At 45.0% G+C, this 57,671-nt stretch carries 58 protein-coding genes and 1 riboswitch (2 of these 59 cut by a window edge); of the genes, 34 read left to right on the top strand and 24 right to left on the bottom strand.

The genetic code is table 11. The features are described 5' to 3' along the window. The 13 genes from lnt to BKB51_RS18180 all read left to right on the top strand — a co-directional run. Nucleotides 1-548, top strand: partial view of an apolipoprotein N-acyltransferase gene (gene lnt, locus BKB51_RS18240; RefSeq protein ID WP_085902550.1) — the 3' end only. Its footprint begins 1,063 nt before the window's first position; 548 of the gene's 1,611 nt are visible here — the last part of the coding sequence; its start codon lies beyond the left edge, outside the window; it ends in the stop codon at nt 546-548. 102 nt (nt 549-650) lie between these two features. Beyond that, on the top strand, nt 651-1,133 hold the full coding sequence (locus BKB51_RS18235) for a helix-turn-helix domain-containing protein (RefSeq protein WP_047764168.1): 483 nt from the start codon (nt 651-653) through the stop codon (nt 1,131-1,133). A 222-nt stretch (nt 1,134-1,355) separates the two neighbouring features. Next, nucleotides 1,356-2,528: a methionine adenosyltransferase gene (metK, locus tag BKB51_RS18230; RefSeq protein WP_085902549.1), complete on the top strand. Its 1,173-nt coding sequence runs from the start codon at nt 1,356-1,358 to the stop codon at nt 2,526-2,528. Between the two features lie 28 nt (nt 2,529-2,556). After that, nucleotides 2,557-3,264, top strand: a complete 708-nt coding sequence (trmB, locus tag BKB51_RS18225; RefSeq protein ID WP_085902548.1) for a tRNA (guanosine(46)-N7)-methyltransferase TrmB — start codon at nt 2,557-2,559, stop codon at nt 3,262-3,264. A gap of 266 nt (nt 3,265-3,530) precedes the next feature. Further along, nucleotides 3,531-4,076 (top strand): ribosome maturation factor RimP, encoded by a 546-nt coding sequence (gene rimP / locus BKB51_RS18220; protein WP_245813301.1) that lies wholly within the window; start codon nt 3,531-3,533, stop codon nt 4,074-4,076. A 124-nt stretch (nt 4,077-4,200) separates the two neighbouring features. Further along, entirely contained in the window at nt 4,201-5,745 is a 1,545-nt protein-coding gene (gene nusA / locus BKB51_RS18215; protein ID WP_085902547.1) for a transcription termination factor NusA, read from the top strand. A 23-nt stretch (nt 5,746-5,768) separates the two neighbouring features. Then, nucleotides 5,769-6,449: an RNA-binding protein gene (locus BKB51_RS18210; RefSeq protein WP_085902546.1), complete on the top strand. Its 681-nt coding sequence runs from the start codon at nt 5,769-5,771 to the stop codon at nt 6,447-6,449. Then, nucleotides 6,446-9,124 carry a translation initiation factor IF-2 gene (gene infB / locus BKB51_RS18205; RefSeq protein ID WP_085902545.1) on the top strand — a complete coding sequence of 893 codons (2,679 nt, stop codon included), beginning with the start codon at nt 6,446-6,448 and terminating at the stop codon, nt 9,122-9,124. Before BKB51_RS18210 ends, infB begins: the two co-directional genes overlap by 4 nt. A 28-nt stretch (nt 9,125-9,152) precedes the next feature. Next, entirely contained in the window at nt 9,153-9,605 is a 453-nt protein-coding gene (gene rbfA, locus BKB51_RS18200) for a 30S ribosome-binding factor RbfA (protein ID WP_085902544.1), read from the top strand. Further along, nucleotides 9,605-10,534 carry a tRNA pseudouridine(55) synthase TruB gene (gene truB, locus BKB51_RS18195; RefSeq protein ID WP_085902543.1) on the top strand — a complete coding sequence of 310 codons (930 nt, stop codon included), beginning with the start codon at nt 9,605-9,607 and terminating at the stop codon, nt 10,532-10,534. The genes rbfA and truB overlap by 1 nt, the downstream gene beginning before the upstream one ends. A 35-nt stretch (nt 10,535-10,569) precedes the next feature. Beyond that, entirely contained in the window at nt 10,570-10,839 is a 270-nt protein-coding gene (rpsO, locus tag BKB51_RS18190) for a 30S ribosomal protein S15 (protein ID WP_047764175.1), read from the top strand. 276 nt (nt 10,840-11,115) lie between these two features. Beyond that, nucleotides 11,116-13,233 (top strand): polyribonucleotide nucleotidyltransferase, encoded by a 2,118-nt coding sequence (pnp, locus tag BKB51_RS18185; protein ID WP_085902542.1) that lies wholly within the window; start codon nt 11,116-11,118, stop codon nt 13,231-13,233. 166 nt (nt 13,234-13,399) lie between these two features. Further along, the gene (locus BKB51_RS18180) at nt 13,400-14,152 is read left to right on the top strand and encodes a glycerophosphodiester phosphodiesterase family protein (protein ID WP_085902541.1); all 753 of its coding nucleotides are present in this window, start codon (nt 13,400-13,402) and stop codon (nt 14,150-14,152) included. Nucleotides 14,153-14,213: 61 nt separating this feature from the next. On the opposite strand, the gene BKB51_RS18175 is transcribed toward BKB51_RS18180, so the two are convergent. Beyond that, nucleotides 14,214-15,089: a LysR family transcriptional regulator gene (locus BKB51_RS18175; protein WP_085902540.1), complete on the bottom strand. Its 876-nt coding sequence runs from the start codon at nt 15,087-15,089 to the stop codon at nt 14,214-14,216. A 135-nt stretch (nt 15,090-15,224) separates the two neighbouring features. On the opposite strand from BKB51_RS18175, the gene gstA reads away from it, so the two are divergent. The 5 genes from gstA to BKB51_RS18145 all read left to right on the top strand — a co-directional run bounded on the left by gstA (nt 15,225) and on the right by BKB51_RS18145 (nt 17,716). Continuing rightward, nucleotides 15,225-15,836, top strand: a complete 612-nt coding sequence (gene gstA, locus BKB51_RS18170; RefSeq protein ID WP_085902539.1) for a glutathione transferase GstA — start codon at nt 15,225-15,227, stop codon at nt 15,834-15,836. Then, nucleotides 15,836-16,237, top strand: a complete 402-nt coding sequence (locus BKB51_RS18165; RefSeq protein ID WP_085902538.1) for a nuclear transport factor 2 family protein — start codon at nt 15,836-15,838, stop codon at nt 16,235-16,237. The genes gstA and BKB51_RS18165 overlap by 1 nt, the downstream gene beginning before the upstream one ends. Next, the gene (locus BKB51_RS18160) at nt 16,238-16,459 is read left to right on the top strand and encodes a tautomerase family protein (protein WP_085902537.1); all 222 of its coding nucleotides are present in this window, start codon (nt 16,238-16,240) and stop codon (nt 16,457-16,459) included. A gap of 229 nt (nt 16,460-16,688) precedes the next feature. Then, complete coding sequence (locus tag BKB51_RS18150; RefSeq protein ID WP_085902535.1) at nt 16,689-17,306, top strand: pyridoxamine 5'-phosphate oxidase family protein; 618 nt, start codon at nt 16,689-16,691, stop codon at nt 17,304-17,306. An 11-nt stretch (nt 17,307-17,317) separates the two neighbouring features. After that, entirely contained in the window at nt 17,318-17,716 is a 399-nt protein-coding gene (locus BKB51_RS18145; protein ID WP_085902534.1) for a GFA family protein, read from the top strand. A gap of 46 nt (nt 17,717-17,762) precedes the next feature. On the opposite strand, the gene BKB51_RS18140 is transcribed toward BKB51_RS18145, so the two are convergent. From BKB51_RS18140 to fabA, 5 genes are all read right to left on the bottom strand, one after another. Continuing rightward, the gene (locus BKB51_RS18140) at nt 17,763-18,362 is read right to left on the bottom strand and encodes a LysE family translocator (protein ID WP_085902533.1); all 600 of its coding nucleotides are present in this window, start codon (nt 18,360-18,362) and stop codon (nt 17,763-17,765) included. 158 nt (nt 18,363-18,520) lie between these two features. Next, nucleotides 18,521-18,937 (bottom strand): YqaA family protein, encoded by a 417-nt coding sequence (locus BKB51_RS18135; RefSeq protein ID WP_085902532.1) that lies wholly within the window; start codon nt 18,935-18,937, stop codon nt 18,521-18,523. A gap of 88 nt (nt 18,938-19,025) precedes the next feature. After that, on the bottom strand, nt 19,026-19,802 hold the full coding sequence (locus tag BKB51_RS18130) for an enoyl-ACP reductase FabI (RefSeq protein WP_179188258.1): 777 nt from the start codon (nt 19,800-19,802) through the stop codon (nt 19,026-19,028). Nucleotides 19,803-19,912: 110 nt separating this feature from the next. Continuing rightward, nucleotides 19,913-21,136, bottom strand: coding sequence for a beta-ketoacyl-ACP synthase I (gene fabB, locus BKB51_RS18125; protein ID WP_085902530.1), 1,224 nt, complete (start codon nt 21,134-21,136; stop codon nt 19,913-19,915). Between the two features lie 66 nt (nt 21,137-21,202). Next, on the bottom strand, nt 21,203-21,715 hold the full coding sequence (fabA, locus tag BKB51_RS18120) for a 3-hydroxyacyl-[acyl-carrier-protein] dehydratase FabA (protein WP_085902606.1): 513 nt from the start codon (nt 21,713-21,715) through the stop codon (nt 21,203-21,205). Nucleotides 21,716-22,123: 408 nt separating this feature from the next. Between fabA and irrA the strand changes: the two genes are divergently transcribed. Further along, complete coding sequence (irrA, locus tag BKB51_RS18115) at nt 22,124-22,561, top strand: iron response transcriptional regulator IrrA (protein WP_085902529.1); 438 nt, start codon at nt 22,124-22,126, stop codon at nt 22,559-22,561. 143 nt (nt 22,562-22,704) lie between these two features. Here irrA and BKB51_RS18110 read toward each other — a convergent pair whose 3' ends face one another. Then, a complete protein-coding gene (locus tag BKB51_RS18110) occupies nt 22,705-23,280 on the bottom strand; it encodes an SH3 domain-containing protein (protein ID WP_245813300.1) in 576 nt (191 codons plus the stop codon). 258 nt (nt 23,281-23,538) lie between these two features. Here BKB51_RS18110 and BKB51_RS18105 point away from each other — a divergent pair, with 258 nt between their 5' ends. Further along, nucleotides 23,539-24,525 carry a 2-hydroxyacid dehydrogenase gene (locus BKB51_RS18105; protein WP_085902528.1) on the top strand — a complete coding sequence of 329 codons (987 nt, stop codon included), beginning with the start codon at nt 23,539-23,541 and terminating at the stop codon, nt 24,523-24,525. Between the two features lie 370 nt (nt 24,526-24,895). On the opposite strand, the gene BKB51_RS18100 is transcribed toward BKB51_RS18105, so the two are convergent. From BKB51_RS18100 to nhaA, 6 genes are all read right to left on the bottom strand, one after another. Next, a complete protein-coding gene (locus tag BKB51_RS18100) occupies nt 24,896-25,543 on the bottom strand; it encodes a glutathione S-transferase family protein (RefSeq protein WP_125911875.1) in 648 nt (215 codons plus the stop codon). Nucleotides 25,544-25,624: 81 nt separating this feature from the next. Next, the gene (locus tag BKB51_RS18095; protein ID WP_085902526.1) at nt 25,625-26,413 is read right to left on the bottom strand and encodes a transporter substrate-binding domain-containing protein; all 789 of its coding nucleotides are present in this window, start codon (nt 26,411-26,413) and stop codon (nt 25,625-25,627) included. A gap of 152 nt (nt 26,414-26,565) precedes the next feature. Continuing rightward, nucleotides 26,566-27,213 carry a thiamine ABC transporter ATP-binding protein gene (thiQ, locus tag BKB51_RS18090; RefSeq protein WP_085902525.1) on the bottom strand — a complete coding sequence of 216 codons (648 nt, stop codon included), beginning with the start codon at nt 27,211-27,213 and terminating at the stop codon, nt 26,566-26,568. Next, nucleotides 27,206-28,882, bottom strand: a complete 1,677-nt coding sequence (gene thiP, locus BKB51_RS18085; protein WP_085902524.1) for a thiamine/thiamine pyrophosphate ABC transporter permease — start codon at nt 28,880-28,882, stop codon at nt 27,206-27,208. The genes thiQ and thiP overlap by 8 nt, the downstream gene beginning before the upstream one ends. A gap of 47 nt (nt 28,883-28,929) precedes the next feature. Next, a complete protein-coding gene (thiB, locus tag BKB51_RS18080; protein WP_085902523.1) occupies nt 28,930-29,946 on the bottom strand; it encodes a thiamine ABC transporter substrate binding subunit in 1,017 nt (338 codons plus the stop codon). A gap of 114 nt (nt 29,947-30,060) precedes the next feature. Beyond that, a riboswitch (TPP riboswitch) is annotated at nt 30,061-30,169 on the bottom strand. Between the two features lie 234 nt (nt 30,170-30,403). Continuing rightward, entirely contained in the window at nt 30,404-31,594 is a 1,191-nt protein-coding gene (gene nhaA / locus BKB51_RS18075; RefSeq protein WP_085902522.1) for a Na+/H+ antiporter NhaA, read from the bottom strand. A 124-nt stretch (nt 31,595-31,718) separates the two neighbouring features. Here nhaA and BKB51_RS18070 point away from each other — a divergent pair, with 124 nt between their 5' ends. Next, complete coding sequence (locus tag BKB51_RS18070) at nt 31,719-32,648, top strand: hydrogen peroxide-inducible genes activator (RefSeq protein WP_085902521.1); 930 nt, start codon at nt 31,719-31,721, stop codon at nt 32,646-32,648. On the opposite strand, the gene BKB51_RS18065 is transcribed toward BKB51_RS18070, so the two are convergent. After that, nucleotides 32,637-33,500, bottom strand: coding sequence for an AraC family transcriptional regulator (locus BKB51_RS18065; protein WP_158090279.1), 864 nt, complete (start codon nt 33,498-33,500; stop codon nt 32,637-32,639). The genes BKB51_RS18070 and BKB51_RS18065 overlap by 12 nt on opposite strands. Before the next feature lie 252 nt (nt 33,501-33,752). Between BKB51_RS18065 and BKB51_RS18060 the strand changes: the two genes are divergently transcribed. Continuing rightward, nucleotides 33,753-36,140, top strand: a complete 2,388-nt coding sequence (locus BKB51_RS18060; protein WP_085902519.1) for a sensor histidine kinase — start codon at nt 33,753-33,755, stop codon at nt 36,138-36,140. 111 nt (nt 36,141-36,251) lie between these two features. Then, nucleotides 36,252-37,433 carry a cupin domain-containing protein gene (locus tag BKB51_RS18055; protein ID WP_085902518.1) on the top strand — a complete coding sequence of 394 codons (1,182 nt, stop codon included), beginning with the start codon at nt 36,252-36,254 and terminating at the stop codon, nt 37,431-37,433. Nucleotides 37,434-37,452: 19 nt separating this feature from the next. Here the strand turns inward: BKB51_RS18055 and BKB51_RS18050 are convergent, their stop codons facing one another. The 3 genes from BKB51_RS18050 to BKB51_RS18040 form a co-directional block, all read right to left on the bottom strand. Next, complete coding sequence (locus BKB51_RS18050) at nt 37,453-38,439, bottom strand: isoaspartyl peptidase/L-asparaginase family protein (protein WP_158090278.1); 987 nt, start codon at nt 38,437-38,439, stop codon at nt 37,453-37,455. A gap of 42 nt (nt 38,440-38,481) precedes the next feature. Next, nucleotides 38,482-39,162 (bottom strand): adenylate/guanylate cyclase domain-containing protein, encoded by a 681-nt coding sequence (locus BKB51_RS18045; RefSeq protein ID WP_085902516.1) that lies wholly within the window; start codon nt 39,160-39,162, stop codon nt 38,482-38,484. Nucleotides 39,163-39,343: 181 nt separating this feature from the next. After that, entirely contained in the window at nt 39,344-40,114 is a 771-nt protein-coding gene (locus tag BKB51_RS18040) for an isocitrate lyase/PEP mutase family protein (protein WP_085902515.1), read from the bottom strand. 156 nt (nt 40,115-40,270) lie between these two features. On the opposite strand from BKB51_RS18040, the gene BKB51_RS18035 reads away from it, so the two are divergent. After that, nucleotides 40,271-40,837, top strand: a complete 567-nt coding sequence (locus BKB51_RS18035) for a bifunctional transcriptional activator/DNA repair enzyme AdaA (protein ID WP_085902604.1) — start codon at nt 40,271-40,273, stop codon at nt 40,835-40,837. An 86-nt stretch (nt 40,838-40,923) separates the two neighbouring features. Here the strand turns inward: BKB51_RS18035 and BKB51_RS18030 are convergent, their stop codons facing one another. Next, on the bottom strand, nt 40,924-41,142 hold the full coding sequence (locus BKB51_RS18030) for a hypothetical protein (RefSeq protein WP_085902514.1): 219 nt from the start codon (nt 41,140-41,142) through the stop codon (nt 40,924-40,926). A gap of 207 nt (nt 41,143-41,349) precedes the next feature. Further along, nucleotides 41,350-41,751: a helix-turn-helix domain-containing protein gene (locus BKB51_RS18025; RefSeq protein ID WP_085902513.1), complete on the bottom strand. Its 402-nt coding sequence runs from the start codon at nt 41,749-41,751 to the stop codon at nt 41,350-41,352. Between the two features lie 104 nt (nt 41,752-41,855). Between BKB51_RS18025 and BKB51_RS18020 the strand changes: the two genes are divergently transcribed. Next, entirely contained in the window at nt 41,856-43,094 is a 1,239-nt protein-coding gene (locus BKB51_RS18020) for an MFS transporter (protein WP_085902512.1), read from the top strand. 29 nt (nt 43,095-43,123) lie between these two features. Here the strand turns inward: BKB51_RS18020 and BKB51_RS18015 are convergent, their stop codons facing one another. The 4 genes from BKB51_RS18015 to BKB51_RS18000 are packed head-to-tail and all read right to left on the bottom strand — an operon-like array spanning nt 43,124 to nt 48,953. Next, nucleotides 43,124-44,695 carry a response regulator gene (locus BKB51_RS18015; protein WP_085902511.1) on the bottom strand — a complete coding sequence of 524 codons (1,572 nt, stop codon included), beginning with the start codon at nt 44,693-44,695 and terminating at the stop codon, nt 43,124-43,126. 2 nt (nt 44,696-44,697) lie between these two features. After that, a complete protein-coding gene (locus BKB51_RS18010; protein WP_085902510.1) occupies nt 44,698-45,153 on the bottom strand; it encodes a response regulator in 456 nt (151 codons plus the stop codon). Then, complete coding sequence (locus BKB51_RS18005) at nt 45,140-46,609, bottom strand: sensor histidine kinase (RefSeq protein WP_085902509.1); 1,470 nt, start codon at nt 46,607-46,609, stop codon at nt 45,140-45,142. Before BKB51_RS18005 ends, BKB51_RS18010 begins: the two co-directional genes overlap by 14 nt. A 40-nt stretch (nt 46,610-46,649) precedes the next feature. Beyond that, on the bottom strand, nt 46,650-48,953 hold the full coding sequence (locus BKB51_RS18000) for a GGDEF domain-containing response regulator (RefSeq protein WP_085902508.1): 2,304 nt from the start codon (nt 48,951-48,953) through the stop codon (nt 46,650-46,652). Between the two features lie 252 nt (nt 48,954-49,205). Here BKB51_RS18000 and BKB51_RS17995 point away from each other — a divergent pair, with 252 nt between their 5' ends. The 5 genes from BKB51_RS17995 (at nt 49,206) to BKB51_RS17975 (ending at nt 53,348) form a co-directional block, all read left to right on the top strand. After that, the gene (locus BKB51_RS17995) at nt 49,206-50,126 is read left to right on the top strand and encodes an HNH endonuclease (RefSeq protein WP_085902507.1); all 921 of its coding nucleotides are present in this window, start codon (nt 49,206-49,208) and stop codon (nt 50,124-50,126) included. Between the two features lie 214 nt (nt 50,127-50,340). Then, the gene (locus BKB51_RS17990) at nt 50,341-51,162 is read left to right on the top strand and encodes a hypothetical protein (protein ID WP_085902506.1); all 822 of its coding nucleotides are present in this window, start codon (nt 50,341-50,343) and stop codon (nt 51,160-51,162) included. A gap of 156 nt (nt 51,163-51,318) precedes the next feature. Continuing rightward, on the top strand, nt 51,319-51,576 hold the full coding sequence (locus BKB51_RS17985) for a helix-turn-helix transcriptional regulator (protein WP_085902505.1): 258 nt from the start codon (nt 51,319-51,321) through the stop codon (nt 51,574-51,576). Continuing rightward, entirely contained in the window at nt 51,566-52,513 is a 948-nt protein-coding gene (locus tag BKB51_RS17980) for a replication protein RepA (protein ID WP_085902504.1), read from the top strand. Before BKB51_RS17985 ends, BKB51_RS17980 begins: the two co-directional genes overlap by 11 nt. A 109-nt stretch (nt 52,514-52,622) precedes the next feature. Next, entirely contained in the window at nt 52,623-53,348 is a 726-nt protein-coding gene (locus BKB51_RS17975) for a P-loop NTPase family protein (protein WP_085902503.1), read from the top strand. 50 nt (nt 53,349-53,398) lie between these two features. Here BKB51_RS17975 and BKB51_RS17970 read toward each other — a convergent pair whose 3' ends face one another. After that, nucleotides 53,399-53,743: a hypothetical protein gene (locus tag BKB51_RS17970; protein ID WP_085902502.1), complete on the bottom strand. Its 345-nt coding sequence runs from the start codon at nt 53,741-53,743 to the stop codon at nt 53,399-53,401. Nucleotides 53,744-53,925: 182 nt separating this feature from the next. On the opposite strand from BKB51_RS17970, the gene BKB51_RS17965 reads away from it, so the two are divergent. From BKB51_RS17965 to BKB51_RS17950, 4 genes are all read left to right on the top strand, one after another. Further along, on the top strand, nt 53,926-55,086 hold the full coding sequence (locus BKB51_RS17965; protein ID WP_085902501.1) for an exodeoxyribonuclease VII large subunit: 1,161 nt from the start codon (nt 53,926-53,928) through the stop codon (nt 55,084-55,086). A gap of 187 nt (nt 55,087-55,273) precedes the next feature. Next, entirely contained in the window at nt 55,274-55,819 is a 546-nt protein-coding gene (locus BKB51_RS17960; RefSeq protein ID WP_085902500.1) for a toxin-activating lysine-acyltransferase, read from the top strand. A gap of 21 nt (nt 55,820-55,840) precedes the next feature. Further along, nucleotides 55,841-57,088, top strand: coding sequence for a hypothetical protein (locus tag BKB51_RS17955; protein WP_085902499.1), 1,248 nt, complete (start codon nt 55,841-55,843; stop codon nt 57,086-57,088). After that, nucleotides 57,088-57,671, top strand: the 5' portion of a protein-coding gene (locus BKB51_RS17950; protein WP_085902498.1) for a calcium-binding protein. It continues 10,966 nt past the right edge of the window; the window shows 584 of its 11,550 coding nt (coding positions 1-584); its start codon is at nt 57,088-57,090; the stop codon falls past the right edge of the window. The genes BKB51_RS17955 and BKB51_RS17950 overlap by 1 nt, the downstream gene beginning before the upstream one ends.

Here is a 57,671-nt window from a genome sequence, read left to right as displayed (position 1 = left end):
TCGATACTTACGACAAATTTCATCTCGTTCCTTTTGGTGAATACGTGCCTTTGAAAAGTTGGCTACCCTTTCTCAAAAAAATGACCGCGGGTAGTTCAGATTTTACTCCGGGTGAAGGGCTTCGAACAATGAGTGTTCCAGGCCTTCCTGCGATGAGTATGTTGATTTGTTATGAAATTATCTTCCCCGGCGCTGTCGCTAAGTCTTCTGAAAGACCAGATTGGATACTCAATTCAACCAACGATGGCTGGTTTGGAATAACCAGCGGCCCTTATCAGCACTTTGGTATGGCACAACTCAGGGCTGTCGAAGAGGGTTTGCCTGTGATTCGTGTTGCGAATACGGGTATATCAGCCTCGATCGATCCTTATGGGCGTGTTGTTAAGAGCCTTGGTTTAGGAGAAAAGGGCATTGTTGATACTGGGTTACCTAAAAAAGTATCAGGGAAAACGTTGTTTTCTATCATTGGCAATTTCTCTGTGTTGATACTGATCGCTCTCTTGCTGCTACCACTGGTAATCAGGCGAAAAAGCGGAGGGCGACCCTAAAAATACACTCTTTTGTAAGAAATAAGTTGACTACATACGATAGTATGCATAAATATACTCGTATAGATGGTTGCTTGTGTGCAGTTTAGAAAGAGTGGAATTATGGGTCGAGTACAAGAAAACGAACCAGTTCGTGGTAAAGGCAAACCAAATCCTGTTGACGTTCATGTCGGCAGCAGAGTCCGATTGCGTCGGACGCTTCTTGGTATGAGTCAGGAAAAGCTTGGCGAAGCTATTGGTCTGACTTTCCAGCAAGTTCAAAAGTACGAGCGTGGGGCAAACCGTGTTGGCGCCAGTCGTTTATATGACTTGGCTCGTGTTCTCGAGGTACCGGTTGGTTATTTCTTTGCGGATATGCCTGATGAAGTTGCTTCGCAGTCACCCGTTCGCTTGCGCGAAATGAGTGAAGAAAAGGTTGAAGCTTTTGTTCATGAAGCTGATCCAATGGCGAAGCGTGAAACGCTTGAGTTGGTCAGGGCTTATTACAAGATCGTTGATCCGCATGTGCGCAAACGTCTTTTCGAAATGACAAAAGCATTGGGTACTGCGGCAGAAACTGCTTCTGAGGAAGCCGCAAACTCTTAAGTTTTATTAAGACATTGCAGAAAATATCTGCTTAATGATTGATTTCAGCATGAATCGATAATTAAGCATTGCATTATAGAGCGCGATCAGGCATTCCTGATCGCGTTTTGCATTATATGCATTTTGCGTTATATAGTGCATTTGGTCGGGCATGGGTCGCATTATCGTTATTTTCCGGTGCCACGGTCAATTTTTTAATTAATCATATAGAAAGGGGTTGTCGTGCGACTTGGCAGCTATCTTTTCACAAGCGAGTCCGTGTCTGAAGGACACCCTGACAAAGTTTGTGATCGCGTATCAGATTCTATCGTAGATCTATACCTCTCTCACGACCCGCAGTCCCGTATTGCGGTTGAGACACTTGCAACAACAAACCGGATCGTTTTGGCCGGTGAAGTTCGTGGTCCTGCTTCAGTGACGCCTGACGTTATTGAAGAAGTGGCTCGTCAGGCTGTTCGTGACATTGGCTATGAACAAGACGGTTTTCATTGGAAAAACATGGATGTACAGAATTTCATCCATGAGCAGTCCGTGGATATCGCCCAGGGCGTTGATGCCGCTGGTAATAAAGACGAAGGTGCTGGTGACCAAGGTATTATGTTCGGTTATGCCTGTAAGGAAACCGATGGTTACATGCCTGCACCAATTTTTTATTCGCATAATATTTTACGTTCCTTGGCTGATGTCCGCCACTCTGGTGAAGAGCCAGGCTTGGGACCAGATGCGAAAAGCCAGGTTACGCTGGAATATGTCGACGGCAAACCTGTTCGTGCGACGTCTGTGGTTGTGTCTACTCAGCATGCTGAGGGTATGGATAGCGATCAGATTCGTGAAATCGTCCGCCGTCACGTCGAAAAAGAGCTTCCACAGGGCTGGATGTGTTCTGATGATGAATTTTATGTGAATCCAACAGGCCGCTTTGTTATTGGTGGTCCTGATGGCGATGCTGGTCTTACTGGCCGTAAGATTATCGTTGATACATACGGTGGTGCTGCACCGCACGGTGGTGGTGCTTTCTCTGGTAAAGACCCGACCAAGGTTGACCGTTCAGCTGCTTATGCAGCGCGCTATCTTGCGAAGAATGTTGTTGGTGCTGGCCTTGCCGAGCGTTGTACAATTCAGGTTTCTTACGCAATTGGTGTGTCCAAACCGCTTTCACTTTATGTGAATACTCATGGCACAGGCCAGGTTGATGAGCAGAAGCTTCCAGCTATCCTTATGGATATCATGGATCTTTCTCCGCGCGGTATTCGCGAGCATCTGGCTTTGAACAAGCCTGTTTATGCGCGTACAGCTGCTTATGGCCACTTTGGCCGTCGTCCGGAAGATGATGGAGGCTTCTCATGGGAGCGCCTTGATCTTGTGGATAACCTTAAGTCAGCTTTTAATCTTTAAGAGCTGAAGAAGACGTAGAGTAAAGAAGATGAGCGATCCTGTTAAGCGTAGTACTTTTTATGGCCGACGACAGGGTCGCCCTCTGCGAAAAAAAGCGACAGAGCTTGTTGAGACAGTTCTGCCAAAAATCCAGATAGCGCTGGGGGATCCAGAAAACATCATCCCTTATAATCTGGATGACATGTTCGGGCGATCCGGCCATGAAACATGGCTTGAAATCGGTTTTGGCGGCGGCGAGCATTTGGCCTGGCAGGCAGAACACAATCCTGATGTTAATCTGATCGGGGCCGAGTACTTTATTAATGGGGTAGCCAGCTTACTTGGTCACCTTGATGATAATGGTGCCGAGAATGTTCGTATCTATCGGGGCGATGTACGCGATATGATGCCGTTCTTACCCAAGAATTCCCTGAGTAAGGTTTTCATTCTTTTCCCTGACCCTTGGCATAAAGCCCGTCATAACAAGCGTCGCATTGTCCAGATCGAAACACTGGATCTTCTTGCTGACTTGCTTGTAGACGGTGGTGAACTTCGTATGGCGACGGATGACATGGGTTATCTGCAATGGATGCTTGAGAGAACGGTTCCTCACCCTTTGTTTAGCTGGCAAGCTGAATCAAAAGACGATTGGAACCAGCGTACAGATGACTGGCCTAAAACCCGGTATGAAGAAAAGGCCCTGAAAAAAGGTCTCAAACCAGGGTATCTACGTTTCAAAAGAGTGCCACGGGCATAAATTCTTCAAGATACTGCTATTGTTTAAATGTGTGCTAAATTGCGCTTTTTCTGGTGTTTCAGAAAAGCGCTTGCACTGTAATGGGGCTGAGGTTACAGTGCGCCCGGGACACACTTTGTTGTAGCCCGCTACATCGAAGTTTTGAAAGCGGGCCTTAAGGCCCATTTTTTGTATCTAAATTCAGCGTCTTTTATTGTTTTTTGTCTTTATATCAAGGGCATAACCAAAAACATAAAACGGACGCATATGCAAACGGAGATGAGTTATTGTTAGACGCTAAAGGAGGTACGATACCTCTTCTTGCCAAAACGAGTGACGGTAAAGCTGCCCAGATAGAGCAGATTATAGCCCCGACTCTGGCGTCTATGGGCTTTGATATCGTTCGTGTTATGATTACAGGTGGCGATGAGCGCAAAACGCTGCAGGTGATGGCTGAGCATAGTGATCTGACCGAGATCATGACAGTTGATAACTGTTCAGATATCAGCCGCGCGATTGAGGCTCTTTTGGATGTGGAAGATCCTATCTCCGGCGCTTTTCGTCTGGAAGTAAGTTCCGCTGGTATAGATCGTCCATTAACACGCTTGTCGGATTTTCAGCGCTTTGCCGGCTTTGATGCCAGGATTGAAATGTTGATAAACGTTGATGGGCGCAGACGTTTTAAAGGGCGTCTTCTTGGTGTTGAAGGTGAAGCTATTCATCTTGATCTGGAAGAAGAAGAGGCCGAAGTATATCTGGCTTTTCAGGACATGTCGCGCGCAAAGCTTATTTTGACCGATGAACTGATTGCTGCAGCACAAGCGGGTGGATAGTACGCGCTTGTGAATAATGCGTTGTAGCGAGGTATTGAATACGCCGCGCTATAGGATAAACAAGTAAAGTGATGGTACAGAATATAATTCTGGCTTTCATGATAGATTGAGGATTTGAGGGCAAATGGAAACGACTGCTCTTTATAGAACTGAACTTCTTCAGGTTGCTGAAGCTGTTGCTCGTGAAAAAAGTATTGAGCGCGATGAAGTGCTCGATGCAATGGAGCAGGCTATTTCCAAAGCTGGACGCGCAAAATATGGTCACGAACGCGATATTCGTGCTGAAATTGATCGTAAAACCGGTGAAGTTAGACTGCGCCGTTATACAGAGGTTGTTGAGGAAGTTGAGAACGAACTGACACAAACAACACTCAAAGATGCACGAGTTCGTCAGGCTGATATTGAAATTGGTGAGTTCTTCTTTGATGAGCTTCCGCCAATCGATCTTGGTCGTATTGCTGCGCAGACCGCAAAACAGGTTATTGTGCAAAAAGTTCGCGATGCAGAACGCGCCAGACAGTTCCGTGAATATAAAGACCGTGTTGGTGAAGTTATCAACGGTGTTGTCAAGCGGAACGAGTTTGGCAATGTTACTGTTGACCTGGGTAAAGCCGAAGCCATTATGCGTCGTGATGAAACACTGCCGCGTGAAAACTTCCGTAATGGTGATCGTGTTCGCGCATATATCTATGACGTACGCGAAGAGCCTCGCGGACCACAGATCTTTGTATCACGTTCCCATCCACAGTTCATGGCGAAACTCTTCTCGCAGGAAGTGCCGGAAATCTATGATGGCGTAATTGAGATTAAAGCAGTTGCCCGTGATCCGGGAAGCCGTGCCAAGATTTCTGTTCTTTCTGAAGATGCATCAATTGATCCTGTCGGAGCCTGTGTTGGTTTGCGTGGTAGCCGTGTTCAGGCAATCGTGACAGAGCTTCAGGGTGAGAAAATTGACATTATTCCCTGGTCTCCAGATGTTGCGACATTTGTTGTGAACGCTTTGGCTCCTGCCGAAGTTTCCAAAGTCGTTCTGGACGAAGATTCAAAGCGTATTGAAGTTGTTGTTCCAGATGATCAGCTGTCTCTTGCAATTGGTCGTCGTGGTCAGAACGTGCGCTTGGCTTCTATCCTGACAGGTTGGGATATTGATATCATGACCGACGAAGAGGAATCTCGTCGTCGTCAGGAAGAAATCAAACAGCGTTCTCAAAACTTCATGGATGCACTTGATGTTGATGATGTGATTTCCCATCTTCTTGTTGCCGAAGGTTTTGAAAGCGTTGAGCAGGTTGGATACGTTCCTGTTGATGAGCTTGCCGCGATTGAGGGCTTTGACGAAGATATCGCTGAAGAACTTCGTAATCGTGCCCGTACTTACCTTGAAGCACACGAGAAAGAGCTTGAAGAATCTCGTCAGAACCTGGGTGTTCAGGATGATTTGATGTCTGTTGATGGTCTCACTTCCGAACAGGTTGTTCACTTGGGTGAGCAAGGCGTTAAGACGTTGGACGATCTGGCTGACTTGGCTGGTGATGAGCTTGTTGAGATGCTTGGTGAAGAGCTTGCAATTTCAGAAGATAAAGCTAATGAAATCATCATGGCAGCACGTGCACACTGGTTTGCAGATGAAGATGCAGCTGCTTCTGAGCCTGTTGAGGCGAGTGAATAGATAAAGCCAGAGGATTAGATACTTTGGTTAAGTCTGTAACGACAAAAAAAACTGAGGGAAAGAAGAAGGTTAGAAAGAAGCGGAAGAGCGAGCCTGAAAGACGCTGTATCGCTTCTGGTGATCTTTTCCCTCAGTCGGCCCTGTTGAAATTTGTGATCGGGCCGGACGGAAATGTGGTGCCGGATTTATTCGGAAAACTGCCGGGACGCGGAATCTGGTTGTCTCCAAGCCGGGATATGGTAGAGAAAGCGTGTCATAAACAATTATTCGCTCGTTCGGCTAAAGCGAAGGTCAAAGTGCCCGATGATTTGATCGAGCAACTTGACGCGCAGCTAACGAAACGTTGCCTTGATGCTCTTGGTCTGGCAAAACGTGCAGGACATTTAGTAGCAGGGTTTGAAAAAACGAAAGCTTGGCTTTCTTCAGGGAACGTCAAGATACTTGTACAAGCCGCCGATGCGGCAGAAGATGGGCGCGGTAAAATTCGTGCATTGGCCAGGGCTATTGATCCCGACTTGCCGATAAACGAAACCTTTACCGGGCATGAGCTAGGGCAAGCGCTAGGCCGGGATACCTGGGTACATGTAGCGCTTAGACCGAGTGGAATCGCTGATAGGTTCGCCGCTGATGTGGCGCGGTTGTTAGCTGTAAGAGGAATTGCGGGACATCCCGCCAAAAAAGTAAGTGGACGCCTGAAAGAATGACCTCGAGCAAGGACACCAGTAAGAGCAAAAAGCCGCTGACATTAAGCCGGCCGAATACGCTTGAGTTGAAGAAAACTGTAGAAACCGGCCAGGTTAAGCAGAGTTTTAGCCATGGGCGGTCTAAATCCGTTACTGTGGAAGTAAAACGTAGCCGCACATTCGAGCGCGGTGAGAGTGGGCGCATGGCTGAAGTTACGACGCCAGAGCCAAGCCTGACCGAAGCGCCGGAGCCAGAGAAAAAGGCACCTGCTGCGCCAAAGAAAGCAGCAAAGCCTGTGGCACCGCATGATGATCTGACAAATGCTGAAAAAGCAAAACGTATGCAGGTCCTAGCGGCTGCACGTGAAGCTGAAGAAAGCAAGAAGCAGGCTGTGGAAGAAGAGCAAAAGCGTCTGGAAGAAGAAAACAAACGTAAAGCTGCTATTCAAGCTGAAGAAGATGCGCGTCTCGCTGCGGAAGAAGCTGAGCGCGTAAAAGCCGAAGCTGCTACTGCTCGAGCCGAAAACACTAAAAGTTCAATGGAAAAAGCAGAAGAAGAAGCCAAAGTTGCTGCACGTGTAACCACGGAAGCTCGCAAGAAGCGCGAAGCTGCTGAGCGTGCGCCTGATCCTCGTTCTGCTAAACCAAAGCCAAGACCAAAGAAAAAGCCTAATGTTGCACCAGCATCCGTTGGGGAAGCTATTGCAAATGAACTTGGTGGTCGTGTTAAGCAAGGGAACAAACCTACCTTTGTTCCAAAGCAGGCTACTGATAAAAAAGAGGCCACTGGCGATCGCCGTAATAAAGGCAAACTAACTATATCCAGTGCGACTTCAGATAATGATGGGCGTCAACGTTCATTGGCGTCTGTTAAGCGCCGCCGTCAGAAGAAGCTTCAACAAGAGCGTGGTGGTAATCGCGCAGCGCCGACCAAAGTTTTACGTGAAGTTATCCTGCCTGAAACAATTACAGTTCAGGAACTGGCGAACCGTATGGCCGAACGTGCGACTGAAGTTATCAAACAGCTCATGAAGCTTGGTGTGATGGCAACGATCAATCAGACGATCGATGCTGACACTGCGGAAATTGTTGTTCAGGAACTTGGTCACACAATCAAACGTGTTACTGCGGCGGATGTTGAAGAAGGTATTCTCGGTAATCAGGATGAGACCGATGAAGAGCAACAAACTCGCTCTCCTGTTGTTACCATCATGGGCCACGTGGATCACGGTAAGACATCTTTGTTGGACGCCATTCGTTCTGCGGACGTTGTCCGTGGTGAGGCCGGTGGTATTACCCAGCACATTGGTGCCTATCAGGTGAACCTTGCCTCTGGTAACAAGATCACCTTCCTGGATACACCGGGTCACGCCGCCTTTACTGAAATGCGTCTGCGTGGTGCGACTGTAACGGATATCGTTGTTCTGGTCGTTGCCGGTGATGATGGCATTATGGAACAGACTGTCGAAGCGATTAACCACGCTAAAGCATCTGATGCGCCGATCATTGTTGCGATCAACAAAATGGATAAACCCGAAGCGAATGCTGATCGTGTTAAGCAGGAATTGCTACAGCACGAGCTGATTGTCGAAGACATGGGTGGTGAAATCCAGACTGTTGAAGTGTCAGCTAAAACAAAGATGGGTATCGATAAGCTTGAAGAAGCCATCATGCTCCAGGCTGAATTGCTTGAACTGAAAGCAAATGCTGATCGTGCTGCTATTGGTGCTGTGATTGAAGCCAAGCTTGATAAGGGCCGTGGTTCTGTCGCGACTGTGCTTGTTCAAAAAGGTACGCTGAATATTGGTGATATTTTTGTAACAGGTAGCGAGTGGGGTCGTGTTCGTGCCATGACAAACGAACGCGGTCAGAAGGTGAATTCTGCTGGGCCGTCACTTCCTGTCGAGGTGTTGGGTCTAAACGGTACACCGAGTGCCGGCGATGATTTTGTTGTTGTTGATACCGATGCCAAAGCTCGTGAAATTGCTGAATATCGTGAGCAGAAGAAAAAAGATCTTGCTGCCGCAGCAGCTGGTCGTGGTTCTCTGGAACAGATGCTTGCCAAGCTGAAAGAAGGCAAAGCGGAAGAACTTCCGGTTATCGTCAAGGCTGACGTACACGGTTCTATGGAAGCCATCGCAACAAGCTTGCAGAAAATGAACACTGACGAAGTTAAGGTGAACATTCTTCACACTGGCGTTGGTGCGATTAACGAATCAGATATTACCCTGGCTCAGTCTACGGGTGCATTCGTTATTGCCTTTAACGTTCGTGCAAACCCGCAGGCACGTGAAATGTCACGTCGCGAAAACGTTGATATTCGTTATTATTCCATTATCTACAACGTCGTGGATGATGTGAAAGCAGCGATGAGCGGCCTTCTTGAGCCTGAACAGCGTGAGAAGTTCACTGGTTATGCTCAGATCCGCGAAGTCTTCAATATTACCAAGGTTGGTAAGATTGCGGGTTGCATGATCACCGAGGGTTCAGTTCAACGTGGATCTAAAGTTCGCTTGCTACGCGATAACGTGGTTATCCATGATGGTGCGCTGAAAACTTTGCGTCGCTTTAAAGACGAAGTGAAGGAAGTGAAAGAAGGCTACGAATGTGGTATGGCCTTTGAAAACTATTCAGACATTCAAGTGGGTGATCAGATTGAGTGTTACGTCATCGAAGAAATCGCACGAGAGCTATAGTAGCTCTCGTCAGCGATAAAGGGATGATATGAGTTCCAATAATAAAAACCGCAGTGGTACACCCAGAAGTCAAAGACAGTTACGCGTGGGCGAAGAAATTCGCCACGCGATGTCTGAGATATTGAACCGGACAAGCTTTAATGATCCGAACCTGGAAAGTGTGATTATCACTATTTCAGAAGTGCGCATTAGTCCTGATCTGAAGAATGCGACAGCTTTTGTTGTGCCTTTGGGTGGGGCAGATCTTGAAGCAGTGACAAAATCGTTGAATAAAGCGAATGGATTTTTCCGGCGTGAATTAAGCCATATGCTGCGATTGAGAAGTTGCCCTAGGATTGGTTTCGAACCGGATACTTCATTTGATGAAGCTGCCAAAATCAATACGTTGCTGCAAAGTGATAGTGTTCAGCAGGATCTGCGTCACGATGACGATGATGCGTTGATCGATTCGCAAGCCGGGGATGACGAAGCGGACAGCTGATGGCCCGTAAGAAAAAAGGTCTTCCTATCCATGGATGGCTTGTTTTGGACAAGCCTCTTGGACTTTCTTCTACACAATTGGTTGGCAAGGCCAGACGAGCTCTTAATGCTCAGAAAGTGGGGCATGGCGGAACGCTTGATCCCTTGGCCAGTGGTTTGCTTCCCTTGGCATTTGGTGAGGCAACCAAAACAGTATCCTATGCAATGGATGGGCGTAAAACCTATCGCTTTGCGGTTAAGTGGGGGGAAGCGACCTCTACAGAAGATCGCGAGGGCGAAGTTATTGAAATCAGTCCAGTACGCCCTGTAAAAGAAGATATACTTCAAGCTCTTGCAAATTTTGTTGGCGATGTGGAACAAGTACCACCGCGCTATTCAGCAATTAAAGTTGATGGAAAGAGAGCTTACGATCTTGCGCGTGATGGAGATGAAGAGTTCGAGCTAAAGTCCCGTATTGTGCATATTAGTCGGTTTGATTTAATCGACATGCGCAACGAGGATGTCGCCGAGTTTGAGGTCGATTGCGGTAAAGGAACGTATATCCGTTCTTTGGGGCGTGACCTTGCCAAGGCACTGGGGACTTGTGCGCATGTAATCGAGCTACGACGTACACGCGTAGGACCCTTTACTCTAGAACATGCGATTTCACTGGAATCTCTTGAAGAGATCGGGCATAGTCCCGCTGCCGACGGGCTTTTGCTCCCGGTAGAGACCGCGCTGGACGACATCTCGGCGTTGGCCTTATCAGAAGCTGAAGCAACCCGCCTTCGTCAGGGGCAGGTGTTATCTATGATAACGCGACATGACCTTGACCGGATTGGAGACTTAGTTAACGGCGATGTTTTTCTGGCAACAGAAAATGGAACTCCCGTTGCTCTGGCCCGATTTGAAAAAGGTGAGGTGAGATCAGTACGTGTTTTAAATCTCTAGGGTTTTCCTAGATAGCTTTTAAAGAAGGAAAAGCGATGTCGATTACGGCTGAGCGTAAGCAGGAACTCGTCAAAGAGTTCGCAACTGTTGAAGGTGATACTGGTTCTCCAGAAGTACAGGTAGCTATTCTATCTGAGCGTATCAACAACCTGACTGAACACCTGAAAGATCATAAAAAGGATTTCCATTCCCGTCGTGGTCTTCTTGGGATGGTTGGTCAGCGTCGTCGTCTGCTGGACTATACCAAAAAGAAAAATCAGGGCCGTTATGATGCTCTGATTAAACGTCTCGGCCTTCGCCGCTAAGGCAAAGGAAGTTTCATGTGACACCCGGTCCACAGCGAATATCATTCCTGTTGGCCGGGTGTACGTCTATTCAAGGAGTAGCCAGAACTGGAATGTGAGAGCTTTTCTCGCTAATCCAAGAACTGGGCCATGAGTTGAATAGTTATTTGATATTGTTTCGGGGGTCGGGGCAATGTCAGGTCTGCGCCGGTCCTGCGTAAGCTGTTCAATTGAGCGGACAGCTTTCGTAGGCCCGGCAAAATAAAAGAAGCCGGCCCGTCATAATAAGGAAAACTGATGTTTAACATCTACACTAAAGAAATTGAATGGGGTGGTCGTACCCTTAAGCTGGAAACTGGTCAGATTGCACGTCAGGCTGACGGTGCAGTATTGGCAACTTACGGTGACACTGTTGTACTTTGTACAGCTGTTGGCGCACGTAGCGTAAAACCAGGTCAGGACTTTTTCCCACTGACAGTAAACTATCAGGAAAAAACATACGCCGCAGGTAAGATACCAGGTGGCTTCTTTAAACGTGAAGCACGTCCATCTGAAAAAGAAACCTTGGTTTCTCGTCTGATTGACCGTCCACTTCGTCCGCTTTTTGCTGATGGATATCTAAACGAAACTCAGGTTATCTGTACTGTTATCAGTCATGATCTTGAGAACGATCCTGATATCGTTGCTATGGTTGGTGCTTCTGCAGCACTGACAATCTCTGGTCTTCCATTCCTTGGCCCAATTGGTGGCTGTCGCGTTGGTTACGAGAACGATGAATATGTTCTTAATCCGCTGATGCAAGACTACGAAAACATGGATCTTGATCTTGTGCTTGCCGGTACACACGAAGGTGTGTTGATGGTCGAATCAGAAGCAAAAGAGCTGTCCGAAGAAATTATGCTTGGCGCTGTTGCTTTTGGTCATGAACAGATGATGCCTGTGATCAATGCTATTATTGAGTTGGCTGAAGAGTGTGCAAAAGATCCTCGTGAACTTGCACCTGTAGATCCTGCCGTGGCAGCTGTGAAAGAAAAACTGATTGCTGGTGGCATTCTTGATAAATTCACAGAAGCTTATGGCGAGCAGGAAAAACTGCAGCGTCAGGTAAACATTGCTGCGGTTAAACAAGCAGCTTTGGAAGGCTTGGAAGAAGACGAAGCAGCGATTGCTGGCGGTCTGTTCAAAAAGCTGGAAGCTGAAGTTGTTCGCGGTAGCATCTTAAAGACAAGCATGCGTATCGATGGTCGTAACACCAAACAGATTCGTCCGATTGTTTCTGAAGTTGGTAAACTTCCGCTAACACACGGTTCAGCACTCTTTACGCGTGGTGAAACTCAGGCGCTTGTGACTTCTACATTGGGTACTGGACAAGACGAGCAGATTATCGATCAGCTTGAAGGCAGTTATCGTGAGCACTTTTTGCTACATTATAACTTCCCTCCATATTCAGTTGGTGAAGCTGGCTTCCTTCGCGGCCCAGGTCGTCGTGAAATTGGTCATGGTAAACTTGCTTGGCGTGCGATTCGCCCATTGCTTCCAACAAAAGAAGATTTCCCATACACAATGCGTGTGGTTTCAGAGATCACTGAATCTAACGGTTCTTCCTCTATGGCGACAGTTTGTGGTTCTTCCCTTGCGTTGATGGATGCAGGTGTTCCATTGAAATCACCAGTTGCTGGTATTGCGATGGGTCTGATTAAAGAAGGCGATGATTTTGCTGTTCTTTCTGACATTCTAGGTGATGAAGATCACCTTGGGGATATGGACTTTAAAGTCGCCGGTACTGAAAACGGTGTGACTGCTCTGCAGATGGATATCAAAATCACATCCATCACACAGGAAATCATGAAGGTTGCCCTGGAGCAGGCACATGATGGTCGTATTCATATTCTGGGTGAAATGGCGAAAGCCCTTACATCTGGTCGTGAAGGCGTTTCCGAGCACGCACCGCGCATCACCACATTCAGCATTCCAAAAGATAAAATCCGCGAAGTTATTGGTACTGGCGGTAAAGTTATCCGTGAAATCACTGAAGAAACGGGCGCCAAGATTGACATCGAAGATGACGGTACAATCAAGGTTGCTGCTGTTGATAAAGAAGCAGGCGATGCGGCTGTTGATTGGATTAAATCAATTGTTGCCGAGCCAGAAGTTGGTGTTGTGTACGACGGTAAAGTCGTTCGCTGTGTTGACTTCGGTGCTTTCGTGAACTTCATGGGTGCACGTGACGGTCTTGTTCATATTTCTGAATTGGAAAATCGTCGTGTTGGCAAAGTGACTGACGTTGTAAACGAAGGCGACATGGTTAAGGTCAAATGTATCGGTATCGAACGCGGTGGTAAGGTTAAACTTTCCATGAAACGTGTTGACCAAGAAACCGGTGAAGATCTTGAAGGTCAGGAAGACGAAGAATAAGTCTTCTGACTGGTTAGGAAGTCCAGGGATAAACTGGACCTACTACGCCATGTAAACTGGTAATTGACCTGTCATAAAAAGCAGGTATTAAGAAACGGACGATCTTGTAAAAAGATTGTCCGTTTTTTATTTCAAGTCAGCATGGTTAAGTAATGGGAGATGGAGCATGGCAAACGCCACTCCGCTGGTAACACTGCCTAAAGTACAGGCCCACAGAGGGGCAAAAGGCGTTCGACCAGAAAACACAATGGCAAGTCTGCGTGAAGCTCTTGATCAAGGAGTTCACTGGACTGAATTTGATGTGAAACTGTCAAAAGACGGCGTTCCCATTATTTATCATGACCAAGATCTAAAGCGGACGTCCGGTATCGACGAACTGGTCAAAGACTATAGCTTTGCCGAGTTGCAGGATATTGAAGCCGGTGCATGGTTTGAGGAAAAATACCGTGGCGAGAAAATTCCTTCGCTGGAAGAATTTTTGCTGTTCCACATTGAACATGACCTTCATCCGAACATTGAATTGAAACCATCCGATGGCGAAGAAGAAGAAACGTCACGCAGAGTGGTTGAGCTATTGAACAAAATATGGCCGAAGCATTTGGATAAGCCATTGTTTAGTTCATTTAAGCTGAAGTCGTTGGAAGTTGTCAGAGATCTTGCCCCGGACCACCCCAGAGGCTTGTTGCTTTACGATGATATGACGGATTGGCAGGAAAATGCTAAGCGTCTGGAATGCTCGGCAATTCATCTGTGGCATAAGATGTATACGCCTGAACTGGTCAAGGAAATCAAACAGGCAGGCTATGCAACGGCGACCTATACAGTCAATGACGTTGATCGCGGGGTTGAGCTAGTGGCTATGGGCGTCGAAAGCATCATTACCGATTTTCCGGGTGATATGATTGCAGCATTAAAGTAATTGCTTTGATTTGTCATCGCGGCAAGAAAGTTGTCATTCTTGGTGGGAGCCTAATGGGTGGTTACGCAGCTGATAGTCGTTCCCAGATAAATTGGGCGACGATGCCAGTATCCCGATTACGGGCGCGCATTTGAAAGAGATGAGATTGTCGTGGCGGATAGCCCTCAACATTGAGAGGGACGAGCTTGCCTGTATCAATTTCATCCCGGATTAAATGTTCTGGCAGACCTCCCCACCCCATTTTTTCCAAGATGATATCTTTTTTTGCGGCAAAGTCTGAAACAGTCCAGCGAAGACCGCCGGGTAATAGGTCACGACTTTGTGGTTGTTTACCGCTTCCACTGTCAGCAACAACAACCTGAATATAACTTTGCATCTCGCTAATAGAGTTCATTTCTGTATTTTGCGCGGGCTCATAGTCGGGATGGGCAACCGGGATGATTTTTACCGATGCGAAGGGAAGTGCTTCTACTTGATCCATCGGGGCGTCATCCGTTGTTGCCACGATGATATCTGCGTTGCCCTGGAGGAGCCGTTCGATAGGCCCACTCATACTTTCCCGTGACAAATGAATGTGTGTTGCAGGGTAGGTTTCTGTTGTTTCGCGGATGACTTCCAATAGGGGTTTTAAGGGATATGTAGCCGTGACGGCTAAATATACTTCTGCTTCCTGTTTGGCCGTGAGGTTTTTTGCAACACTCCCCAGTTGCTGCATTTGCTGTAACACGCGGGTTGCATGACGATAAAACACTTTGCCTTGTGGCGTGAGCTTCGGGCGGTATTCTTCACGTGATAACAGAATAATATCGATTTCTTCTTCCAGCTTTTTGAGCATATGACTGATGGCAGACTGGGATTTATTCAATCGTTCTGCAGCGGCCCGAAATGTTCCCGTCGTGACAATGGCTTGTAAAACGACCAACTGCTCATGTGTCATGATCAAACTCTCTAACGATATCAATAATGATTAGAATAATAGATCGTTAATTTGAATAAACAATATTATCTTTTGATTGTTTTAGTTCCTATCTTTCTTTCAGTTAACACGTCATTGATTGAGAAAGGAAAGATTATGAAATTGTTTTATAAACCCGGTGCGTGCCCTCTTGCTTCACACATTATTTTGCATGAAGTGGGTGCTGCTTTTGAGATTGAAGAAGTTGATACGGATGCAGGCGTAACCAAATCTGGTAAAGACTATAAGGAAATCAACAACAAAGGCTATGTGCCAGCTCTGGAGTTGGAAACAGGTGAAGTTCTGACCGAAGGGGCATCTATTCTACAATATATTGCAGCACAGTATCCAGAGAAGGGGCTTGTTCCTGAAGTAGGGACAGTTGCCACTGCTCGGCTGCAGGAATATTTGAACTATACCAGTGCTGAGCTTCACAAAGCATTTGGTCCGTTGTTTTCTGGTTCCGCCACTGATGAAGAAAAACAGGCCGCGATTGTGAACGTCGGAACCAAGTTCGATTATCTGAACGATCTTTTTGGTGATGGTAGGACTTATCTTTTGGGCGATCAGTTCTCTGTTGCAGATGCTTATATGTTTGTTGTGAGTAACTGGTCCAACTTCGTCGGTGTTGAGCTTGCTAGATGGCCAAATGTTGCGGCTTTTGTGGCGCGTGTTGCTAAGCGATCATCATCACAAGCCGCGATGCGGGCAGAAGGGTTACTCGGGTGATGGTAAGAGAAAAAGACATTACCAACATTATTGGTGTGCTGGAGAGTTATTTCGAAGGGTTGTACCAGGCAGATAGTCAGATCTTGGCAAAGGCATTTCATCCTGATGCTCGTTATGTGAATGCAAAAGACGGGGATTACATGAATTACGCAATGTCTGATTATTTTGCGAAGGTTGATCAGCGCACGCCGCCAGCAAGCACAGGACAAATTCGCGCGGATGTTATTAATTCAATCGAATTTGGCGGTGATCGAATGGCTTTTGTGAAGGCAACGATGACCATGATGGGACGTGATTATCTGGATTTTTTGACGCTTGTTTACGACAATGGTCGTTGGCAGATCATGTCAAAAATCTTCTCGTACATCCCGAAGCATCAGCCTAAATCCAAGGAGGCTTAAATGCCGTATGTAAATATCAAAGTGACAAAAGAAGGCGGACCAGAAGGAACAGGTCCAAGCTCAGAACAAAAAGCAGAGTTGATCAAGGGGGTGACGGAGCTTTTGGAAAAAGTGCTTCACAAAAATCCTGCGACAACCTTTGTTGTTATTGATGAAGTTGCACTTGATGACTGGGGAATTGGGGGGCTTTCGGTGCCCGAATTTCGGAAGCTGAAACTATAAAGCCCGATATTTGTACACCTGCGATAGCATAGATCAGCATGTTGTCGCAGGTGGGGCTTTAGTGATTGATTTATAAACGAAATATGTTGATTGAAAGCTTGTGAAAATAAGATAATATCTATCAAACCATGAAACATGATTAGCAGAGTTACGCTGGATAAGAGAGTGTTTTGCTGATTTTTGTTTAATTCTTCTGCGTTCTGCAATTTCAATTGGGTTTTGGATATTCATGTCACATATTATTACCAGTGTTGGTGATTTAAAGAAAATTTACGGGGAACGGAGCCCACGGGCAGACAAAAAAGTTCTGTCTCGTTTGGACAAACACTGCCGGACATTTATTGCGAATTGTCCTTTTTTGACCATGGCAACGAACAGCCCGAAATCGGGGACTGATTGTTCTCCCAAAGGTGATGCACCGGGGTTTGTTAAGGTTTTGAGCGATACCCAACTGGCTATACCTGATCGTCCCGGCAACAATCGTATCGATAGTTTGCTCAACCTTATTGAAAATCCACAAGTCGGTCTTCTCTTTTTGATACCTGGTGTTAAAGAAACACTGCGGATTAATGGTGAGGTACAAATTTCTGTAGAACCCGAATTGTTACAAGAACTCTCCGTAGATGGAAAAGAGCCTCGCTGTGCTTTTGTCGTGACGGTTCAAGAGGCCTATATCCACTGTGCAAAGTCGATTATGCGCTCGGAAATCTGGAACCCTGAAAAGCAGATAGATCGTAAAAGCTTGCCATCTATGGGAAAAATTCTCGCGGATCATATTGCGGAAGGACTGGATGCAGATGCGTATGATGCATCTATGGAAGAACGATATCGGAAAAGCCTGTATTAGGGGAAGTGGGTATGGATAAAAAAACGGGTTCTTGCCTTTGCGGGGATGTGCAGTTTGAAATTACGGGCGAACTACGTGATTCCGTTGCTTGTCATTGTAATCAATGCCGTAAAACCAGTGGCCATTTTGTTTCTGCGACAGCAGTTTCCAAAGATGACTTCAAGATTACTGTCGATAAAGGCTTGAAGTGGTATCAATCTTCTCATCGGGCTCGGCGGGGATTTTGCGCTAATTGTGGTTCCAGCTTGTTTTGGGATCAAGACAGTCGCGATAAAATGGGCATCATGAGCGGAACGATTGATGGGGATACGGGTATCCAGACGTCCAGTCATATCTATGTTTCCAAAAAAGGGGACTACTACGATCTGGATGACGAGCTTCCGAAACACAGAACTTATCCAAAGAGCTGAAGCATACATGATCAATTGGTGGTAAGCTTTGTGATTATGGATTTTCTTAGTTGTATGCCATCCACGCTGCAACAACTAAAAGCATTGAGCCAAGAATAAAATTAAGAATATGTGCTTTTGTTTTATCTCGAAAAAGCCCGACTATTTGGTCACCTAATACGGTCCAGAAGAAAAATGCAATCATGTTATTGAGTGTAAAAACGGCACTGATCCAAGCGATAATGAAATAGAATTGAGGGTCAAGAGTGCTTGGTTGAAACTGGGAAAACATAAGAGAAATAATTATGTAAGCTTTTGGATTTAAAACAAGAAGTACAACGCCGTCAGTGAAGCTGGCGTGTTTTGCGGATTGATTACTTTTTGTGATGCCAGCACGGATTAAGCCCCAAGCAAGATAAACTACGTATAACACCCCGACATAGCGAATTATCAACATGAGGGTAGGGGAGTATGATGCTCCCACTCCAAACCCTATACCAAGCAGGTAAGTTACGATAAAAGTTGCAATATGATATCCTATGTTTGCTTTTAGGGTGCTTTTGAAGCCGAAGCGTGCACCATTTGCAGCAAAAAACATGTTACCTGGACCAGGACTATAGGCTAAGGGAAAGAGAAATATGATTAGGGGTATTGTCATGAGTGCCATGTTTTATCTCCTTACTTAGAGTGGCATCATGATAATTGTGGATACTTTTTTCTATCTGTTTCTTGCTTTGTAATTCAGGGAAGCTTTTGTCGAAGCTTTACAAGGTTGTTCTCGAGTTTTTTTGAGAGGGGTGCGAAATTACGTGGATATGCTTTGCTTTAAAATATCCAGCCGATAAAGATATATCGCAATCCTTTACCGATAAACACCAAGGGTAGAAAGAGGATAAACCGAACTCTGAGCACACCTGCGGCAAAAGTTAGGGGGTCACCGACCACAGGTACCCAAGCAAGTAACAATGATAATGTTCCGTATTTACGAAACCATTCTGATGCTTGATCCAGCTGCTTTGTTGAAAAGGGAAACCATTTGCGATCTGACCAGTGTAAGAGGTAAATGCCAAGCCACCAGTTCACAATGGCGCCAAGTGTGTTTCCTGTCGTGGCGATCAGCACCAGAAGCCAAGTTTGATATTCCCCTGAGTTTAAAGCTGCTGCCAGCATTATTTCGGAAGAAAAGGGAAGTATCGTTGCGGCTAAAAACGCACCTAGAAAAAGACTGAGAAGAGTGAACATGCTGAATATGTCTTGAACCCTTGAAACGACCTGTAAAAAAGGCTGCCTTTAGGCAGCCTTAATTTCTCATCATATCAAAAGAATGACCTCAGTCCTTTTTGGGACTTGGTATCGCGATGACGTTAAAGCCTGCATCGACGAAATGAACTTCACCAGTGACACCTGCTGAAAGATCGGAAGCAAGATAAAGACCTGCATTGCCAACTTCTTCCAACAGTACGTTGCGCTTAAGCGGTGAGTTATCCCGTGTAAAGCCGTAGGTGTATTTGGCATCTGCAATAGCAGAACCTGCGAGGGTGCGCATTGGTCCTGCTGAAATAGCATTGACGCGTGTTCCTGTCGGCCCGAGATCTGTTGCCAGATAGCGTACAGACGCTTCCAAGGCAGCCTTGGCAACACCCATTACATTGTAATTTGGTGTGACGCGTTCTGATCCCAGATACGTCAGGGTAATCAAGCTGCTGTTCTCGCTAAGGAATGGTGCTGCCTTTTGTGCAACAGCCGTAAAGGAGTAGCAGGATATAGACATGGTATTACGGAAATTTTCCCGCGTGGTATCTACATAGCGACCTTTTAGCTCTTCTTTGTCAGAGTAAGCGATTGCATGGACAACAAAGTCCAGACTTCCCCATTGTTCTTTGAGTGTCGCGAAGACATTTTCCAATGCGTCGCCATCTTCAACATCACAAGGAAGAACCAGATCTGATCCCAATGATTCAGCCAGAGGTTCAACACGCTTTTTAAAGGCGTCACCTTGATAGGTGAAAGCGAGTTCTGCCCCTTGGTTGTGTAACGCTTGAGCAATCCCCCAGGCGATGGAGTGGTTGTTCGCGACGCCCATGATTAAGCCGCGCTTCCCGTCCATCAATGCCGTTGTCATCGTCACGTTTCTACCTTTCGTCTAATACTGCTTTTCGAAGCTTTGTTATTTTCCCTGGATCCTGATTTCAGGACCCTGATTTTTATTATTAGGGATTATTCACTCAGGCGTTTGAAGATCACCGATGCGTTTGTTCCACCAAAGCCAAAGCTGTTGGACATAACGCAGTCGACTTCCTCGTTGTCTCTTCTTTCAAGGAGAATTGGCATACCTTGAGCTTCGGGATCGAGGTTTTCGATATTTGCTGATGCACACAAGAAGTTATTGTCCATCATAAGCAGCGAGTAAATGATTTCCTGAACACCGGTAGCACCCTGAGAGTGTCCGGTTAGGGACTTTGTTGACGAAATCCAAGGAATATCCTGTCCCTCGAAGGTTTCCTTGATTGCATTCAGCTCGGTACCGTCCCCAACTGGTGTAGACGTACCATGAGCGTTGATGTAATTGACCTTTGTATTTCCTGCTTCGGCAAGTGCAAGCTGCATGCACCGGACAGCACCTTCGCCAGATGGCGCAACCATATCTGCACCATCGGATGTTGCACCATAGCCAACGAGTTCACCATAAATTTTTGCGCCACGCGCTTTGGCGTGTTCGTATTCTTCTAGTACAACGACGCCTGCGCCGCCAGATATAACAAAACCATCACGGTCAGCATCATACGCACGGGATGCTTTGGTTGGGTCATCGTTGTATTTACTGGACAGAGCGCCCATGGCGTCAAAAAGAACGGTCAAAGTCCAGTGAAGCTCTTCACCCCCACCGGCAAAAACGATGTCCTGTTTGCCCATTTGAATAAGCTCTGCCCCATTACCAACGCAGTGAGCAGATGTGGAACAGGCTGAAGTAATGGAGTAGCTGTGACCTTTGATTTTAAAGGCAGTACCCATGTTAGCAGAGTTCGTGGAGCCCATACATCTTGGCACCATATAGGGACCAACACGTTTGGGGCTTTTTTCACGGGTGATATCTGCTGCTGCAACCTGATTGGATGTGGAAGAGCCGCCGGATCCCATCACCAGACCTGTTCTGATGTTTGAGACCAGATCATCACCAAGGCCAGCGTCTTCGATGGCTTCTTTCATGGCAACGTAGTTATAGGCAGAACCGTCGCCCATAAAACGGCGAAGTTTACGATCAACCAAAGAATCCAGATCAATGTTGATTGATCCGTGTATATGGCTGCGAAAGCCTAACTCAGCATAGGTTTCGCAATATTCAATACCTGAGCGACCTTCTTTCAAAGAATCGATTACTTCTTCTTTGTTGTTGCCAATGCTGGAAACAATTCCAAGTCCGGTGACGACTACGCGACGCATCTGTCGTATCCCTTCTTTACAAGCCAACCTATATGGATAAACGGCGGCAAAAATTAATGTACTGGTTTAAGAGTCAGATTGAAACAAACCAACTTTCATATCTTTAATCTCAAACGCAACATCATCATCAGCCATGATGATACCGTCAGAGACCCCCATAACCAGTCGGCGATTTATGACTCGCTTCATATCAACTTTATAGGTCACTTTTTTTACGGAAGGCGTGATCATGCTTTTCAGCTTAACTTCGCCAACACCGAGAGCACGGCCTCTGCCAAGTGCGCCTGTCCATCCAAGGAAGAAACCAGTCATTTGCCAGACGGCATCAAGACCAAGGCAGCCGGGCATAACCGGATCGCCTTCGAAATGGCAACCAAAAAACCAGAGATCTGGTTTGATGTCGTATTCTGCAATTATCTGGCCTTTGCCATGTTCGCCACCATCGTCGTTGATGGTTGTTATACGATCAAACATTAGCATTGGGGGTAAAGGTAACTGGGCATTTCCAGGACCAAAGAGTTCACCACGTCCACAAGATAGAATCTCTTCATAGGAGTAGCTGTTCTGGCGTTCGCTCAAAGGTTTATCCACCGTCTTTTTGTGTTGTTATCCGAACATCAGCTCTAATCGGCCGAATCCGGCGTGACTATAGCACAGGCACACCATGTCCTGGCAATGTTCTTCAAGTTGTAACAGCTCGTTTATTAAGGAATTTTATATCCCTTGTCACGAGAAGTAATCTATTGCCCTGACATGTGCGGTTTCTAAGGGAAAAGATCAATCAAAAATTGAAACAATTTGAAACATTTGGACTATATTCCCTAAATTTTTTTATTTTTCTTGGTTCCGAAATAAAAAAAGATCTGGGTAATTTGGGACAGATATTCAGAAAACAATTCTATTCAGGCGCAACCTTAAGTGTGGAAAACACGGCGCTATATGGATTTTTTCCTTTAATAGCGCAAAAACTGCCTTATATTGATAAGCATGGAAAAGATACGACCGTATACAGAACTGATCGATACTCTCAAAGGTGCAGGCCTGCGCCCGACGCGGCAACGACTGGCTTTGGCCAAGTTATTGTACTCTCGCGGGGATCGTCATATTTCTGCTGAACAACTTCATGTCGAGGCGATGGATGCCAAGGTGTCTGTTTCTCTGGCGACTGTCTATAACACGCTTCATCAGTTTCATGACGCAGGACTTTTAAGAGAAGTTTTGGTTGAAGCAGGTCGATCCTATTTTGATACCAACATCAGTGACCATCATCATATCTTCTACGAAGAAACCGGTGAGTTGATTGATATTGATAAAGAGACCGTCCAGTTCAAGAATTTGCCCAAGTTGCCAGAAGGTAAAGCTATTTCAAGGGTTGAGGTTGTTGTCCACGTGGTCGATCTTGATGAGAAGAACAAACCCGTTTAACAGGTAGCTCTTCCAGTTTTTGGGCTAAAAACTTCCCAACATTGAATTTTCTTTTCTAAGCTTACAGATATAGCGTTTCTGGTTATTGAAGTAGCTTTGTATACCCCGACTGAAATCCTTCTTTTCATGACCGCTGGTCTGTGTCAGTCGAAAATTTCCCCTTGGTATGAACCATACAGGGAGCTTCGTTGGAGCCATCCAGAAATGTCGTTGATTTCTACTTGGCACCAGTCGTCGACATTACAGGATTCCAATTCGCCAATGACACCTGCTTCGGCCTGGACAACGGGTCGACTATTGGCTTCGGGATCATCGTAGATCGTCCGGACGGTGCCCGTGATCATCATACTCCGTTGACCTTTGAGCATGGATTGATGCACCCAACCTGTTGTTCCCTGCCAATCACGGATTTGTCGCCAGGTATCAAATTCATCAATTATCTCGACGGGCAATCGACGGCGCTGGTATATCCATTGGATGGGATATCGGGATCCAGGTCCCGCGCGCATATTGACCTTGCTGGATCGAAAACTCACAAACCGGGGAAGGGGCAATCCACTCGGCCCGATCTTTCTTTGTATTTGATCTCCCGTGGGGGTACCGACTGTTTGTGCTTTGACATTAGGGGTGGTGATCAGAAAACAACCGATCATCCCTGCAAGGCAGAGTGCACTCAGGATACGTTTGTTCGAGAAAGTCTGTACAAGCCAGAGCGTCATTTTTTGTCCCCCGGAAAAGGCAGACGCAGCAAACTTTTTTCCATGCCGAATTTTCAATAAATATTCAAATAAGTTGCGAATTGTTTGAGAGATTACCTTCACAATTCTGTGCTGGCTAGAATTTATCGAAACAACTGTTTCTCTCTCTTGGCAAAGACCTTGTTCACAGCATAGACTAGGGAAGATAAAACAAGACCGTTAACTCTCAAATAATAACGGCTTGTCGTTAAGGACCAGCGACGGGGATCCCATAGGCACATGACACAGAAAAAACCCCTAGTAATTGTTACGCGGAGACTTCCGGACGCGATTGAGACCCGGATGATGGAGCTGTTTGATTGTCGTTTGAATCTTGACGATAAACCCTTCTCTCAAAAAGAATTGATTGCGGCTGTAAAAGAAGCCGACGTTCTGGTGCCGACAGTTACAGATCGGGTTGATGCAGGAGTTCTTGCTCAGGCTGGACCGAATCTGCGATTGATAGCTTCTTTTGGAACAGGTGTGGATCACATTGATCTCAAAACCTGTCGCCAACGGGGGATTACCGTCACAAATACGCCGGGTGTTTTGACCGAAGATACTGCGGATATGACAATGGCGCTTATCCTCGCTGTTTCTCGCCGTATTACCGAGGGTGTCAAGCTGATCAAGTCTGGTGAATGGAATGGGTGGAGCCCGACAGGGATGCTTGGACATCGCATGTGGGGTAAGCGCCTTGGTATCATAGGCATGGGACGCATCGGTCAGGCTGTTGCCCGTCGTGCAAAAGGCTTTGGTCTTTCCATTCATTATCATAACAGACGGAAAGTACATCCGGATATTGAAAACGAGCTGGAAGCAACGTACTGGGAAAGCTTGGATCAGATGCTTTCACGCATGGATGTTATTTCTGTGAATTGTCCCCATACGCCTGCGACATTCCATTTGTTATCCAGTCGGCGTCTTAAGCTGTTGAATGACCGTGCGATCATTGTGAACACCAGTCGCGGAGAGGTCATTGATGAAAATGCTTTGGCCCGTTTGATCAAATCAAGAGACATTGCGGGTGCCGGGTTGGATGTTTTTGAACAGGAACCAGCCGTTAATCCGAAACTACAGGCCAGTGAGAACGTCGTTCTGTTGCCGCATATGGGGTCGGCGACGATTGAAGGTCGTCATGATATGGGCGAAAAAGTCATAATCAACATCAAAACTTTTGTTGATGGGCATACACCGCCTGACCGCGTTGTTGAGGCCATGTTCTAAGAAAAAAGGAGCTTTTAAGCTCCTTTTTTGTACGGGTTTGATACGTAAAAAACCTAAATTTTAAAGGCTTGTACTTTTTGCATGACTGAATTGAATCGAATGTTGTTGCTCGATTCGTTTTCTTGGTTTAAGACTTGGTTAACTAATTTTTAGGCTCCGAGTTTGCTCAAAAATTCCTTTCGGGAAAAGCATTAGTAATCTTGCTTATTTGCAGGGGACTCCGAGTTCATAGTACAGTCGAAGTCTGGGTTAAATCGTTCGATCTCCAAATCAGACGCACCTAGAACAAAAGGCAGAGCTGAAAAATCAGCTCTGCCTTTGACTTTTTTATATCAAATTTTAGAAGCTGATTTATCCAGAGAGTATTGACTTACTGTGTTCTTTTAAGGGCTATCCACTCATCTACAGCAAGACCATACCGTTTTAATACAGGGCCAATCTGGCTGTGCTGGTTCAGCCTTTCCTGCCAAGTAATAAATTCATCTGGTAAGGTGAAATTTATAGTGCTTTCAATAAACATCTTTTGCGCCAGTAATAAGCTAGGTGCATACCCGCAATCAGCCAGAGTTATTTTTTCTCCTGCTATATAAGGGTTAAAATCGCCGAGCTGGATCAAAAGATCTAATTGCTGAGAAAGAGATGCTTTTGTCGTTTCAATGAACTCTACGTCCCTTAGTGACGGAGCCATGTGTTTGAAAAGGGACCTGATCAGCGGTTCTACCTTCAAGTCATGTAGCCGAGCCAACATGCGTACTCTGGCGCGATCCTCTATCTTTGTTGGTAGCAGTTTTGGTTGAGGGTATTTTTCTTCCAGATATTCGCAAATACTATCTGATTCACTCAGGACAAGACTGTCATCAACCAACGCAGGAACAGTGCCTGCTGGAACAATGGATTTGTATTCGGTGGATCCATAGCCTGATGGTGGCAAACGAACTTCGGCGGAAAGGTCTTTCAAGGTCAGTACAATTTCAACTTTTGCGCAAAAGTTACTGACGGGAACAGCATAAAAAATCATAGCGAATTTACTTTTTGGACTGTCCACAAGAATAAACGGGCCGTGAACAGCCCGTTATCCCTTTGGTATATGGAAATAATCTTATTCAGCCAATTTCCATTTCACAGCGAGCTTGTTGAAAAAACCTTGAGTCTTCTTAAGCTCGATCCAGTGGTTGAGATAGTTGATCCATACTTGATCATCCTGGGCAATTAACATTGCGAGTGGCGTTGGTGACCGCGCTTCTTTCACAGGAACAATGGCCATTTGTTCATACTTTTCAACGAGAGTTGCCGCTTCTACGTTGGACGTAATGTGCACCATCGCGCGACCGGACAGGACTTCCTGAAAATCGCGTGCCGGTGCTTCAACAGACTTTAGTTGAGCCAAGGGGAAGTATTCTTTAGCTTGTTGCTCTTGTACGGTTCCAAGAGTAGTTGCCACAGATACATCAGCTTTGTTGATATCATCCCAGGAATTGAATTTATCCAGATGCTTTTTCAGCGTTAATGGTACGGTTCCGACGTTGTAATAACTGTCTGTATATCCGGCAACAGCCATGCGTTTTGGATTTAGAGACGCGGATGTTGTCATGTCGTACTTATTGGCAACGACACCGTTGATCAGTGTTTTCCAGTCAGTTGGAACAAAGGTCAGTTTTACGCCCATGTCTTTGGCAAGCTCAGTGACTACGTCGATATCAAAGCCTTCGTAGTTCCCTGTTGTCGTGTTTTTGACCGTCATGGGATTCCAGTCCCCAGTGGTGCCAACTCTTAACTCTCCAGAGCTGAGAATTTTGTTCAGTCGTGATTCATCGGCGGCATGCGCAGATGTAAAAAGGCCAACAGTTAAAAGTGTAACTGTGGCGAGTAGTGTCTGAATTTTAAGCATGAGAATTCCGGTTTTACGGCTATTTCAAAGATGGGCTCAAATGCAAGTGTAGAGCAGTTGAATATTTTGCACCAGTTCAAAGGCAGGTGTGGGCTAGAGGTTTGCTTCAAAGTTTTGTGAACAGAGGAGCCGAGACAATCGCTTGTTCCTGATCAGGAAAGGTGGACAATTCGATCAGCAATGGCATCGGCATCTTCTTTCAGATGCGTGACCATTAGTGTTAGAAGGTCGTGGTTCTTGTGCAGATCTTTCACCAGTTTTAGCATATCTTTGCGCAAATCCTGATCAAGGGCACTGAAAGGTTCGTCGAGTAATAGGATAGGCCGCCGCCGAACTAAACATCTGGCAAGTGCTACCCGTTGCCGTTGACCGCCTGATAGCTCGGCAGGAAGGCGTTTTTCCAATCCTTTGAGACCGACGTCATTAAGAGCTTGTGTTATCTGGTCCTTGTCTTGATCTCTCAGGCGTAAGCCGGGATGAATACCCAAGCCAATATTTTCTTCGGCTGTTAAATGAGCGAAAAGATTATGTTCCTGAAATAGAGTTGTTATCGGCCGTTCGGATGGTGACAGGGTGTTCAGTTTTTTGCCTTCAAACGTGATGGTACCAGAAGCCGGATCTTCAAAGCCCGCGATTAAGCTGAGAAGAGTTGATTTTCCGACACCCGAAGGGCCAAGGATGGCGACGAGTTCATTGGGCTCTACCCTCAAGTCAAAATCCAATACCTCTTCACTGCCATGATGTTGATAGGACAGCTTTTCAATATTCAGCCCTTGGAATGCTTCTTGATCATCAAACACGGGATATAGCCTTCCTGTTGGGTTTTAATATCGAGCGGGAGAAGCCTTTCCCAGATATGGTGCGTTCTATTAAAATAAAGAGCAGCAGGCTTTGAAGGCAAAGAAACAGAGCTGTAATTGCGGCATCATCCAATCTGTAGCTACCCATCTTCTGAAACATTAGAAGTGGCAAGGTCGTAAAGTCCTGTGTCCCAAAAAGGGCTATAACGCTTAAATCACCGGTTGATAGCGCGACAGATAATCCTAAGGCCAGTCCCAGTGCTTTTCTATTCTGTGGCCAGTCAACAATACGAATACGGTTCAGCCCCTTGATGCCCAGGTTATCACATAGGTAATCGCTTTTCTGTGCCGAGGTTTCAAAGGCAGGAATAAGAATTCTCAGGATAAAGGGTAATGTCATCAAGGCGTTAACAATGACGACCAGAAAGGGTGCCAATACTGTCAGGCTGGCAGCGGTTCTGAAGGTAATAAACAATCCGGTTGCCAGGACAAAAGGTGGGAGAAGGAGAATAATACTTCCAGATAAATCAGTCATTGTCGCAAAGGGTGAGGCCAAGCGGTACCTGCCCAGACGATAGGGCGATTGTAGGCTTCGAAGCATTAATGCAATACCTATCGCAAGTATGAGTGCGATGCTGCCCGCGGTTAGTGAAATGAGCAGACTGTTGAACGATGCTGTCCATAATTTCTCATCTGTGATGACTGCGATCAAGCGAGGAGACAGGGCCTTCCAGATCGTTGCAAGCAAAGGCGGGACTACTAAAAGCACCATCACCAGAAGTGCTAAACTATCCGTTATTTTGGCACGGGTATGCTGCGCATCAAACCGCCGAATAGATCGCTCTTCTGTTTTTTGCAGCGCAATGTGACGGGCAAACTTGCTGCCAATCATCAGTAGGATAAAACAAAGACTCAACTGGGCAAGAGACAGAATGACAGCTTTAGGAATATCAAAATCAAAGCGGATCGCTTGATAGATGGCAACTTCCAATGTGTTTGTTGAAGGTCCCCCCCCAAGGGCAAGGACAACGGCAAAAGACGTAAAACAAAGCAGAAAAACGAGCCCACAAGACGCAGGAATAATGCGTCGCAGAAGGGGCCATTCTACAAGCCGGAAAACATCTGTGCCGGTCATGCCAAGTTGCGCCGTAGTTCGCCAGTATTCCGGTGGTAAAGATTCGAGACTTTGTAAGAAAATTCGCGAGAGAAGCGGGGCATTAAAGAAGACGTGGGCGATTAGAATTCCTGTAAGACCGTAGAGATAGTTTCCGGCACTGATGTCGAACAGGGAAAGAAACTGATTAAGCCACCCATTGCGACCATGTATGGCGACAACACCAAATACGCCAACAATTGTCGGAATAATAAGTGAGAGTGAGGCGAGTTGCAGGAAGATCTTTCGCCCGGGCAAGGTTGGGCGTCTGGAAAGGGCGCGGGCAACAGGAACGGCAACAAGTGTTGCTAGCAGTGTGCTCAAACCAGCTTGAAAGAAGGTAAAGCCGATCACCCGAAATAGATAGTTGTTCTGAAATATACGAGCGAGATCTATGTTCTTGATCTCAGAGACAAGACCGTTAAAGGCAAAACCCAATATCAAGGCGATGAAGCCGAGGCTTAACAAGCCAGGCCAAACATACATCAGCCACTTTTGCAAAGACCGTTGCATCATAAATAGCCTTGATATCGGGGTGTTAACACGACCAGTTTTTATTTGATTTACTGGTTGATGGAATTTAGCCAGTTATCAATCCAGATCTGTCGATTACTTTTTGCTTCTTCAGGGGCAAAGAGAAGTGATTTATCTGGGCGCGGTAGCTTGACAAATGTAGCGGGAAGGTCTTCGCCCAAGTCGATAACCGGATACATCCAGTTGCCAGTAGGAATTTCGCTCTGGAAGCCGGAGGTCGCAATGAAATTCAGAAACTTCTGTGCTAATTCTGGCTCTTTTGCGGTTTTCAGCTGAGCCGCAACTTCGACCTGCATGTAGTGACCTTCAGAGAAAATCGCGGCTTTGTACTGCTTCTTTTCTTCGGCAATGATGTGATAGGCAGGGGATGTTGTATAGCTCAACACCATATCTGCTTCGCCATCAAGGAAGAGGCCGTAAGCTTCGCTCCACCCTTTGGTCACAGTGACAATCTTGGGAGAAAGTTTCTCCCACGCGTCAGCTGATTTGTCACCGTATACATTTTGAATCCACATCATCAGACCTAGGCCCGGGGTTGAACTGCGCGGATCTTGAATGATGATTTTCAAATCTGGATTGTCGTTAATAAGACTATCAAGGCTTGAAGGCGGGTTGGTCAGCTTTTCACTGTCATAAACAAAGGCAAAATAACCGTAGTCAAAAGGAATGAACTGTTCGTCTTTCCAATCGATGGGCAGGTCAACGTTGGATAAATCTACATTGCTTTGCGCAAATAAGCCTGTGGCGGCGGCTTCAGCGGTCAAATTGGTATCAAGGCCCAATACAACATCTGCTGTACTGTCTTTTCCCTCGAGCTTCAGGCGGCTGAGAATACCGACCGAAGAATCAAGTGCGACAAACTTCAGGTCGCAGTCGCAGTTGGCTTCAAAAGCCTTTTCCACCTTTGGGCCTGCTCCCCAATCGGCAGCAAAGGAATCATAGGTATATACGGTCAGGATTTTCTTGTCTTGTGCTTGTGCGTTGAAGCTCAAGCCAAGGGCGAGTGTTGTTGCTGCCATGGCAGCCATTGTTGTGCGCAGGATCATGCGACGCTCCATAAATGAGTGGGGCGGGCAAGGACCTGAAAAATCTGGAAATAGCCATGTGTTCCTGATTAAAGAAAATCACCCCAATTAAGGCAGAGACTTTAAAATCACAAACAGCATCCAGTCTTCAATTCCCTCCGCCGGTATTAACCGGTTCAGGTTCCACGGGTCTATTCCAATATTGAAAATTCTCAGCCCATAAAGGGCACCCCGTTGAGACCGTTGTCGAGCTTAGACTGTTCGCTGGTTAGCAGCAAGTTAATCCCGTCGTTTTTAAGTAGGGCCTGTTCAGCTTTCAATTCAAACGTAGATATAGGCCTGATACCATTATTTCAGAACGGAAAAATGGGCAACAAATGAGTCTTGTCTGGTACGAAGGATATGTTGATATTAATCACAAATAGAGACGAAAAGAGCCCGGATTTCCGGGCTCTTTTTTTAGGCTGTTTTCGGGTGATCAACTTTTTTCTGCTGCAGGATTGTTTTGGGGAGCTGGTGAGAACTTCAACAACAGATAGCCAATAATTGCAGATAGGATCGATCCACTGAGGACACCAATTCGTACCTGACTGGCGATTTCCGGATCATCGAAGGCCAAGCCGCCAATAAACAAACTCATTGTAAAACCAATACCGGTTAAGAGTGACAAGGCATAGATCTGTACCCAATTGATGCCTTGGGGGAGACGACAAACTTTTGCTTTCACCGCTACCCAGGTAAAACCAAAGACGCCGATTTGTTTACCGATAAATAAACCACCCGCGATACCAAGGGTAAGAGGCGCTAGAACTGTTTCCATCGTAATGCCGACGAGTGATACACCTGCGTTGGCAAAGGCAAAGACAGGCAAGATCATATAGGCAACCCAGGGGTGGAGATTGTGTTCCAGATTTTTAAGCGGGCTGGCGCTGTCTTTCGTTTTTCCTTGCAAGGGAATGGCAAATCCAAGAGCAACACCTGCCAATGTGGCGTGGACACCTGACTTTAAGACGCAGACCCAAAGCACGATGCCAACCAGGATATAGGGCGTTTTTGCGGTGACGCCGGATCTGTTGAGGATCAGGAGACCAATCAAAGCCACCGCAGCCAGAGCCAATGAGATTAAGGAGAGTTCAGCTGTATAGAAGAGCGCGATGATGATGATCGCACCGAGATCATCAAAAATGGCAATGGCAGTCAAAAGGACTTTGAGTGCCAAGGGAACCCGGTTACCCAAAAGAGCCATGATACCAAGAGCGAAGGCAATATCTGTTGCGGTTGGAATAGCCCAACCGTTCATATTTGATCCTACTCCCCAGTTAATGCTGGTGAAAACTAATGCTGGAATGAGCATGCCACCAACAGCCGCGATTGCTGGTAAGACAATTTGATCAGCAGAGGACAATTGCCCCTCAAGGATTTCTCTTTTCAGTTCCAAACCGATCAGCAGGAAAAAGATTGCCATCATGCCATCATTAATCCAAAGCAAGATAGCTTTGGAAATAGCGAAATCGCCTAATGCGATGGTGAAGGGGACGTCCAGAGCACTTGAATAAAACGATGCCAATGGAGAATTTGATACAACCAGAGCCAGAAGGGCAGCGATCATAAGGATGATACCCCCGGATGATTCCAACTGTAGGAAGTTCTTGATCATTCTTGATGGCATTACAGGGATCTCCAGGTTGCCGATTACACATTTACCCGTGAAAGAAGTGGGAACTATTGCCTGATAAGTGTAATCGTTTTATGCTCAATTTGTAATAGAAAAAAACTATTAATATCTTTTCAATATGATGAAACCAACTATCAGACAACTGGAATATTTTAGCATTGTCGCAGAAACCCTGCATTTTCGTAAGGCAGCGGAACAGCTTCATGTTTCACAGCCGACGTTAAGTGACCAGATAAAAGAGCTGGAATACCGGCTTGGTGTCGTTCTTTTAGACCGAACCCGTCACAGTGTTGAATTGACACCTATTGGTTTAGAGATCCTTGATCGAACAAAACTATTGCTGCGCGATCTCAATGATCTTTGTGATCATGCGAAAACAGCGAAATCAATGTTGGGTGGCACATTACGTTTAGGGGTGGCGCCTACTGTTGGTCCCTATTTACTGCCTTATGTTTTGCCTGATTTGCACCGCGCCTATCCTGATTTGAAGCTCTATATTCGCGAAGACAGGTCATCTTCTTTAGAGCAGGCTCTGAGAACCGGGCAGCATGATCTTATTTTGACGGCTTTACCGCTTGAAGATGAAAGCTTGTGGACCGAGGCGCTTTTCAGTGAACCGCTTATGGTTGGTCTTCCTAAAGATCATCGTCTGGCTGGCGCTGGTGATGTAGCTCCTGAGGATCTTAGGGGGGAAGCTGTTCTATCTTTGGGGGCTGGGCATCGGTTGTACGAACAGGCACAAGAATTTTGTCGGGAATTTGGGGCTGATCTTCAGGATGATTATGAAGGCACAAGTCTGGATACATTACGGCAGATGGTTGGTATGGGAATGGGGATATCGTTTTTCCCCAGTCTCTATGCCCGGTCTGAAATAACTAAAGATCAGGAGGTCTGCGCCAGACCGATTGCGTCGAGAGCGGTCAAAAGACAGGTCGGCTTGGCCTGGCGCGGAAATTCTCCCCGGATAAATGAGTTTCTTCAGTTCAAAGAAGATTTGTTGATATCTCTTAAACGACAGATTTCTCACGAGGTACTGTTAAGCGGATAGGGCTTTCTTGACCACAGGTATCCAGATATCAACTTCACCCGTTGCAGAGGCACCGTCAAAACGGTCATCATAGAGTTCAAAATCCGGTGTTTTTGCGTACTCATAATCCGAGTTTGGTAGCCAGTTTCCCCAAATACCTTGATAGATTTTTGAGAATTGGTCGCCAATGGGGGATCTATCGTCAACAGTGAAGGTGAAAACAGCATATTCAGCATCATTAATGACAAGACCTTCCATATCGGATGGTGTCGCCGAGAGGTCATCAACCTCGAAAGCTGCCATATAGGTAAAGCTTTCTGGTGACCCTTTCAGGCAGAGACCATAAGCAGGTCCACTGCTGTTATGAAGTTCCGGGTAACGACAGCCAACTTTCTTCCAGAGATCAACAACACTTTTATTGTTGTCCTGGCCAAATTCGTCACTGATTCCTATAACGTTAAATGACTGTTTTTTTATAATATTTGGCTCCATTTGAGAAGCTCCTGTATCTGGGATTAACGGGTGCCGGAGGGGTAGTTGATACTTTGCACTCATCGAGTGTCCACTGGATCGATATTGACCGGGCGGTAAGCCGAAATATTTTTTGAAAGCACGCGTGAAGGCTTCCTGGCTGTCAAAGCCATAATCTAAAGCGAGATGGATAAGAGAAGCATTTTCATCTGTTTCCAGAATTTTTGCGACCTCGGTTAAACGTCGATGGCGAAGATAGCCCATTGTCGTCTTACCTGTGGTAGATCGAAACAACCGTGAAAAATAATAGGGTGAAAGTCCTGATTTTCTGGCAATCTCATCAAGGGTAACCTGCTCGCCAAGATTTTGTTCTATAAAGATAATTGCTTTATTTATCGACATTTTAACTCCTGCCTGGACGAGAATAGACATCGGCTTGCCTACGATCTTGATCAAAATTGCTTTTTGATGAAACAAGTTGATATTTATTGTATCTTTTGGACTGATTTATCTGGGTAATTTATCTTCTATTAACTAATATTTGTGACGAAATGTTAGTAATTAGCTCTTTATTCTTATAGTATTAATTTGCTTGCCGTCGTTATTAAATAGCTGCTTGAGGGGAAAGGAATGTATCGGAGCTAATCTGATTTGATGTTTCATAACCTCAAGATAACAACTAAATATACTGTTGTTATTGTAACTCTGGCGCTTTTGGCGAGTATCCTGACCGGGATAGTTGCCTATGTCACGACGTCATCAGAGCTTCGTGTTTCTTCACATGATAATCTAAAAGCCTTGTTGGTGGCCCGAAAAAGTGCTTTGGCAAATTACCTGTCACTCATAGCAGAAGATCTCCGGTTTCAATCGCAAAATCCATTGGTTCTTGAAGCTCTATACAATCTTTCCACCAGCTGGCAAAAACAGACCGATAATCCGCAAAGCTATTTTCAACAGCATTATATTCTTGAAAATCCTTTCCCGGATAAAAGAAGAGAGCGACTGGATAGAGCAACAGATGGTTCACTCTACAGCCAGTATCATTTTGAGTATCATCCAATGTTCCGGGCATTGCGTGAAGAACGCGGTTATCACGATATTTTTCTTTTCGATGCACAAGGTAATCTTGTTTATACCGTGGTGAAAGAGACTGATTTCTCGACCAATTTTCTTGAAGGGCAGTGGCGAGAAACCAATCTTGGTAAGGGAGTTCGTAAGATCAAAGCTGAAGCTGAGGCGAATGAAGTTTTTTTCTTTGATTTTGCGCTTTATGAGCCCAGTAACAATCAACCCGCCAGTTTTGTTGCCCATCCCTTGCGCGGAGAAAATGATCAGTTCGTTGGCGTTCTGGCCTTTCAGCTTCCCGTCGATCGCTTGAATTCTTTGATACTGTCGTCGGTTGGTATGGGAAAGACAGGTGAGGTTATCGTTGTTGGCGATGACTTGCTCCGACGCAGTAATTCACGCTTTACAAGCGACCAACTTGTTTTACAGGAAAGGGTTGAAAGTGATGTTGTAAGATCAGCGTTACAGGGGCAGCAGGGAGTTATGAGTTATGAGAACTCTGATGGGGAAAATGTTTTTGCTGCCTTTGATTTTGTAGATTTTCAAAATGTGCGCTGGGCATTGATTGCTGAGATTGAAGAGGGTGAAATCCTGGCGCCGATTCAACGCATGAAACAAAGTCTGATTATCGAGTTTGTCTTGATTGCAATCGTGGTAACAGCGATTGGTTTTAAAGTATCACGCAGTCTTGCGTCTCCTATTGTCAAAATGACTGATGCCATGACCCGTTTGACGGCAGGTGATTTTAAGACGGAGATTATGTCATCCGGGCGACAAGATGAAATTGGGGGCATGGAAGATGCGTTACAGGTGTTCCGCGATACTGCTATTGAGCGCGCTAAAGCCGATCAAAAATTAGTTGAACAGACCATGTTGTTACAAGTGGTTCTGGATAATATCGCACATGGTATTGTTTTGTTTGATCATAATGGACGGCTTCTGGTTTACAATAAGCAATATCTCGAGAAGCTAGACTTTAATGAAGATCTTCTTGACGGGTGCACTTCATTTAATGATTTGGCGTTTCACTTTGCACAAAGGGGCGCTTATGGCGTTGGCGACCCAAAAGAACTGGCACAGGAGCGGTTGAACTTTTTTCGAAGCTCTGTTGAGACCCGAAGCGAGATCAGTTTTCGCGAGGGTGAAGTGTGTGAAGCGCTATCAAGACAAACGCCTGATGGTGGATTTGTAATCGTCTATACGGATGTGACACAGGACAGGGTGCAGCAACAGGAAATTCTGCGACAGAGAGATGATTTACATCTGTTGAATCAACAGAAAAACAGGTTCTTTTCCATTATTGCTCATGATCTTCGTAATCCTTTTAACGCCTTATTGGGCTACTCGGATTATTTTAAAATGAATGTATCAAACATGTCCGGAGAACAGGTTCTGGAATATGCGGATACAATTCATCAGGCTGCACAACAAGCTTATGACTTACTTGAAAATTTGCTGGAATGGTCGCGGGTACAGATGAATCAGATCGAATATGACCCGCAAACCTTTGAATTTACTGCGATGACACAACAGGTTCTGAAAGAACTCTCGGTGCTTATTGATGAGAAAAATTTAAAAATCAATCTTCAATCTGATCAGCATGTTCTAATTGGCGATAGAAATATGACAGGAACTGTTCTACGTAATTTGATTGGGAATGCGATTAAATTTACCAATAGGGGCGGTAAGATTGATCTGTCTACTGAGAAATCGGATAGATTCTTAGAGATTTATATCCGCGATAACGGGGTGGGCATTAAAGAGGATGTCTTGACCAAGCTTTTTGAAGAAGAAGCCAGTCAGTCAACAATGGGCACAGATGGAGAAAAAGGTACGGGACTAGGGCTTTTGATTTGTCGGGATTTTGTTGAGAAGCAGGGGGGGGAAATCCAGATAAAAAGCAATCAAGGTAAAGGTACCGAGATTACGATTATCCTGCCGCGCGTTATTGCTGAAGACGAAATCACTCTGCATTGAGAAAGCTCTCAATTTACCACATCAAAAAACGAAACACTTTTATCGCCAACAGAAGGGTGTAATAAGGGGCTATATAACGTCTGTTTTCTCTTTTGCCTTCAGGATGTCGCAATGACCAGATCGCTTACTATTCTCGATCAAATGCCAACTCCCCACGAATTTTACGGAGAATTTTGGAACCAAAAGCCATTTCTGGTTCGAAAGGCGATCTCTGAAGAAACGTTGGATCTTTTGATCAAGTCGGATGAACTGGCTGGACTTTCTATGGAGGAAACGGCGAGATCACGGATGGTTATGACGGCGGGTCAAGAAAGTAACTGGACTTGCGAGTTCGGACCGTTTGATGAATCTGCCTTTGATAAGGCTGGTGATAAAGATTGGAGTTTGTTGGTTCAGAATGTGGAGCAGTTCCACCCTGATACAGCGGCTCTTCTCCCTTGTTTTGATTTCGCTCCTCGTTGGCTGATGGATGATGTCATGGTCAGTTTCTCTGCTGTGGGGGGATCTGTTGGGCCGCATATCGACAGCTATCATGTTTTTTTAGTACAGGGCGAAGGAAAGCGTCGCTGGAAAATCGGACGCGAAGCCATTGAGGAAGAAGTTTATATCGAAGGCATAGATCTCAAGGTTCTGGATGGCGGTTTTGAGGGTGACGAGGTCGAGGTGACAAGTGGCGATGTACTGTATGTTCCACCGCGTTTTGGTCATGAAGGTACAACGATTGAGGCTGCGCTGACCTATTCAGTTGGTTTTCTTGGCCCGAAAATATCTGAACTTTTCAGTGGTTATGCGCAATATATTTCCGAATTTGATGAGCTTGACCAACGCTACACTGGTCAAAATCTCTCGGAAATTTCTTCAGGTTTTAACTTGGGCGAGAAGGCTGTCGCAGATATCAAAGACTGTTTTGATCGGCAGTTGTCATCAGCAAACTTCACACAATGGCTTGTTGAATTTTTTACTGAATCTTCGCATGAAGATTTTGGTATCTACAGCGAGCGTGAAGAGATGCTCTATGACGATGAATTCGAGAATGAATTACAGGAAGGTGCCAGCCTGATTAAGCCGGAATATGTGAAGTTCGCCATCACGGCATCACCAACGGGTGGGTTCTGTCTTGGTTTTGATAGCCAGAGCTTCACCTTGGATGAACGCATGTTCCCGCTTGTCCAGCTTTTCATGAAAGAAGAGGTTGTAAATTCCAAAACCTATCCAGATCTCTTCTCGGAATCCGCTTATATGGAGTTCCTTTTAGAGCTATATAATCATCAGGCTTTGGAGTTCTTGGATTAAGGCTTAAAGTTGGGCTTGATTATTCTGTCCCGTCAGAGGTAATGATATCAGGATATTTGGAACCTGCGTATCCATAAATAAAGCCGTGAGTATTCTGTGCGATGGAAATATCTCCGGCTTTATTCAAGGCAATGACGCCCCCAGTTCCACCGTTGTGAGTTAGCTCCTCAATTGCGTCTGTCGTTGCTTTTTTTAGATTGTCACCAAGGTATTTTATTCGGGCACTGATGTCGTGTGCGATGGCGTATCGGATGAAGTACTCACCATGACCACTGGCAGAAATCCCAACTTGGTTATTTGCATAGGTGCCCGCACCAATAACGGGGCTGTCGCCAACGCGACCTGGAATCTTTGACCCAAAGCCACCTGTCGATGTACCAGCTGATATGTTGCCACAGATATCAAGAGCTACTGCGCCAATAGTTCCATGCGGGGGGATCTTGATGTCTTCAGTATCCTGCTGCGCGAAGTGGCGGGTGCTTTCAGATAGATCGGCTTGGATAACTTTGTCTTCAAGGAATTGATCTGCGGCTGTTCCTACAAAGAATACGTTTTTAGTCTGTTCCATAACATAGCGTGCGCCGAGGATAGGGTTTTTCATCTGTCGTACTGATGCAACAGCACCCGCTTTTTGATTGTGCCCTGTCATTATGGAAGCATCCATTTCGCGTTCACCTGCCTGATTGGGAATAGATCCTGTGCCTGCATTAAAGGCGCCGGAGTTTTCCATCGATGTTAAGGTGTAGGAAATGACATCAAGGCTTGGAACGCCCCGTCTCAAAGCTTCTTGTCCTTTGATTAGTAAATCATGGATATGAGCTTGGCGGAGGGTATCGTGCTCTGGACGATTGCGATAAGTGACGCCCCCATGAATAATCAGAGCGTGGCTTGTTTCAGAGCTACAAACTGCTTTTTCAAGGAAAATTTCCGGCGTTTGTGCATATGAAAGCGGACTTGATACTAGATAGCTGAGACTAAAAATCGCTAAGAAGGAAAGGTGATTCATTTTCATCCCCTTGATCATCTTTAGCATCAGTATAGTACATACTTAGGGATTTAACATTTCTTCTTCCGGCGACCATTTGAAGGCTTGAACACGGCCAACGTTCTTGAGCTTTAAGCCTCTTAGCCCATCTTCATCTGACAAGCTGGTACAATTTTTTTGCAGGGCAAAGGGCAGTAAGTTTTCAAAACGGTTCGTCATGAAAACCGTACCGGGATCAGCACGTGCTTCAAGTCGGGCAGCCAAGTTGACAATTTCACTCAGCAAACTGAATCCGGGATAGGCTGAGGGAAGGGAAAGTAGTGTCACGGGGCCGTAAGACAGTCCTATGCGTGCACCTTGAGTTTCGATTACACGATCAATCGAGTCCTGCCAGATCTTGGCTGTTTCTTTGGCCAGCTTGTGAATTTTTGCAGCCACGCTGAGAACATTGGCGGCATCGACCTTTTCATGGACACCCCAAACGGCAAGCAGTCCATCGCCTTGAACGCGATCAACCAACGCACCACTTTCGATCAGGATGTCCCGCGCACCATCGCAAAAGGCACTCAACATTCTGTGGGCGAGGGAAATATTACTCGTTTCGCGAACAAAGGCACTGTAGGAACAGAAATCCATTGCCATGACACAGCAGTTTTCTATGGGACGGTCCAACTTTTCATCAAAGTTTTCCCATCCCTTGAGTGAGCCAAAATGGAACTCGTACAGTTCCTTATCAACGGCCATTCTATACCTCTACACCGACGTTACTTATAACCGCGTTCTTTGCACGGTAATTATGCGCGCCATAATAGAGAGAAAGAAGTCAGAAGAAACAAGGGAAAAACCTGTGGTCACAAAATTCTGATGAAAAAGAAAGAGCAGGATTTCAAGCCTGCCCTTATATTTAAATCACATGATGCAGAACTTAGCCGCCATAAAGCGCTGAACAGTCCTTTTCAATCATTGCCATTGCCGCGCGGAAGGGGCCGGGGCCGTGACTGATGCGGGCAACGCCAAGGGCAGCGAGTTCACGAATTGATGGGCAGCCAGACATCATCATAATGTTTACGGGTAGAGGACATTTCTCGCAGAGTTCTTTTACAAGATCGGCATCAATCAAGGCAGGGACAAAAAAGCCGTCTGCGCCAGCATCTGTATAGGCTTGACCGCGCACGATGACCTCTTCCAACAGTTTTCTTTTATCGTCCGATGCGCTTGCTTTCAGAAAGATGTCTGTGCGCGCATTAATGAAAGTTGGTACATCGAGGGCATCGGATGCTTTCCTGGCTGCTGAAACCCGGGCGACCTGATCTTCGATGCTATAGAGCCCTTCGCCACCAATGATTTGATCTTCAAAGTTAACCCCGACGGCACCATTTTGCCCGGCGAGAGTTACAGATTGTGCAACTTCTTCTGGTGTCGTGCCATACCCAGCTTCAAGATCGAGAGAGACAGGCACATCAACGCTATTGCAAATGCGGTTGATATTTTCCATAGCAAGATCGCGTGGAAGTTTTTCGCCATCGGGAAAGCCAAATGCCTCTGCAACTGACCAGCTACCTGTTGCTATGGCCGGGGCACCCGCGCCTGCTGCAATCTTGGCTGTTCCGGGATCCCAGATGTTATAGAGAACCAGCGGATCACCCTTTTTGTGAAGATTGCGAAAAGTTGAGGATTTTTCTTGAAGCGAGGGCATGGAAATGACTCCTGTGTAAAGGTGATGTTGAAAATATAGTGGTCATTGTGTTTCTGCCCAAGCTATAGCTTTCTCTTTTCACAAAATCTGGTCGAAATCGGACCTGGTCATTTTTTCTATTCTGCAAAGTGTTTTGATGCTCGTTATAATAAACACATGACAAAGTCTATTGATCGGTTTGATGAATTTAATGCGGCACGGCTAAGGCGTGATCCAGCCTATGATGGTGTTTTTTTCGTGGGTGTTTTTACGACAGGGATCTATTGCCGACCTATATGTCCTGCACGTATGCCGATGACTAAAAATGTCCAGTTTTTTACAACTGCTCCAGCCGCAGAAGTTGCAGGACTACGGCCCTGTTTGCGTTGTCGTCCTGAAACAGCGCCCTTTAGTCCGGCGTGGCAAGGATCAAAATCTACTGTTAGTCGAGCTTTGAAGCTTATTAAGGACGGCGCATTGGATGAAGGCTCTGTAGAAGAACTGTCTGATCGTCTTGGTATTGGGGCGCGTCACTTAACCCGCCTGTTTAAAAAGCATTTTGGCGCGAGCCCGTTACAAGCCGCGCAAACCTACCGGATACAAAGGGCCAAGCGTCTGTTAAATCATAGTAATATGTCTATGACGGAAATTGCCTTTGCGGCAGGGTTTGGTAGTTTGCGGCGTTTTAATGCGGTATTTTCTACACTTTATGGGCGCCCACCAACATCCATGCGTAAAAAATAATTGTTTTCTAAAAAATCATATGACGACCCTGACTGAAAATTTTGATTTTCAGGGTACGTCTTCAAAAGGGATCTTTCTTGCCCTTGTTATTTTGCCTTTGCTTCTTTTTCAGCAGCCAGCCTCAAGGCTCTCAAGCGGTCGGTTTTTTCTTGAATTTTCTTTTCTCTGGCTTCTTTTTCTTTGATGAGTTTGTTGTCTGTATTTTTACCTGGGCGACGATCTCTAAACTCACTGTTATCACCGCGCTCAATAGCCGCGATCATCTTGTCATCGGCAGTGTTTGGTCGTGTTGATCCTGATCCCATAACGCCATCTTCTCCCTTAATTGTTTTGTACTATATGGAAGAGCACTTTCTTGCCTGTTTGTAAACCAGACTTTAGGTAATCCAATTCTGTCAGATCACTTAAACACCAGATCACTTAAACACCGGGGCACTTAAACACCGGGGCACTTAAACAAAAGTATATATACCACAGATATTACAGGAATAAGGGTTTTGTTCTTTAGAGAGTTAGCTTCGTTTATATCGCTTTACCACGCGAAGCAGCTTTTGAAACTTTGGACATTCCATGTGGGACGGGGCAGGGCAATCGGCTACATGGCGTAAGGCTTTACTGAGAACAGTCAGGTCGTGGATTTGTTTGTCCAAATCATCTGCACGTGTCTTCAAGTCATCTCTGGGCAAGTTGGGTTGTCCGTCCTCGCCAAACATGCCCGCGATTTCATCCAACGAAAAACCAGCAGATTTTCCCAGTGCTATCAAAGACAACTGCATCAGGGTTTGGGGGGCAAACTGTCGCCGAAGTCCGTGCCTGCCTATGGATTTAATCAAACCAATTTCTTCGTAATATCGTAGGGTTGAAGGGCGCAACCCTGTCTGTTCAACGATTTCTGAAATATCTAAAACGCGCATGTTTTTCTCGGTTAATTTTTTAGTAAATTTTCTGGCTTGACCTCAAGTTAACTTGAGTTTGTATGATGCTCTCAACAGATGATTCATACAAGAGGAAAGAGCAAATGATACAGCCGCTCGTAACGAAAGAAAGTCCGGTTTGGCAGGATGGCAGAGCCATTGCCTTGATGATGGCGGCTACTCTTATGGTTATGGCAAATGCGACGATCAGTCCGGCTTTGGCGGGATTAGAGCGTGCTTTTATGGGGCAACCCAACGCGGATCTTTTGATCCGATTGTTGGTGCCCGCGCCTTCTCTTACTGTTGTGATTTTTGCGCCACTTGCCGGATATCTTGTTGATCGTTATGGCCGACGTGTGATGCTGTTATCTGGCGTGATGCTGTTTGTCGTGACCGGAAGCGCCGGTTTTTACTTGCCCGGCCTTGAACTGATTTTTGCCAGCCGATTGGCCCTTGGTATTGCAGTTGCAATGATTATGACATCACAAACTGCCTTGATAGGGGATTATTTTACAGGGGAAAAACGTAGTGCGCTAACCGGATTACAGATCTCTGCAAGAAATTTTGGCGGGTTTGTTTTTCTGACTCTCGCGGGTTGGTTTGCTGTCAGTTCGCCGCGCCTGCCTTTTGTCATCTATGGATTGGCAGTACTTTACCTGCCCTTTATGTGGTTGGTGATAAAAGAGAGCCCCATTGTCTCTGTCAAAAAGAACTCAACTGAAACTGTGAAGAAGTCTGGTGGAAGTGAAATTGATGGACATCGTGCCTGGAAAGGGTGGATTGCTGCATTGGCAGTGTTGCAGTTGATGACAAACATGATCTTCTTCTTGATGCCAACTCAATTACCGTTTTTCCTCGATAGTTTGGGCTACGATAGTGCCGTTATGACGGGGGCTGGACTGGGCGCTTTATCTTTGGCAGGGGGCTGTGCTGCGTTGTTTTATAGTCGAATTAAACGTGTGTTGAGTTACGCAGGTACCTACGCGTTAGGGTATGGCTTTATGGCATTGGGATTTGCCATTTTGCCACTTGTCGCTGATGTCATGGTAATCCTTGCTGGTTGTATCGCGGTTGGTATTGGCTTTGCTCTTGCCGTTCCAAATTTTGTGGGTATCGCCCTGCAAATTTCGCCCTCAAGCCGACGGGGTATGGCCGGCGGTGTTCTGACAACTGCTGTTTTCCTCGGTCAGTTTTGCTCTCCTTTTCTAAGTATCCCGTCGATTACATCTTTTGGGTATAGTGGAACCTATCAGGGAGTTGCACTGTTGCTGGGAACCATCGCTCTGTTTGCTGCTTTGAAACGAGGCATGGAAATTTTCAGTTTACGTGCGAAGGTGATCTAACTTTAGAAAAAATCCAAATTTAACAAACACTAATGCCGCCAAAGTAGAGTCTGTCCATTTTTTTCCTGAAGATCCAGATTTTCGTAACTATCCAGACAAGGGCGCATCTTGTCGAGGGTAATAGGCTTGTTCAGGTAATCAAGAACATCAAAGCTCTCTGCCTTACGAATATCATTGTCGTTGTTAGAGGTTGTGCACATGATAATCGCGGTTTCCTTGATGGGGTCCGTACTGCGCAGGTTTTGTAAAAACTCAAATCCATCCATGATCGGCATGTTGATATCAAGCAAAACAAGATCGATGTTTGGATTATCAGGAGCTTTGAGGAAGGTCAGCGCCTCTTCGCCATTTTTAGCGATATGTAAGCGACAGTTAAGACCATCGCGTTCAAGCAGCATAACTTTGGTTAGCTTAATGTCGAGATCATCGTCATCAACCAGCAGTACATTGGCGAGGATGTTGTCATTAGATGATCCATTTTGTGTCTGAGATGGCAGCGTATTTTCTGGATTTTCCTGATTTTCATTCTTGTTGCAGAGTTTCAACGTAAATTTAAACGTACTTCCGCCTTCTGCCGATTGTTCGTACCAAAGTTTCCCGCCATGCCGTTCAATCGTTTTCTTGCAGATGGCCAGCCCGAGGCCGGTGCCTTTTTTCTCAGAGCTAAAACGCGCAAAAGGTTCAAAAATTCGTTCGGCATATTCCATTGGAATACCGGGGCCATTATCGGTGACAGTAACCATCGCCAGATCATCTTCGGTTTTAATTTCCAATGAAATTTGGGGGATGGCTTTGTCGTTGTGAATGATCGCATTCATAATCAGGTTCTGAAACAGCTGCATCAGTTGGGTTTCATTACCGTTGACGCTGACATTTTGGTCCACAGAAAGGTTTAGAATATCATTTTCTAATACGCGAATAAGATTAACCCGGGCCAGTTCTATTACCTTGTGCAAAGTTATAGGTTCTTTTTGATAATACTCGTCTGGCGCATCCAGTTTTGTGTAACAATGGACCATATCAATTAACCGATCCATGTTGTTTGTCGCCGTGATAACGTGTTCAAAATATTCTTTGTTCTGAGGCAACAATTCCTGGGTAGAGCTAATCAGATTCAAAAAAGACCTGATCATACGAACAGGCTCTTTTAGGTCATGAGCCAGTGCATGGCTGAATGTGGTTAAGGAATCTCGTTGCAAAGAAATTTCTTTGGACAGTCGGGCACGTTCCATTGAGTGTTTGATGACACGATTGAGAACAACGGCGCTTATTGTGTTTTTGGTAAGGTAATCTTGCGCGCCATTTTTCATAACTTCCACGGCAATGGTTTCGTCGCCTTGTCCGGTCAGCATAACAACGGGTAGGTGGGGGTGTTTTGATTTGATGATTTTGAGAATTTCAATGCCGTTCTTTCCTGGCATGGAATAGTCAAGAAGCACACAATCAGGGGAATTTCGGTTAATAATTGCAATACTTTTTTCACCATCCGTGACTTCGGTTACATCGTAGACTGTGTCTTTAACTTTTTTCAGGGCGCGTTTGTACAATTCTTGGTCATCAACACTGTCATCAATTATGAGTATCTGAATTGCCTCTGCCATTATTAACTCCTGTTTGGGAGTAGAGCGAGACCGAACCAGTAGTTCTTGATTTGCTCTGCTGCTTTGAGCAGCCCCTCAAAGCCAACAGGTTTCTGGATGTAGGTAGAGGCACCTAGCTCGTAACATTTATTGATATCAATCTCATCAGATGAAGTGGTTAAAACAATGACGGGAATGTTTGTCGTATCTTTTTCTGACTTCATCCTCTCCAGAACTTTGCGTCCATCAAGACCAGGCATATTCAAATCCAGCAAGACTAAACAGGGCTTTAACACACTGTCATCATTCTCATAGGGGCCTGTCCGATAAAGGTAATTCAGGGCTTCTTCCCCATTTTTGCACCACCTGACCGGGTTCTGTAGATGGGATTTTTTGAAGCTGCGAACGGTTGCTTCGTAATCGTCGACGTTGTCTTCGACGATGAGAATGGTTTCCAGTTCGACATTATGTGATGTCATTGTCTTCCTCCCTACTGTTTATTGTGAAGTAAAAAGTGGTGCTAAGGCCGGGTTCTGATTCCAGCCAGATTTCGCCTCTGTGCCGTTCAATGATTTTCTGGACAAAGGTCAAACCAACACCGGTTCCTCTGGCTTTCTCTTCTTCTACGTTCAGGCGTTTGAAAATTTTGAAAATATCGTCATGGTACTCGGGGGCGATGCCAATACCATTATCTTTGACTGAAAAGACATTCTCTCGTCCGTCTTTTTCGGGCAAAAAGTCGATATCGATAACCTTCTCAGGCTTGTCATTGTATTTGATGGCATTGGTAATAAGGTTTCTGAAAACCTCTGCAATCCTGTGTCTGTCACAGATAATGCTGGGCAGAGGCTTGATGATATTGATCTGGACGGCTTCCTCTTCGATCAGGGTATCTATCATGCCTGTGATTTCACCAACCACGTCGTTGATATTTGTCTGTTGAATAGCTAAATCCTGTCGTCCAAGCCTTGAAAAATAAAGCAGATTGTCGATCAGCTTTTCCATGCGCTTGGTTAGTGTGCACATGCGATCAATGCGTTTGTTACCATCTTCGTCTAATGTTTCAGCGTAATCCTCAGCAAAAAACATAGCGTTGTTGGCGAGGCCGCGTAGCGGTTCTTTCAGATCGTGAGAGGCAATATAGGCAAAGTCATCCAAGGCCTGGTTGCTTTTGGTGAGATCCTCAATCATCTGATCTCGTGCTTGTTCGGCCTCTATACGTTTACTGATGTCACGTATAATACCAATAAAGTGGGTTTGGTTTCCTGCAGTCAACTTGCCAACTGTGATATCCATAGGAAATTCACTGCCATCTTTACGTTTTCCGATCATCTGGCGATTTTCACCCATAAATTTTTCCTGACCCGTTTTGAAGTAATAATCCAGAAACTGGTCGTGCTGTCGGGCGTAATGTTCAGGCATCAGTATTTTGACGTTTTGACCAACAGCTTCGTTAAATGAGTACCCAAAAAGCTTTATCGAAGCAGGGTTGAAATTCAGGATCTTTCCACGCTCATTGATCAGAACAATACTGTCTATTGCGCTTTTAATGATTGCTTCGGTGTGTGCTTGTGCTGCTTTGGTTTTATGAAGGGATTGCTGGATTGCATAGGCCAAATAGGCGGTGGCCCATAGAACCATGATTGTCATGGTCCTGTTCAAGACGATTATCCATTGAGTATCTACAATTGAATCAGGGATATGGAAATAGCCAAAGATGGTTAAAGCGGACGAAATTCCTGCAAAGAGAAATACAATTCGGTTTGAATCCAGAAAAACACCGCTAAGAATAAAGACTGTATAGATAAGACCGCCAGCCACACCAAGCGGGGTGAGCCAGTCATATAAGAAGCCAGCAAGACACAAAGAAGATGATAAAGCCCAAGGCGCAAAATTATAAATCTTAGGTGATTGGATGTCTGTGGCAATTGTCATTATTTACGAGCTTCTTTTCATGATACTATTGTCAAATTGGTTAATTGAGTGTTTGTGTTTCCGGTGTAAAATTCTTGCTGGTCCACCGTTCTAAAGCATCAAGATCAAGTGGTTTTCCAAACAGAAAACCTTGAATATGTTCACACTTGCATTCTTTGATTGTGGAAAATTCTTCCGCTGTTTCTACGCCTTCTGCAACAACGGAAATGCCAAGATCTTGCGCCATTCGGGTCAGGTTTTTGACGATAATGGTATTGCGATTGTGGCTGTGGATATCTTTCACAAATGAACGGTCTATCTTTAGAATATCAACCGAAAGTTCTTTCAAAAGAGAAAGCGAAGAATGACCTGTGCCAAAGTCATCCAGCGCAATTCGGATATCCAGATTTCGTAGTTCATTAATGACTTTTTTAGCGGTAATCAGATCTTTGAGAACGATGTTTTCAGTCAATTCCAGAACTAGCCCGGCAGGGTTGCAGCCGGATTGCATAATGGCTTTCCGGATCTTGTCGACGGTGTCTTCTTGATAAAGCTGTATGGCAGACAGATTAACAGCCAGAGACGTGATTGGATGCTTGGCCAGCTGCCATTCTCTCAGCTGTTTGCACGCTTGATTAAGCACCCAGGTGCCAATTGGTAGAATGAGCCCGGTTTGTTCCGCAACGGTCAGGAAATCACCGGGTAACAAAGGGCCGCGTTCCGGGTGGTTCCAGCGGATCAGGGCTTCGACACCGGAAAGCTGCCCATCCAGCGCATTGACCTGTGGTTGGTAATGAATGGAAAACTGCTTGAAATTATGGGTTGCCAGGCGAAGGCTGTGTTCAACATTGCGACGGTTAGAAATTTTCTTGAGCATTTCCGGGTCAAAAAAGCCATAGTTTGCTCCGGGTAGCTTTTTGGCGCGATAGAGCGCAAGGTCGGCATTTCTGATCAGGGTTTCAGGATCAGCCCCGTTGAGAGGATAGAGTGAAATACCGATGCTGATATCAATAAGAATGGTCTGATCATCAATGGTGATTGGATCTTTAAAACCCTCTAGAATATTGAGCGCAACTTCGGCGGCATCATTTTCACAGTGAAGATTGTTGAGGATAATGCCAAATTCATCCCCGCTCAGCCGGGCGGTTATGTCTGATATCCGTGTATGGAAATCCAGTTTCTTTGCGGTCTTTTGCAAAAGCTGGTCACCAATCTGATGACCATAGGTATCGTTTACGTTTTTAAAGCCGTTTATATCCAGATAGAGAACGCCGACCATGTAATTGTTGCGGTCTGCATTTGCGACGGCCGTTGGTAAGAACTCGTTGAACGCAAGACGGTTGTACAATCCGGTCAGATCATCGCGGTGTAGCAGTTCCTGCATGCTTTTTTCGATCACCCGGCGCTTGGTAATGTCCACCATGGTGATTAACAGTGTGTCGTCCAGATTATCGTGGGGGGCTGTTGTCGCTGCAGAAACGATCACGTGTCGATCTTGGCAGATAAGCTTGTTTGATCTCTTGTCCTTTAACCTCAGTGTAGCTTCAAAGCTTGTAACTTGCCCGCGCTGCCACTTTGTCAATTCGGTGGCAACCAGCCCACGATCCTGCTCAATGAAATAGTCGGGGAAGGAGGCAAAGGATATGTTACTGAGCTCCTCGCTGCTGGTGAAACCTCTGTCGGCTTGATCGCCGCCGGAAAAGGGATAGAACCACTTGGTCATGGCATTGTTCATAAACAGGGTTTGACCGCTATAGGTTACCTGCCAGATTGCCAGCCGATTTGTTTTTTGCAGGTCATGCAGATCACTGGTGGGAAGGTTGGTGTGCTTGCGCAGCTTGTCAATTTTTTCCAGCGCGGTTTCTGTCAGGTGTTCGGCAAGCTTGGCGATACTGAGATTCTGGGCTTCAAGTCGCATCTGGGCGCGTTTGAGCTCTATATTTTTCTGTCGCAGCGTCTGTCGTACCTGATCCTGCTCGATGGCATAACGGATGGTTCGTTCCAGCAACACGCCGGTCATCTCATTTTTTGGCAGGAAGTCTGCGGCCCCGGCCTCCATCGCGGCATGATCGACTTCGGCACTTTCCAGCCCTGTCATCACGATACAGGGACATTGTTCGTTTTGATTGGATTGATGCTGTAAAAGCTCAATCCCTTTACCATCGTTAAGGTTGTAATCAACCAGTGCCGCCTGAATATTGGCGTTATCTTCCAAAACTGCCTTGGCTTCGGCAACTGACCGAGTCCATTGAAAATCAAACTGATTGGAAGAATGAGATAGCAATGCCTCAATAAGCAGTCTATCCCCTTCATTATCATCAACAATTAGAATTTTGGTTTTTAAATTCTGTGGTACCTGCTCCATCGTGACGTCCCTTGGGGAAATGCCTGATATGCTCGTAAAAACCACCCTTAAGCTTAAATAAGCCCGTATATTCAATTATCACTTGAATTTATGAACAAGAAATGAACAAGCATGGGTTGCATTGCGTTTTTCTTACATTTTGAACTGTGAAATTATGGCAGGTGAAATTATGACAGGTGAAATTAATTGCAGGGGAAGTTTTATCAGCCTAAAGTGATTCCAGGTGATTTATTCAACTAATAAGTGTTGATCATGGCAAAGGGCGTTTTTGTCCATCGGGCAGATTCAAAATACGACGATTTTCCGGAAGAGCAATATCAGTTCCCCAAACGTTATTTGAAACGTGCAAAGCGCTTTGAAAATGATTGGGTTCTTTATTACGAACCACGCGGAGGTGGCGGAAGGCTTGGCTACAACGCGATAGCCAAGATTGAGGCGATTGAACCAGATACCTTGAACGAGGATATGTATATTGCCCGCATTGCGCCGGGAACTTTCTTGTCTTTCGAAGAGTTTGTCTCATTTCGAAAAGATAATGGTTTTATGGAATCTGACCTTAGAAAAGAAGATGGGTCTTTAAATGCTGGCTTGATTCAGTGGGCGATACGACCGATTTCTGATGCTGATTTTAATCAGATTGTTTTGCAAGGTTTTCCCGAGGAAACGGATATGCTGCCACGGGCTGATGCTTTGGGGCGAAACAAAGATTTACCTGCATGGGACGGTTTATCGGAAGACGCTTCAGGCTTTATCCATGAAAGTGAACGTCTTCGAGTTGAGCAAACCATCTCGCGTATCCCGCGGGATCGTGTGTTTCGAAAACACGTACTAGATGCTTATGACAGACGCTGTGCCATTACTGGATTACAGCTTATCAACGGTGGCGGTAGAGCAGAGGTTGAAGCCGCTCACATTAAACCAGTGGCCCAACACGGCCCTGATACGGTCAGAAATGGAATAGCATTGTCCGGTACAGTGCACTGGATGTTTGATCGTGGACTGATTTCATTGAGCGATGATTTAGATATTTTGATCTCACGACAAGTAAACGACCCAATCCAAATTGAACGTCTGGTGAATTCCAGCGGGAGAGCATTTGCGCCTGAAAACCCCTCATTACGCCCGCACCCAAAGTTCTTGGGATGGCATCGGGATAATTGTTTTAAAGTCTAAGAGAAAAATTTGCCTGAAATATTGGCGCACCCGACAGGATTCGAACCTGTGACCTTCGCCTTCGGAGGGCCTTTTTAACCTATTGGTATCAGAGTATATTTTATTTAACTTATTGATATTGAATGTAATATAATTTGGTTGAGTTTAATGAACTTCATTCGAATCTAAATTCACTGTCCCAAAATTGTCCCAAGAATTGTTTTAAGGAAATAGCGTGAGAAAACGTTTTTTAATTGGTGAGCTTGCCGATTATATCAATAACAGTCGTGAAGGTTCTGTCCGTGAGGAAGTTTTTAAATTTTTAAAGCATTGGATCCATGGTGATTCCAGAATATTTATCTCGGATGCTAGGTATTTAGAAACGAGCTTTACTGAGGAAAGGTATCTAGACCAAGGGGCAAAAACGTCTTCCTTAGAGAAATATAAAAAGACTCAATGGTTTTTACGTATGGGGCGCCCAGATATGTTTATTACTGAGGAGCACGCATGGGATACTGATCCTAGTGATTATAAAGTTGAAGGGCCTAGTATCGATTCACCAATAACTGGGTGGCTTTTTCTCCTCTATTTAAATGAATATACTTGGACTAATTTAAAAGTTCCGAACTTAATAGAACAAACAGAAGGCAAAACTATACAGCTTCGTTGTAAAGAAGTTTCTGAGCAGATCGAAATTGAAGATTTAAGTGAGCGACAGTGGGCTGCTGTATACAGAGTTTCTATGACATTAGAACTAGCCATTAGATATTGTGTCGAAGTGCACGGGATTATACCGGGCATGGTTAAACAGTTCTATGAAACTGAATACTATCGAGTTCCTTCTAGAGGAAGAAGATATAAAGAGAGGCCAATTAAAGAAGTTTGTTATGAGCATTTATGTTGGATTGTTAAGGCTGGTCTACACAAACCTAGAGTAGGTGGGTTAGAAGAAGTATCTGAATTGATAGTTAAGCTATGGGATGTTGATAGAAGCCCTAAATCAGTGCGAAATGAAATTGAGATTGAGTATCAAGATTTATTAAAAAATATCTCATAAGTATTTGCTATTAATTAGTTTATTGTGATTTTTATATGGCGAATAAACAAAGACAATAGAACATTCAGAAAATTTATAAATTTCTCAATTTGCATATTTGGCTCCTATTCACTCACCCTAATTGGACTGCAATACAGTTGATTAGGAGTGATTTGAATGTGCAGTAAATACTTAACTCGAAAAGAAGTCCCTAACCGGTATCCCGTGAAATTTACGACTCTTGCGCAGCTCGCTTGTCGGGGGGCGGGGCCTGCTTATGCCATTATTGGGAAGAGCGCGGTTTACCGTGTCGATGATATTGAAGCTTGGCTGGAGGATCAGGTGATAGATCCCGGAAAAGGCAAACGCGGTCGCCCGCGAAAGAGAGGGCGTTGTCGACAATCTCCCGGTGGAGCAAACGATAATGCGAAATAGGAACGTCAGGATTATTGTTGAGGGCAAGGATCGTGCCGGTAAGTTTCTTGATCCGCGATTGTGCAGAGTAGCTCGTGCTGCAAATGATTTACTGGCCGGTCCAAGTGCGGATATTGGCTTTTTACATAGTACGTTGTGCCAAAACTTTCTGCCCACACGGCGGTTACCAGAAGAAACGCGGGTTTGGGAGTGTACGAATGGAAACTCCGCTCTACAGATAGAGGCAGGATCTGCTTTTGATCCCAGAACTCAAAAGTGGCGAGAAATGCCTTTACCTAATGGTAGCCGGGCAAGATTGGCATTAATCCATTTGAGTACAGAGGCTATCAAGCAACAATCCCCAGTCATAAAGCCGAACCGTTCCATGACTGCTTTTTTGAAGAAGGTACTGAATAGAGAGCCAAATGGCCAAGATGTTTCCGAATTCAAGTATCAGCTATCCGCTTTAGGAACGGCAACTATTCGAATGGCTTCAAGCGGGCGGCAAAGCCAAGGTCATATTGTATCCGATTTTGACTTAATGTGGTTATCCCTGGCCAAAACGCGGGTACTTTGGTCGGCAGAGTTTGTTCTCTCCCGAGAATATTGGGCGACATTACAAAAACAAGCTGTTCCGATAGATCTAAAGGCTGTAACAGCCGTGTCTCATTCTCCTTTGGCGATGGATATTTATCTTTGGTTGACGCAGCGTCTACATAGATTGAAGAGGCCCTATACCGTCTATTGGCCTGTGTTGTGGAGGCAATTTGGTCGAGGCTATGCCCGACTAAGAGATTTCCGTCGGAAGTTCATATGCACGCTTTCAACGGTCAAGCTTATCTATCCCAATGCACGGGTGAGTGAGAGCCTTGACGCACAGGGAAAGAGCCGGGGATTGATATTGAAACATAGTCCGCCGCCCATTCCTTATAACGCGAAACTATCCACAGACGTTTAGTCGCGCCTTCACGGTCAAACGGTCGCGTTATTACGTCATTTTCACGGTCATTTGGTCGCGCAAACCTATATCACCTTATATTTAAATAACCTGTAGTTGGAGAATAATTATGGGGACAATTCATTTTTTCTTAAACGGCAAAGGAGGTGTTGGTACTTCCTTTACAGCATCTCTTTTAACTCAGCACTATATCGCGCGGAATAAAAAAGTTCTTTGCGTGAGTACAGAGCCTGGTGGGGGAACCTTATCAAGATACCAAGTCTTCCATACCAAATGGTTTGATATCTATTGTGATGATCCCGCTGACCCCAAATCTATTGATAGCCTTTTTAATATGATTTTGAGAACTGACGATGAAACAGAAGTCATCGTGGATTGCGGAAGCAGATCTTACCTATGCATTTGTGAAGCCTTGAAAGAAAAAGGCTTCTTGGATGAAGCACGATCTTTTGGAAAAAGAACCTTATTACATTCGATTATAGTGGGGGGAGCTTCGGAGGCAGAAGCTCTCAATAGTTACAGGTCTCTAATGGATAATTTTCCTGACAGTCATGTGATGATTTGGTTAAACGGGTATTTTGGAGAAATATTAATTGATGAGCAAAATTTCGAAAGCACGCGGTTTTATTCCCATTATGAAGATCGCATAGATGGTCTTATTCCTTTGGGGCCAGAGAGAGGAGATCTAATGGCGCATGACATTAATCGAATGCTCTGTGATTACTTTACCTTTCAAGAAGCGATCACCACATCGGACTACTACATTCTGACAAAGAGCAGGTTAAATATGTTTTGGCGCGATTTGAATGCAAAACTTGATGCCGTGAACCTGTAAACAATCGCACCATAAGTTTTATATTGAGCTCAAAGGTACGGCTTTTGAGCTCAATTTTTACGTCTGTTGAATTCTTTCAAGTCACTAATAGGGCTCAATATAAACTTTTTATTTGATGGGATAGGGCTACTTTTTGTTACTATTTTAGGTTGAGGTTTTTTAGATTGAAACTGATCGTCGATTGAAGCAACTTGAGGGCTACTTTCATTTGTTGCCGTTATCTCTTGCTTGATAACACGCGCCTTTAAACGAAAACTATTGTAACTGACGGTTATCCATTGCTTGGCATAGAGCTCATTATAAAGCCGCTGCATAGGGACGCCGCGCCTTAGCTCATCCGTAATGTATGGCTTACTGGCAAGAACTTCTATATTTGCTTGGCCCCAGCGTGACATTATTAATCTCCTCTTCAAATTTTCCTTAAGATTCTACCTTTTAACTCTGTGTGTTAGAAGGAAAAACGACATCAAGATGCGTGGATTTTTTGTTTCAAAAAGAGAGGGAAATGATAAACGGAAATAAACGATTTTCACATTCTTATGCGGGGGCAGGATAGGTTAAGTGAAACACTTAACTCTTGATTGGAGGCAAAAAACTTCTTCGCATCTTTGATGCTCAACGGATCTATATTGAAGCCGGATGTTTAAAGTTTGACTGTGTCTTGTGTGACAACTGCTACACAGCTATTGGTGGTAATAATTTTAAGTTGGGTCGATTTTTATATTTTTGGGTGATTATTTTAATGCACGATTATATTCAGCAATCAAAAAGTAGAACATATACTGTTGAGAGCTTCTTGGGACGGATGGCCTTAAAGGGGCAGAGACAAATTTGGGAAAAATTTCCAGAGAACGTTTTTGTTAAAGGGCGTGTAGTTAGAGTAAATCCCTACAAAAAGAAATATGTTTATATCACTCTTGAAGGCTCTGGGTATCAATTAACTTTAAAAAGTGACTTTGAGACCAGACCTAACGTCGGAGAGTATATTATTTTTTCTGGCCATGCGGTGCTTAAACCACACGCTTTCAATATGTCAGGTTTAAATGTTGAAGTTATTGGGGAGTCTGTTGGGCATTGGAAGCCAGTTGAAGAAGCTGCTGAAAACAAATCACTTAATAATAATGTCCCTTTAATTAAAAAGGGGACAACGGTCCTTTTATCGCAATATTTGAAGAATTCTGATTCCACTAATTTGTTGGTCTTGGGGTCCGAGACTGGGTTGCGAGATGTCGGATCGTGTTGCGGCTCTGAAATACCAATCGAGATGGAGCAGGTTAGAGTTCGTGATACTGAGGTGTTCTCTGAAGATTTAAGATCAGCGATAGACAGACGAAAGCCTTCAGCGATAGCTATCGTTCGAGGCGGGGATGATGAAACACTTCGTATTTGGGATGAGCCAGAGTTGGTGGGAAAGTTACTTGATCTCAATATTCCATTCTATTTAGCAATTGGACATTCCCATTTATCGACATTGGCTGATAAATACGCGGATGAGTCTTTTCACACACCTTCAAGTTTCGGTTTAGCGCTTTCAAGTCATGTAAAAGAAATAGCCGAAAGAGACAGCATGCGTCATGAGATTGAGCTTCTAAAATTCGAACTTAAAAATAATAACAATCAAATAAATGAACTGAATTCAAAATATCATAAAGCGAAGAATAGTTTATCAAATCGTACAAATATATTGGTTGCAGTATCACTATTTTTAGCAGGATGCTTGTACTATTTGTATCAATAAGCTGAATGCAAATTTATACAAAAATAGATTATATTTTACAAAAATTTAGTATTAATTTTAAATACTTAAGTTATTTGTTGTGTGTGTGATTTATAGTTAATAATTACTTGCAATATAATCTTAGGTTGTGGCACGGTATTTTTATAAGTTGCCAAACTGAAATACAATGCACGGCTGAGGGGGTATCATGCCGGAACACGATTTATCTGAGACCCGACAGGATTCAGGCCCTGACGATCTCAACGAAAGTGCTTCTGCGCTAAATGCAGAGCCTACGCAATCATCAAGTTATTCCGATGTATCTGATCAAACAAACACGGGTAAAGCTGATAATCAGGACCTGGATCTGATTTTCGGGGAGGTGGTGAGCATTCTGATGCGCTCTCCCCTTTATCAGCATTGTAGTCTTGCTGATCTTGAGTGGCTGGTTATTCCTCCCTTGCTTACCCGGCAATTCCAAATGGTTCGCGGTCAGGCAAAGGGAGATGGTGAGGGGGTAGAAGGAAAGACCTACCCTATCGGCGTTGCATTCTGGGCGTATGTATCTGAAGAAGTTGATACTAAGCTTGAAGCGCAAAAGAAAGCAAAACTCCCAATCCCAAAACTTGCTCCCCAAGACTGGAAGAGCGGAGATATTCCGTGGTTGGTGACTTTAGTGGCCCCAGTTGCGACTAAAGAGTTAGTGAAAGAGAAAATATTTAATAATCTCAAATGCAAAAATTTTAACTTATAAATAAAGTTTGGGGCGTGAAGTTTGAATAAAGTATTTAAAGTTCTTCTCTACATAGTTGGGTTTCTGCTCTCAATTCCCGTTATTTTTTTTCTTATTCTAACGTGGTCTCAACGCCCTTTTCACGCACCTACTTTTTATGCACGAATGACTGTGGATATGAAGGTTGATAGTTACCCTTTTCATATGGAGCGAATTATCACCTGTAAAACAGTTCCTATGGGAGGGAATGATCTTTCTCAATTGTTTAAGAGAGTTTCTAGCCAGTATGTCAGCTATCCTCGTGCTTTTGGGAGTTACTTGCCCGATAACGCCGCTGTAATGATGTGGACACCCTATGAGTGTGATCGCGAAGAATATCAGGATGAAAATGGTTTAACAAAGCTAAAGGCAAAACAGCTCCATCCTGGTTACGTCCCGCGTATTGGCTGGACACCAGATACCACGACAATGCAAACATTGGAACTGTATATTGACAGAGATTCATTCAAATCAAATACAGCCAGAGTAACGGATCTGAAATTTTACGTTGAACTGGTTGATGAAGATGTTGCTGAAAAGGAAATGGCTGAGCCAGATGATTTTCAGTGGTTTAGTGGCAATATTTACACTGATGGTGACTGGAAAGATTATAAAAGAGTTCGGTATAAATCTTACTATGCTTTAGTGCTAAAAGAGAATCAATGGCGTGGCTACAATCCTATTATTGATGCAGAGTTGGATAGTTATACATATCCCCAAATGGTTGAACGCCGCCCAGAACTTGGGGGGCAGCAACCGCGACACCTGCTGTCTAATCTATTTGACGCCAAAGGCAGAGGAATAATGTATGGGTACCGTGCAAATGGAGTACTTTATTCTGCTCTTGCGGGTGGGTTTCCAAAGATTGGACATGGGATCACATCAAATCCAGAAAACCGTATTGAACACCTTTTTCCTGAGGGTAAAGCATTAAGAGTTCAAAGGAGCGGTGTATGGGATCGCTTTATTATGCATAGGCAAGGTCCTCGTTTCGTCGATGGTAAGAGAGTTACCGATAATCCAAATTTATTAGATAATGCTATTCCACCCATGGAAATTATATTTCTTCGTGATGATGTTGTTATTTCTCCTAAGTCAGGATACGTCCCAACCAAAAAACTACATCCAAGTCTTTATTTATATGATCCAAAAACAAAAGAAATCTTCCTGATCGAAGTTGCTGCGTATGTGATATACCCTGCTGTTGAACACCCCTTGTTTCAACAGGCTGAAACAAGAGGAGTTAAGTAATGACATCCCCAACGATAGACTATGCTTTGATATCAGCCCATGTGTATGAAAAGAATTATCGTACAACAGATGAAGTCGTCACGCGATTTACGCAAGATGACGGGGTTGCTGGTTGGAAGGTCATAACTCCCCAGGAGATGGAGTTTAGTAATGATAAGCAAATTCCATTTCAAGGAGAATGGGATACAAATCAAAATGGTACAGAGTACTCTGGCTTTTTTGCACAGTCTTATCAAAAAGGTACCGAACTTGTTATTGCAATGCGTGGGACGCAACCGGAAGATTTTTGGGATGACATTGTTCTAACTGATCTAGGGTTAGGAGATTATCTTACTTGGCAATCAGAGCAATTTTTACACGCTTATTTTTATGTTGAAGCCGCGAAAAAATATGCAGCGGATAAGGGGTTAACGATTAGTTTTACAGGGCATTCGCTTGGTGGTGCCTTAGCGAGCACTTTTGCGGCTAGAGAAAATGCTCCTGCATATGTTTTTGATTCTGCACAATCCCAATCCGTTATAGATCAAACTGTTGAAGGTGTTCGATTTAGTAACCCTGAAAGTGTTGCTAAAGCAATTACAGA

Origin of the sequence: Kiloniella majae, assembly GCF_002118315.1 — a bacterium.
GTDB lineage: Bacteria > Pseudomonadota > Alphaproteobacteria > Kiloniellales > Kiloniellaceae > Kiloniella > Kiloniella majae.
The sequence above is the reverse complement of the archived record's forward strand: the minus strand, read 5'-3'. Positions and strand labels throughout refer to the sequence as shown.

Coding starts and splice junctions, on each gene's coding strand:
- BKB51_RS18235 (WP_047764168.1), top strand. CDS start 651: ATGGGTCGAGTACAAGAAAACGAACCAGTTCGTGGTAAAGGCAAACCA.
- trmB (WP_085902548.1), top strand. CDS start 2,557: ATGAGCGATCCTGTTAAGCGTAGTACTTTTTATGGCCGACGACAGGGT.
- nusA (WP_085902547.1), top strand. CDS start 4,201: ATGGAAACGACTGCTCTTTATAGAACTGAACTTCTTCAGGTTGCTGAA.
- infB (WP_085902545.1), top strand. CDS start 6,446: ATGACCTCGAGCAAGGACACCAGTAAGAGCAAAAAGCCGCTGACATTA.
- rbfA (WP_085902544.1), top strand. CDS start 9,153: ATGAGTTCCAATAATAAAAACCGCAGTGGTACACCCAGAAGTCAAAGA.
- truB (WP_085902543.1), top strand. CDS start 9,605: ATGGCCCGTAAGAAAAAAGGTCTTCCTATCCATGGATGGCTTGTTTTG.
- rpsO (WP_047764175.1), top strand. CDS start 10,570: ATGTCGATTACGGCTGAGCGTAAGCAGGAACTCGTCAAAGAGTTCGCA.
- pnp (WP_085902542.1), top strand. CDS start 11,116: ATGTTTAACATCTACACTAAAGAAATTGAATGGGGTGGTCGTACCCTT.
- BKB51_RS18180 (WP_085902541.1), top strand. CDS start 13,400: ATGGCAAACGCCACTCCGCTGGTAACACTGCCTAAAGTACAGGCCCAC.
- BKB51_RS18175 (WP_085902540.1), bottom strand. CDS start 15,089: ATGACACATGAGCAGTTGGTCGTTTTACAAGCCATTGTCACGACGGGA.
- gstA (WP_085902539.1), top strand. CDS start 15,225: ATGAAATTGTTTTATAAACCCGGTGCGTGCCCTCTTGCTTCACACATT.
- BKB51_RS18165 (WP_085902538.1), top strand. CDS start 15,836: ATGGTAAGAGAAAAAGACATTACCAACATTATTGGTGTGCTGGAGAGT.
- BKB51_RS18160 (WP_085902537.1), top strand. CDS start 16,238: ATGCCGTATGTAAATATCAAAGTGACAAAAGAAGGCGGACCAGAAGGA.
- BKB51_RS18150 (WP_085902535.1), top strand. CDS start 16,689: ATGTCACATATTATTACCAGTGTTGGTGATTTAAAGAAAATTTACGGG.
- BKB51_RS18145 (WP_085902534.1), top strand. CDS start 17,318: ATGGATAAAAAAACGGGTTCTTGCCTTTGCGGGGATGTGCAGTTTGAA.
- BKB51_RS18140 (WP_085902533.1), bottom strand. CDS start 18,362: ATGGCACTCATGACAATACCCCTAATCATATTTCTCTTTCCCTTAGCC.
- BKB51_RS18135 (WP_085902532.1), bottom strand. CDS start 18,937: ATGTTCACTCTTCTCAGTCTTTTTCTAGGTGCGTTTTTAGCCGCAACG.
- BKB51_RS18130 (WP_179188258.1), bottom strand. CDS start 19,802: ATGGACGGGAAGCGCGGCTTAATCATGGGCGTCGCGAACAACCACTCC.
- fabB (WP_085902530.1), bottom strand. CDS start 21,136: ATGCGTCGCGTAGTCGTCACCGGACTTGGAATTGTTTCCAGCATTGGC.
- irrA (WP_085902529.1), top strand. CDS start 22,124: ATGGAAAAGATACGACCGTATACAGAACTGATCGATACTCTCAAAGGT.
- BKB51_RS18110 (WP_245813300.1), bottom strand. CDS start 23,280: ATGACGCTCTGGCTTGTACAGACTTTCTCGAACAAACGTATCCTGAGT.
- BKB51_RS18105 (WP_085902528.1), top strand. CDS start 23,539: ATGACACAGAAAAAACCCCTAGTAATTGTTACGCGGAGACTTCCGGAC.
- BKB51_RS18100 (WP_125911875.1), bottom strand. CDS start 25,543: ATGATTTTTTATGCTGTTCCCGTCAGTAACTTTTGCGCAAAAGTTGAA.
- BKB51_RS18095 (WP_085902526.1), bottom strand. CDS start 26,413: ATGCTTAAAATTCAGACACTACTCGCCACAGTTACACTTTTAACTGTT.
- thiP (WP_085902524.1), bottom strand. CDS start 28,882: ATGATGCAACGGTCTTTGCAAAAGTGGCTGATGTATGTTTGGCCTGGC.
- thiB (WP_085902523.1), bottom strand. CDS start 29,946: ATGATCCTGCGCACAACAATGGCTGCCATGGCAGCAACAACACTCGCC.
- nhaA (WP_085902522.1), bottom strand. CDS start 31,594: ATGCCATCAAGAATGATCAAGAACTTCCTACAGTTGGAATCATCCGGG.
- BKB51_RS18070 (WP_085902521.1), top strand. CDS start 31,719: ATGATGAAACCAACTATCAGACAACTGGAATATTTTAGCATTGTCGCA.
- BKB51_RS18065 (WP_158090279.1), bottom strand. CDS start 33,500: ATGTCGATAAATAAAGCAATTATCTTTATAGAACAAAATCTTGGCGAG.
- BKB51_RS18060 (WP_085902519.1), top strand. CDS start 33,753: ATGTTTCATAACCTCAAGATAACAACTAAATATACTGTTGTTATTGTA.
- BKB51_RS18055 (WP_085902518.1), top strand. CDS start 36,252: ATGACCAGATCGCTTACTATTCTCGATCAAATGCCAACTCCCCACGAA.
- BKB51_RS18050 (WP_158090278.1), bottom strand. CDS start 38,439: ATGAATCACCTTTCCTTCTTAGCGATTTTTAGTCTCAGCTATCTAGTA.
- BKB51_RS18045 (WP_085902516.1), bottom strand. CDS start 39,162: ATGGCCGTTGATAAGGAACTGTACGAGTTCCATTTTGGCTCACTCAAG.
- BKB51_RS18040 (WP_085902515.1), bottom strand. CDS start 40,114: ATGCCCTCGCTTCAAGAAAAATCCTCAACTTTTCGCAATCTTCACAAA.
- BKB51_RS18035 (WP_085902604.1), top strand. CDS start 40,271: ATGACAAAGTCTATTGATCGGTTTGATGAATTTAATGCGGCACGGCTA.
- BKB51_RS18030 (WP_085902514.1), bottom strand. CDS start 41,142: ATGGGATCAGGATCAACACGACCAAACACTGCCGATGACAAGATGATC.
- BKB51_RS18025 (WP_085902513.1), bottom strand. CDS start 41,751: ATGCGCGTTTTAGATATTTCAGAAATCGTTGAACAGACAGGGTTGCGC.
- BKB51_RS18020 (WP_085902512.1), top strand. CDS start 41,856: ATGATACAGCCGCTCGTAACGAAAGAAAGTCCGGTTTGGCAGGATGGC.
- BKB51_RS18015 (WP_085902511.1), bottom strand. CDS start 44,695: ATGGCAGAGGCAATTCAGATACTCATAATTGATGACAGTGTTGATGAC.
- BKB51_RS18010 (WP_085902510.1), bottom strand. CDS start 45,153: ATGACATCACATAATGTCGAACTGGAAACCATTCTCATCGTCGAAGAC.
- BKB51_RS18005 (WP_085902509.1), bottom strand. CDS start 46,609: ATGACAATTGCCACAGACATCCAATCACCTAAGATTTATAATTTTGCG.
- BKB51_RS18000 (WP_085902508.1), bottom strand. CDS start 48,953: ATGGAGCAGGTACCACAGAATTTAAAAACCAAAATTCTAATTGTTGAT.
- BKB51_RS17995 (WP_085902507.1), top strand. CDS start 49,206: ATGGCAAAGGGCGTTTTTGTCCATCGGGCAGATTCAAAATACGACGAT.
- BKB51_RS17985 (WP_085902505.1), top strand. CDS start 51,319: ATGTGCAGTAAATACTTAACTCGAAAAGAAGTCCCTAACCGGTATCCC.
- BKB51_RS17980 (WP_085902504.1), top strand. CDS start 51,566: ATGCGAAATAGGAACGTCAGGATTATTGTTGAGGGCAAGGATCGTGCC.
- BKB51_RS17975 (WP_085902503.1), top strand. CDS start 52,623: ATGGGGACAATTCATTTTTTCTTAAACGGCAAAGGAGGTGTTGGTACT.
- BKB51_RS17970 (WP_085902502.1), bottom strand. CDS start 53,743: ATGTCACGCTGGGGCCAAGCAAATATAGAAGTTCTTGCCAGTAAGCCA.
- BKB51_RS17960 (WP_085902500.1), top strand. CDS start 55,274: ATGCCGGAACACGATTTATCTGAGACCCGACAGGATTCAGGCCCTGAC.